The organism is Mesoflavibacter sp. CH_XMU1422-2 (genome assembly GCF_037029245.1).
GTDB classification, from domain to species: Bacteria; Bacteroidota; Bacteroidia; order Flavobacteriales; family Flavobacteriaceae; genus Mesoflavibacter; species Mesoflavibacter zeaxanthinifaciens.
This window is the reverse complement of the sequence record NZ_JAYMEE010000060.1, coordinates 1-57,371: the sequence shown is the minus strand read 5'-3', so window position 1 is coordinate 57,371 and position 57,371 is coordinate 1. Positions and strand designations below refer to the sequence as shown.

At 32.0% G+C, this 57,371-nt stretch carries 68 protein-coding genes; 20 read left to right on the top strand and 48 right to left on the bottom strand.

Annotation, left to right across the window (positions count from 1 at the left end; all coding sequences use genetic code 11):
* The 8 genes from WA340_RS09160 (at position 1) to rluF (ending at position 6,100) form a co-directional block, all read left to right on the top strand.
* A complete protein-coding gene (locus tag WA340_RS09160) occupies positions 1-741 on the top strand; it encodes a hypothetical protein (RefSeq protein WP_336128623.1) in 741 nt (246 codons plus the stop codon).
* 28 nt (positions 742-769) lie between these two features.
* Positions 770-1,462, top strand: a complete 693-nt coding sequence (locus tag WA340_RS09155) for a hypothetical protein (protein ID WP_336128622.1) — start codon at positions 770-772, stop codon at positions 1,460-1,462.
* A gap of 86 nt (positions 1,463-1,548) precedes the next feature.
* On the top strand, positions 1,549-3,066 hold the full coding sequence (locus WA340_RS09150; RefSeq protein ID WP_336128620.1) for a helicase HerA-like domain-containing protein: 1,518 nt from the start codon (positions 1,549-1,551) through the stop codon (positions 3,064-3,066).
* 15 nt (positions 3,067-3,081) lie between these two features.
* Positions 3,082-3,633 (top strand): hypothetical protein, encoded by a 552-nt coding sequence (locus tag WA340_RS09145; RefSeq protein ID WP_336128619.1) that lies wholly within the window; start codon positions 3,082-3,084, stop codon positions 3,631-3,633.
* Between the two features lie 91 nt (positions 3,634-3,724).
* On the top strand, positions 3,725-4,126 hold the full coding sequence (locus WA340_RS09140; RefSeq protein ID WP_336128617.1) for a hypothetical protein: 402 nt from the start codon (positions 3,725-3,727) through the stop codon (positions 4,124-4,126).
* On the top strand, positions 4,123-4,488 hold the full coding sequence (locus tag WA340_RS09135) for a cupin domain-containing protein (RefSeq protein WP_336128615.1): 366 nt from the start codon (positions 4,123-4,125) through the stop codon (positions 4,486-4,488). Before WA340_RS09140 ends, WA340_RS09135 begins: the two co-directional genes overlap by 4 nt.
* A gap of 2 nt (positions 4,489-4,490) precedes the next feature.
* Complete coding sequence (locus tag WA340_RS09130) at positions 4,491-5,330, top strand: alpha/beta hydrolase (RefSeq protein ID WP_336128614.1); 840 nt, start codon at positions 4,491-4,493, stop codon at positions 5,328-5,330.
* Between the two features lie 2 nt (positions 5,331-5,332).
* Complete coding sequence (gene rluF / locus WA340_RS09125) at positions 5,333-6,100, top strand: 23S rRNA pseudouridine(2604) synthase RluF (protein ID WP_336128613.1); 768 nt, start codon at positions 5,333-5,335, stop codon at positions 6,098-6,100.
* A 1-nt stretch (position 6,101) separates the two neighbouring features.
* On the opposite strand, the gene WA340_RS09120 is transcribed toward rluF, so the two are convergent.
* The 4 genes from WA340_RS09120 to WA340_RS09105 form a co-directional block, all read right to left on the bottom strand.
* Positions 6,102-6,797, bottom strand: coding sequence for a YwaF family protein (locus WA340_RS09120; RefSeq protein ID WP_336128612.1), 696 nt, complete (start codon positions 6,795-6,797; stop codon positions 6,102-6,104).
* Between the two features lie 40 nt (positions 6,798-6,837).
* Positions 6,838-7,728, bottom strand: a complete 891-nt coding sequence (locus WA340_RS09115; RefSeq protein WP_027880178.1) for a bifunctional 5,10-methylenetetrahydrofolate dehydrogenase/5,10-methenyltetrahydrofolate cyclohydrolase — start codon at positions 7,726-7,728, stop codon at positions 6,838-6,840.
* A 73-nt stretch (positions 7,729-7,801) separates the two neighbouring features.
* Complete coding sequence (gene ffh / locus WA340_RS09110; RefSeq protein ID WP_027880179.1) at positions 7,802-9,130, bottom strand: signal recognition particle protein; 1,329 nt, start codon at positions 9,128-9,130, stop codon at positions 7,802-7,804.
* A gap of 132 nt (positions 9,131-9,262) precedes the next feature.
* A complete protein-coding gene (locus WA340_RS09105) occupies positions 9,263-11,662 on the bottom strand; it encodes a hypothetical protein (protein ID WP_336128609.1) in 2,400 nt (799 codons plus the stop codon).
* Positions 11,663-11,806: 144 nt separating this feature from the next.
* On the opposite strand from WA340_RS09105, the gene WA340_RS09100 reads away from it, so the two are divergent.
* The 3 genes from WA340_RS09100 to WA340_RS09090 all read left to right on the top strand — a co-directional run bounded on the left by WA340_RS09100 (position 11,807) and on the right by WA340_RS09090 (position 15,569).
* A complete protein-coding gene (locus WA340_RS09100; protein ID WP_336128608.1) occupies positions 11,807-12,322 on the top strand; it encodes an RNA polymerase sigma factor in 516 nt (171 codons plus the stop codon).
* 75 nt (positions 12,323-12,397) lie between these two features.
* Positions 12,398-13,291 (top strand): FecR family protein, encoded by an 894-nt coding sequence (locus WA340_RS09095; RefSeq protein ID WP_336128607.1) that lies wholly within the window; start codon positions 12,398-12,400, stop codon positions 13,289-13,291.
* A complete protein-coding gene (locus WA340_RS09090; RefSeq protein WP_336128606.1) occupies positions 13,284-15,569 on the top strand; it encodes a TonB-dependent receptor plug domain-containing protein in 2,286 nt (761 codons plus the stop codon). Before WA340_RS09095 ends, WA340_RS09090 begins: the two co-directional genes overlap by 8 nt.
* 63 nt (positions 15,570-15,632) lie before the next feature.
* On the opposite strand, the gene WA340_RS09085 is transcribed toward WA340_RS09090, so the two are convergent.
* The 37 genes from WA340_RS09085 to rpsL form a co-directional block, all read right to left on the bottom strand.
* On the bottom strand, positions 15,633-16,934 hold the full coding sequence (locus tag WA340_RS09085) for a hypothetical protein (RefSeq protein ID WP_336128605.1): 1,302 nt from the start codon (positions 16,932-16,934) through the stop codon (positions 15,633-15,635).
* 61 nt (positions 16,935-16,995) lie between these two features.
* A complete protein-coding gene (locus tag WA340_RS09080; RefSeq protein WP_336128604.1) occupies positions 16,996-17,910 on the bottom strand; it encodes a dimethylarginine dimethylaminohydrolase family protein in 915 nt (304 codons plus the stop codon).
* Between the two features lie 64 nt (positions 17,911-17,974).
* On the bottom strand, positions 17,975-19,261 hold the full coding sequence (locus tag WA340_RS09075; RefSeq protein ID WP_106676765.1) for a citrate synthase: 1,287 nt from the start codon (positions 19,259-19,261) through the stop codon (positions 17,975-17,977).
* A 174-nt stretch (positions 19,262-19,435) separates the two neighbouring features.
* Positions 19,436-20,728 (bottom strand): phosphopyruvate hydratase, encoded by a 1,293-nt coding sequence (gene eno, locus WA340_RS09070; RefSeq protein WP_336128602.1) that lies wholly within the window; start codon positions 20,726-20,728, stop codon positions 19,436-19,438.
* A gap of 146 nt (positions 20,729-20,874) precedes the next feature.
* Positions 20,875-21,981 carry a glutamine-hydrolyzing carbamoyl-phosphate synthase small subunit gene (gene carA / locus WA340_RS09065; RefSeq protein WP_336128600.1) on the bottom strand — a complete coding sequence of 369 codons (1,107 nt, stop codon included), beginning with the start codon at positions 21,979-21,981 and terminating at the stop codon, positions 20,875-20,877.
* 87 nt (positions 21,982-22,068) lie between these two features.
* Complete coding sequence (gene rplQ / locus WA340_RS09060) at positions 22,069-22,539, bottom strand: 50S ribosomal protein L17 (RefSeq protein ID WP_304141998.1); 471 nt, start codon at positions 22,537-22,539, stop codon at positions 22,069-22,071.
* Between the two features lie 60 nt (positions 22,540-22,599).
* Positions 22,600-23,592 carry a DNA-directed RNA polymerase subunit alpha gene (locus tag WA340_RS09055; protein WP_027880189.1) on the bottom strand — a complete coding sequence of 331 codons (993 nt, stop codon included), beginning with the start codon at positions 23,590-23,592 and terminating at the stop codon, positions 22,600-22,602.
* Between the two features lie 93 nt (positions 23,593-23,685).
* Complete coding sequence (rpsD, locus tag WA340_RS09050; protein WP_027880190.1) at positions 23,686-24,291, bottom strand: 30S ribosomal protein S4; 606 nt, start codon at positions 24,289-24,291, stop codon at positions 23,686-23,688.
* Between the two features lie 189 nt (positions 24,292-24,480).
* Entirely contained in the window at positions 24,481-24,873 is a 393-nt protein-coding gene (gene rpsK, locus WA340_RS09045; RefSeq protein ID WP_336065076.1) for a 30S ribosomal protein S11, read from the bottom strand.
* A 107-nt stretch (positions 24,874-24,980) separates the two neighbouring features.
* The gene (gene rpsM / locus WA340_RS09040; RefSeq protein WP_027880192.1) at positions 24,981-25,352 is read right to left on the bottom strand and encodes a 30S ribosomal protein S13; all 372 of its coding nucleotides are present in this window, start codon (positions 25,350-25,352) and stop codon (positions 24,981-24,983) included.
* Between the two features lie 2 nt (positions 25,353-25,354).
* Entirely contained in the window at positions 25,355-25,471 is a 117-nt protein-coding gene (gene ykgO, locus WA340_RS09035) for a type B 50S ribosomal protein L36 (RefSeq protein ID WP_010519235.1), read from the bottom strand.
* A 4-nt stretch (positions 25,472-25,475) separates the two neighbouring features.
* Entirely contained in the window at positions 25,476-25,691 is a 216-nt protein-coding gene (gene infA, locus WA340_RS09030) for a translation initiation factor IF-1 (protein WP_007094967.1), read from the bottom strand.
* Positions 25,692-25,701: 10 nt separating this feature from the next.
* A complete protein-coding gene (secY, locus tag WA340_RS09025) occupies positions 25,702-27,051 on the bottom strand; it encodes a preprotein translocase subunit SecY (protein ID WP_336128598.1) in 1,350 nt (449 codons plus the stop codon).
* Positions 27,052-27,064: 13 nt separating this feature from the next.
* Entirely contained in the window at positions 27,065-27,517 is a 453-nt protein-coding gene (gene rplO / locus WA340_RS09020) for a 50S ribosomal protein L15 (protein ID WP_223076185.1), read from the bottom strand.
* 12 nt (positions 27,518-27,529) lie between these two features.
* Positions 27,530-27,712, bottom strand: coding sequence for a 50S ribosomal protein L30 (gene rpmD, locus WA340_RS09015; RefSeq protein WP_027880195.1), 183 nt, complete (start codon positions 27,710-27,712; stop codon positions 27,530-27,532).
* 11 nt (positions 27,713-27,723) lie between these two features.
* Complete coding sequence (gene rpsE / locus WA340_RS09010; protein ID WP_027880196.1) at positions 27,724-28,248, bottom strand: 30S ribosomal protein S5; 525 nt, start codon at positions 28,246-28,248, stop codon at positions 27,724-27,726.
* A 6-nt stretch (positions 28,249-28,254) separates the two neighbouring features.
* Entirely contained in the window at positions 28,255-28,611 is a 357-nt protein-coding gene (gene rplR / locus WA340_RS09005) for a 50S ribosomal protein L18 (protein WP_027880197.1), read from the bottom strand.
* Positions 28,612-28,621: 10 nt separating this feature from the next.
* Positions 28,622-29,164, bottom strand: coding sequence for a 50S ribosomal protein L6 (rplF, locus tag WA340_RS09000; RefSeq protein ID WP_027880198.1), 543 nt, complete (start codon positions 29,162-29,164; stop codon positions 28,622-28,624).
* Between the two features lie 19 nt (positions 29,165-29,183).
* A complete protein-coding gene (gene rpsH / locus WA340_RS08995; RefSeq protein ID WP_027880199.1) occupies positions 29,184-29,582 on the bottom strand; it encodes a 30S ribosomal protein S8 in 399 nt (132 codons plus the stop codon).
* A gap of 63 nt (positions 29,583-29,645) precedes the next feature.
* Positions 29,646-29,915, bottom strand: a complete 270-nt coding sequence (rpsN, locus tag WA340_RS08990; RefSeq protein WP_027880200.1) for a 30S ribosomal protein S14 — start codon at positions 29,913-29,915, stop codon at positions 29,646-29,648.
* A 3-nt stretch (positions 29,916-29,918) separates the two neighbouring features.
* Positions 29,919-30,470 (bottom strand): 50S ribosomal protein L5, encoded by a 552-nt coding sequence (rplE, locus tag WA340_RS08985; protein WP_027880201.1) that lies wholly within the window; start codon positions 30,468-30,470, stop codon positions 29,919-29,921.
* A gap of 2 nt (positions 30,471-30,472) precedes the next feature.
* On the bottom strand, positions 30,473-30,784 hold the full coding sequence (gene rplX, locus WA340_RS08980) for a 50S ribosomal protein L24 (protein ID WP_336128597.1): 312 nt from the start codon (positions 30,782-30,784) through the stop codon (positions 30,473-30,475).
* Between the two features lie 12 nt (positions 30,785-30,796).
* Positions 30,797-31,165, bottom strand: a complete 369-nt coding sequence (gene rplN, locus WA340_RS08975) for a 50S ribosomal protein L14 (RefSeq protein ID WP_027880203.1) — start codon at positions 31,163-31,165, stop codon at positions 30,797-30,799.
* A 2-nt stretch (positions 31,166-31,167) separates the two neighbouring features.
* Positions 31,168-31,425: a 30S ribosomal protein S17 gene (gene rpsQ / locus WA340_RS08970; protein ID WP_027880204.1), complete on the bottom strand. Its 258-nt coding sequence runs from the start codon at positions 31,423-31,425 to the stop codon at positions 31,168-31,170.
* Positions 31,426-31,437: 12 nt separating this feature from the next.
* On the bottom strand, positions 31,438-31,629 hold the full coding sequence (rpmC, locus tag WA340_RS08965) for a 50S ribosomal protein L29 (protein ID WP_027880205.1): 192 nt from the start codon (positions 31,627-31,629) through the stop codon (positions 31,438-31,440).
* Between the two features lie 12 nt (positions 31,630-31,641).
* The gene (gene rplP, locus WA340_RS08960) at positions 31,642-32,061 is read right to left on the bottom strand and encodes a 50S ribosomal protein L16 (protein ID WP_027880206.1); all 420 of its coding nucleotides are present in this window, start codon (positions 32,059-32,061) and stop codon (positions 31,642-31,644) included.
* A 20-nt stretch (positions 32,062-32,081) separates the two neighbouring features.
* The gene (rpsC, locus tag WA340_RS08955) at positions 32,082-32,801 is read right to left on the bottom strand and encodes a 30S ribosomal protein S3 (protein WP_027880207.1); all 720 of its coding nucleotides are present in this window, start codon (positions 32,799-32,801) and stop codon (positions 32,082-32,084) included.
* Between the two features lie 7 nt (positions 32,802-32,808).
* Entirely contained in the window at positions 32,809-33,216 is a 408-nt protein-coding gene (gene rplV, locus WA340_RS08950) for a 50S ribosomal protein L22 (RefSeq protein WP_027880208.1), read from the bottom strand.
* Positions 33,217-33,219: 3 nt separating this feature from the next.
* On the bottom strand, positions 33,220-33,498 hold the full coding sequence (rpsS, locus tag WA340_RS08945; protein ID WP_027880209.1) for a 30S ribosomal protein S19: 279 nt from the start codon (positions 33,496-33,498) through the stop codon (positions 33,220-33,222).
* A 6-nt stretch (positions 33,499-33,504) separates the two neighbouring features.
* Positions 33,505-34,329 carry a 50S ribosomal protein L2 gene (gene rplB, locus WA340_RS08940; protein WP_027880210.1) on the bottom strand — a complete coding sequence of 275 codons (825 nt, stop codon included), beginning with the start codon at positions 34,327-34,329 and terminating at the stop codon, positions 33,505-33,507.
* Between the two features lie 10 nt (positions 34,330-34,339).
* Entirely contained in the window at positions 34,340-34,630 is a 291-nt protein-coding gene (rplW, locus tag WA340_RS08935) for a 50S ribosomal protein L23 (protein ID WP_027880211.1), read from the bottom strand.
* Positions 34,631-34,638: 8 nt separating this feature from the next.
* Positions 34,639-35,268: a 50S ribosomal protein L4 gene (rplD, locus tag WA340_RS08930; RefSeq protein WP_106676759.1), complete on the bottom strand. Its 630-nt coding sequence runs from the start codon at positions 35,266-35,268 to the stop codon at positions 34,639-34,641.
* Positions 35,268-35,885, bottom strand: coding sequence for a 50S ribosomal protein L3 (rplC, locus tag WA340_RS08925; protein WP_027880213.1), 618 nt, complete (start codon positions 35,883-35,885; stop codon positions 35,268-35,270). The genes rplD and rplC overlap by 1 nt, the downstream gene beginning before the upstream one ends.
* Positions 35,886-36,032: 147 nt before the next feature.
* A complete protein-coding gene (rpsJ, locus tag WA340_RS08920) occupies positions 36,033-36,338 on the bottom strand; it encodes a 30S ribosomal protein S10 (protein WP_010181931.1) in 306 nt (101 codons plus the stop codon).
* An 11-nt stretch (positions 36,339-36,349) separates the two neighbouring features.
* Positions 36,350-38,476 (bottom strand): elongation factor G, encoded by a 2,127-nt coding sequence (gene fusA, locus WA340_RS08915; protein WP_336128590.1) that lies wholly within the window; start codon positions 38,474-38,476, stop codon positions 36,350-36,352.
* Positions 38,477-38,482: 6 nt separating this feature from the next.
* Positions 38,483-38,959: a 30S ribosomal protein S7 gene (gene rpsG / locus WA340_RS08910; protein WP_027880215.1), complete on the bottom strand. Its 477-nt coding sequence runs from the start codon at positions 38,957-38,959 to the stop codon at positions 38,483-38,485.
* Between the two features lie 22 nt (positions 38,960-38,981).
* The gene (rpsL, locus tag WA340_RS08905) at positions 38,982-39,356 is read right to left on the bottom strand and encodes a 30S ribosomal protein S12 (RefSeq protein ID WP_008269190.1); all 375 of its coding nucleotides are present in this window, start codon (positions 39,354-39,356) and stop codon (positions 38,982-38,984) included.
* Positions 39,357-39,576: 220 nt separating this feature from the next.
* On the opposite strand from rpsL, the gene WA340_RS08900 reads away from it, so the two are divergent.
* The 5 genes from WA340_RS08900 to rlmB all read left to right on the top strand — a co-directional run bounded on the left by WA340_RS08900 (position 39,577) and on the right by rlmB (position 47,807).
* Positions 39,577-41,226: a ShlB/FhaC/HecB family hemolysin secretion/activation protein gene (locus WA340_RS08900; RefSeq protein WP_336128588.1), complete on the top strand. Its 1,650-nt coding sequence runs from the start codon at positions 39,577-39,579 to the stop codon at positions 41,224-41,226.
* Between the two features lie 118 nt (positions 41,227-41,344).
* Positions 41,345-44,647 (top strand): SusC/RagA family TonB-linked outer membrane protein, encoded by a 3,303-nt coding sequence (locus WA340_RS08895; RefSeq protein ID WP_336128586.1) that lies wholly within the window; start codon positions 41,345-41,347, stop codon positions 44,645-44,647.
* A gap of 17 nt (positions 44,648-44,664) precedes the next feature.
* Positions 44,665-46,200, top strand: a complete 1,536-nt coding sequence (locus WA340_RS08890) for a RagB/SusD family nutrient uptake outer membrane protein (protein ID WP_336128584.1) — start codon at positions 44,665-44,667, stop codon at positions 46,198-46,200.
* Positions 46,201-46,257: 57 nt separating this feature from the next.
* A complete protein-coding gene (locus WA340_RS08885) occupies positions 46,258-47,001 on the top strand; it encodes a hypothetical protein (RefSeq protein ID WP_336128582.1) in 744 nt (247 codons plus the stop codon).
* Positions 47,002-47,072: 71 nt separating this feature from the next.
* Positions 47,073-47,807, top strand: coding sequence for a 23S rRNA (guanosine(2251)-2'-O)-methyltransferase RlmB (rlmB, locus tag WA340_RS08880; protein ID WP_336128580.1), 735 nt, complete (start codon positions 47,073-47,075; stop codon positions 47,805-47,807).
* Here the strand turns inward: rlmB and WA340_RS08875 are convergent.
* Positions 47,804-48,553 carry a rhomboid family intramembrane serine protease gene (locus WA340_RS08875; protein WP_336128578.1) on the bottom strand — a complete coding sequence of 250 codons (750 nt, stop codon included), beginning with the start codon at positions 48,551-48,553 and terminating at the stop codon, positions 47,804-47,806. The genes rlmB and WA340_RS08875 overlap by 4 nt on opposite strands.
* A 273-nt stretch (positions 48,554-48,826) precedes the next feature.
* Here WA340_RS08875 and WA340_RS08870 point away from each other — a divergent pair, with 273 nt between their 5' ends.
* Entirely contained in the window at positions 48,827-50,104 is a 1,278-nt protein-coding gene (locus tag WA340_RS08870; RefSeq protein WP_336128576.1) for a replication-associated recombination protein A, read from the top strand.
* A gap of 144 nt (positions 50,105-50,248) precedes the next feature.
* Here the strand turns inward: WA340_RS08870 and WA340_RS08865 are convergent, their stop codons facing one another.
* From WA340_RS08865 to radC, 4 genes are all read right to left on the bottom strand, one after another.
* A complete protein-coding gene (locus tag WA340_RS08865) occupies positions 50,249-51,043 on the bottom strand; it encodes a hypothetical protein (protein ID WP_336128575.1) in 795 nt (264 codons plus the stop codon).
* 2 nt (positions 51,044-51,045) lie between these two features.
* Positions 51,046-51,732, bottom strand: coding sequence for a YjjG family noncanonical pyrimidine nucleotidase (locus WA340_RS08860; protein WP_336128574.1), 687 nt, complete (start codon positions 51,730-51,732; stop codon positions 51,046-51,048).
* On the bottom strand, positions 51,722-53,023 hold the full coding sequence (locus WA340_RS08855) for a polysaccharide deacetylase family protein (RefSeq protein WP_336128572.1): 1,302 nt from the start codon (positions 53,021-53,023) through the stop codon (positions 51,722-51,724). The genes WA340_RS08860 and WA340_RS08855 overlap by 11 nt, the downstream gene beginning before the upstream one ends.
* A 91-nt stretch (positions 53,024-53,114) precedes the next feature.
* Positions 53,115-53,813, bottom strand: a complete 699-nt coding sequence (radC, locus tag WA340_RS08850) for a RadC family protein (protein ID WP_336128571.1) — start codon at positions 53,811-53,813, stop codon at positions 53,115-53,117.
* Positions 53,814-53,876: 63 nt separating this feature from the next.
* On the opposite strand from radC, the gene WA340_RS08845 reads away from it, so the two are divergent.
* The 3 genes from WA340_RS08845 (at position 53,877) to WA340_RS08835 (ending at position 55,415) form a co-directional block, all read left to right on the top strand.
* Positions 53,877-54,329, top strand: a complete 453-nt coding sequence (locus WA340_RS08845; RefSeq protein WP_336128569.1) for a DUF1569 domain-containing protein — start codon at positions 53,877-53,879, stop codon at positions 54,327-54,329.
* Between the two features lie 113 nt (positions 54,330-54,442).
* Complete coding sequence (locus WA340_RS08840; RefSeq protein ID WP_336128567.1) at positions 54,443-55,042, top strand: FMN-binding negative transcriptional regulator; 600 nt, start codon at positions 54,443-54,445, stop codon at positions 55,040-55,042.
* A 4-nt stretch (positions 55,043-55,046) separates the two neighbouring features.
* The gene (locus WA340_RS08835; protein WP_336128566.1) at positions 55,047-55,415 is read left to right on the top strand and encodes a DUF1304 domain-containing protein; all 369 of its coding nucleotides are present in this window, start codon (positions 55,047-55,049) and stop codon (positions 55,413-55,415) included.
* Between the two features lie 152 nt (positions 55,416-55,567).
* On the opposite strand, the gene WA340_RS08830 is transcribed toward WA340_RS08835, so the two are convergent.
* Both WA340_RS08830 and WA340_RS08825 read right to left on the bottom strand, forming a co-directional pair.
* Entirely contained in the window at positions 55,568-56,413 is an 846-nt protein-coding gene (locus WA340_RS08830) for a hypothetical protein (RefSeq protein ID WP_336128565.1), read from the bottom strand.
* 1 nt (position 56,414) lies between these two features.
* Positions 56,415-57,236, bottom strand: coding sequence for a HipA family kinase (locus tag WA340_RS08825; RefSeq protein WP_336128564.1), 822 nt, complete (start codon positions 57,234-57,236; stop codon positions 56,415-56,417).
* Between the last annotated feature and the right edge of the window lie 135 nt (positions 57,237-57,371).

The following is a 57,371-nucleotide window of genomic DNA, read 5'->3' as shown; positions in this document are numbered from 1 at the left end:
ATGAAAAAAATATTTTTTCAAATTGTCTTTATTTGTTTATCATCATTTGTATTTGCCCAAGTAGGAATAAATACTTCAAACCCTGATCAATCTGCAATTTTAGACATTAACAGTAATGAAAAAGGTATTCTTTTACCAAGGTTAACTAGTGCCGAAAGAGATGCTATTTTAAATCCTGCAAATGGTTTGATTATTTACAACACGGATAGTGATGAAATTCAAATCAATACTAATACATCCGCAACACCTAATTGGGAAGCATTAAGTATTACAGCAACGTCAACAGCATCTCCTGGCCAATCTACCAAATACAGCAATGTAGATGTAACAACTAATGTTAATAATAATACATCTATACATTTACCTGTTTTTGGGCTTGCAGAATGGAACGATAATACTTCTCTTTACGTTATAGACAATGTAAATCATACAGTAACTGTTAATGAAACCGGAAGATATGAAATACTAGTTAATGCAAGTATTATATCAACCAGTAATAGTGCAAGAAAAGCTCCAGAAATGTATATTTCTGTAAATGGCACTCAAGTAGGATCGTTTTCTTCTACTGGATACATGAGAAGAGCTAACGGTCATGAAGAAACGACTTTAAACCTGAATGAAGTTATACAAGTTAACGCTGGCGATGTTATTAGTATAGATATTTTAAGAACAGGAAACACTGGTACTGTTAACCTAAGATCATCAGGTAGCACTAATTTTTATATAGAAAAAATACTATAAATAAATCCCTCCAAATAGATTAATAGCAATGAAATCTTTTCTTATTATATTATTTTTTACAATTAATTTCACTTTATCCTTTTCTCAAGTAGGAATAAACACCTCTACTCCTGATGATGGATCTGTTCTGCAAATAGATAGCACAACTGGTGCTTTTGTACCACCAAGAATGACTAGTACAGAAATGAACGCTATACCTACGCCTCTAGAAGGAGCTATGGTATATAATACAACAACAAGTTCTTATTATGTATTTAAAAATAATGTCTGGTCTCCACAATCTAGTCGTACATTGATTATTAACAGAAACTTTCCTAATAACAATAATGCTTTAGCCACACCAAATAACACTTATGTAAACTTTCCAATAGGTACAGCAGATGTTATCTCAAATAATTCAGAAGTATTTAATGTTACTGGCAATGGTACAATAGAGATTTCTCAAGCTGGAAATTATTTATTTACAGCTTCATTATCTTCACCTAATATGCCTAACGGAAACACTAAATACATTTTAGCTCTAGAAGTAAACAACACTTTAGTTGGTTATTTAAACAGAGGTGTTGCAACTTTACAAAGCACTGATTATTGGGGAACAAGCGGCGCTATTATGTATCCAGTAAACGCAAATGATGTTGTAACTATTAGATATGTAATTAATAATAACGGCACTACTATTAACGCTAGATTTGCAAATATAGGCATCACCAAACTGGACTAATAAAGCCTTATAAACTGTTAATATTTGCTTATTAGCTTATTTTTTTCTTCTTGTTTTTTCCTTTACTTTTATCCAAATTTAGTACTATGGGTAATCAAGAAGAATTTTTTAATCACATTGTCAACGGAAACACCTGTAAAGGTGATTTTATCACATTAGGATCTGCTATCTTAAATGGACAGACTTTACAAAACGCTTATGTAAACGTACCTCTAAAAACCATGAATAGACATGGTTTAATTGCAGGAGCAACGGGGACAGGTAAAACAAAAACACTTCAAGTCTTAGCCGAAAATTTAAGCGAAAAAGGCGTACCTGTTTTACTAATGGACATAAAAGGTGACTTAAGCGGTATTGCGCAACCAAGTCCTGGTCATCCTAAAATTGACGAACGTATGGAAAAAATAGGATTAACTTTTGAACCAAAAAGTTTTCCTGTTGAAATCATGAGCCTTTCTGAGCAAGATGGTGTAAGACTTCGTGCAACTATTAGTGAGTTTGGTCCTGTTCTAATCTCAAGAATTTTAGATTTAACAGAAACCCAAGCTGGTATCGTTGCTGTAATTTTTAAATACTGCGATGATAACAAATTACCCTTACTTGACTTAAAAGATTTTAAAAAGATTTTACAATACGCTACCGATGAAGGTAAAGAAGAATTTAAAGAAGCTTATGGAAGAATAAGTACAGCGTCTACAGGTGCAATTCTTAGAAAAATAATAGAAATAGAGCAACAAGGCGGCGATCTATTTTTTGGAGAAAAAAGTTTTGATGTAGAAGATTTGGTGCGTACAACACGAGATGGTCGTGGTTATATAAATATTATTAGATTAACAGATATACAAGATAGACCTAAATTATTTTCGACGTTTATGTTAAGTCTTCTAGCAGAAATCTATGAAACTTTTCCAGAAAAGGGTGACGCAGATAGACCTGAATTAATCATGTTTATAGACGAGGCGCATTTAATTTTTGACCAAGCCTCTAAAGCCTTACTTAATCAAATAGAAAGCATTGTAAAACTAATACGAAGTAAAGGTATTGGAATCTATTTTGTCACACAAAACCCAACAGATGTGCCTGAAGGCGTTTTAGGTCAATTAGGATTAAAAATTCAGCATGCTTTACGTGCATTTACAGCAAAAGATAGAAAAGCAATTAAGCTAACAGCACAAAATTATCCAGATACCGATTATTATGACACTGCAGAAGTTTTAACTGCTTTAGGAACAGGAGAAGCTTTAGTATCTGCTTTAAACGAAAAAGGAAGGCCAACACCATTAGCTGCTACCATGATGCGTGCTCCAATGAGTAGAATGGATATTTTAACTGATACCGAATTAAAAAACCTGTTAGACGACTCTAAATTAGTTTTAAAATACAACGAAAATATTGATAGAGAAAGTGCTTACGAAATGCTTAACAAAAAAATTGAAAAAGCAGAAATAGCTAAAGCAAAAGAAGAAGAAAGAGAAGCAAAAGAAAAAGCATCTAGAAAAACCTCAACCAGAAAAAGTACAAGACAAAACCCAATTATAAAAGTATTAACTAGCGCTACATTTATTAGAGCCGCTTTTGGTATACTAAAAAAAGTTATCAAATAAACATTTAAAATGTATATGAAAAAAACAATATTAGCCTTAAGTACCATTGCTATATTAGCAACTTCTTGTAAAAATGAAGTAGATCCGTTTTTAGTTAAAGAACAAAACATAGGAATGCTTACCGACAGTACTCAAATAAAAGATTTAGATATCATTTTTGCTAAAGACTCAATTGTAAAACCAATAGCTGGTGATGAGTTTGCTGGTTCTGTAAACACAATAGAAGTTTATGAAACAGGCGGAAAACATTTACTTTCAATAACTCCAAAACAAGTTTTAGATAGCACCTCAACTATTTCAATAGTAAAATTTAAAGACCCAAGATATCAAACAGAAAAAGGAGTAAATAACTTAAGTACTTTTGAAGATATAGAAAAAAATTACACAATTTCTAAAATTCAAAACTCGTTTAAAAGTGCTTCGGTTTTTGTAAAAGGAAGTAAAATGATGTTTTTATTTGATAAAAACGATTTACCTGCAGAATTTAAATTTGACATCACAAAAACTATAGAACCTGCTAACATACCTAGCAAAGCAAAAATCAAACATTTTATGATTGGATGGTAAAAAGGTATTTAGTATTTAGTATTTAGTATTTAGTATTTAGTATTTAGTATTTAGTATTTAGTATTTAGTAAAAATATTAAACAAGTAATTAATGAGTGTTATCGAGTTTAAAAATTCAAAAAAGAAAAAAGCAAATCTTATTGCTGCTGTTTTATGGATTATTTACTCTATTGCCATGTTTTATTATGACAGTAAAAACTCTATATGGTATAAATATCTTGGTATTCCATTAGTTGTTTTTTATGTTTTGGCATATTTTTTTGACAAAGGAATAATCTATCAAATAGATAACAACATTATTAAAACTAAAGGTATTTTTAGCAAATCTTTTAATTTAAATGATTTGAAAAGAATTAACCGAAACCAACACGGAATGCGATTAATTTCTGATCAACAAAATGATTTTAGAATAGAAAAATCTTTTCTTACAATTGAAGATTATAACGCTCTAGAAAGCATATTGAAAACCTATGAAAAAGCTACTGAACAATGAAAAAATATACCATACAAAATAGTCCTTTTGTTGTACCAACAACTGACGGAAAGTTAATAGAAGAACATTTTGGGCAAGCTACAGATGGAAATAAAGATATTAGCATTGCGCATATGATTGCACCTGCTGGTTGGTCAGAACCTTTTCAAACACCAGAATTTGATGAATTTACGTATATTATAAAAGGTAAAAAGCAATTTATTATTGAAAATGAAACGGTAGTTTTAGAAGCTGGACAATCTATTAAAATTGAAAGAAACACAAGAATACAATACTCTAACCCTTTTACGGTAGCTTGTGAGTATATTTCTATCTGCACACCAGCATTTTCAATGGATTTAGTGCACAGAGAAGACCAATAAAAATGAAAAAAATAATCAAAAAAGCTTTGCCAAAAATAATTGGCACATCGCTAAATACCATAAGTCATGTAGCACCAAAATATGCTAGTACAAAAGCATTAAATTTATTTGCTACGCCACGCAAAGGTCGTTTAAACCAGACGCATAAAAACTTTTTAGACAAAGCAGAACAATCTACTTTAAAGTATCAAGATTATACCATCCAAACCTATCGATGGAATGGAGAAAAACAAACCGTTTTATTAGCGCATGGTTGGGAAAGTAATACTTACCGTTGGAAATCTTTAATCAATAAATTACACCAAAACGGACATAATATTATTGCGTTAGATGCTCCAGCACATGGGCAATCAAGTGGTACGCAATTTAACGCTATTTTGTATTCAGAGTTTATTAACGTTGTTGCCTCTCATTATCAACCAACTGTTATTGTTGGTCATTCGGTTGGTGGTATGGCTACGGTATTTTTTCAGTATAAATATCAATTAAAAAGTATTGAAAAACTAGTATTACTTGGCGCTCCTTCAGAGTTTACCAAAATTTTCAAAAATTACGTCAATATGCTAAGCTATAATCGTAAAATTGAAAATGGATTAAACCGATTAGTGGTTGATAAATACGATAATGAACCTGCATTTTTTTCTTCAGCTAATTTTTCAAAAGATATTGAAGCCGAAGGATTAATTATTCATGATAAATCTGACAAAATTATAGATTATGACGAAGCTGAATTAATTGCAAAACATTATAAAAATTCAACTTTAAAAACTACAGAAGGTCTAGGACACAGTTTAAAACATGATAGTATAGACGACGAAATTTTAAACTTTATAAACAGCTAATTTTGGAAGAACAACAATTAACAAGACTTAATAAATACCTTAGCGAAGCTGGTTACTGCTCACGTCGTGAAGCAGACAAACTTATTGATGCTGGTCGTGTAACTATTAATGGAGTTGTCCCAGAAATGGGTACAAAAGTAGCCCCAAAAGATACTGTTGCTGTAGATGGAGAAATTATCAAAAACAACAAAGACAGTTTTGTTTATTTAGCTTTTAATAAACCTGTTGGTATTGTTTGCACTACAGATACTAAAGTTGAAAAAGACAATATTATAGACTTTATTAATTACCCAAAACGCATCTTCCCTATTGGTCGTTTGGACAAACCAAGTGAAGGATTAATTTTTTTGACTGATGATGGTGATATTGTTAACAAAATACTTCGCGCCAGCAACAATCATGAAAAAGAATATGTAGTTACCGTAGACAAACCAATTTCTCAAACATTTATAAATAGAATGTCTAACGGAATACCTCTGGAAGAATTAGGTAAAACCACAAAAAAATGCAAGGTTAAAAAGTTAGATAGTCATACTTTCAATATAATTTTAACACAAGGTTTAAACCGTCAAATTAGACGTATGTGTACGTATTTAGGTTACGAAGTACAAACCTTAAAACGTGTTAGAATAATGAATATAAAACTAGACGTACCTGTTGGAAAGTATCGAGAATTTACTAAGGATGAAATCAAAACTTTAAACACACTTTTAGAAGATTCGACAAAAACGTTTCAAGCAAAGCAATCTAGAAACAGACGTAAAAATTAATTTAGTTTTTCTTTCTACTTACAATATAAAAAGGAAAATAAATTAACATAAATGCAGGCACTAAGATTAACTGTACTTTAATAATATAATAAGGCCAATCTCCTAAATAATCTAACACAGATCCCGAGATTGGTTTTTTATTTAAATAAGAATAATTAGCTTCTAAAAAGTAATTTATAACCATTAAAACAACCATATACAGTTGTAATACTAAAAAGGATTTAAAAACACTTTTTAACTTAGGTTTCATCTTTAAAACTACAATTGCATAACTGATAATGGTTAGTAACCCTAAGTGAACAATCCAATATCTAAAATAGTCAAAAGAAGGAAAACCAACTTCTATATCTGGTGTAATAACACCTTGAGATGTACCCAGAATTATCCAAAACAATAATATCTCAAACAACCAGAACCTTCTTGATGTAGTAAAAATAAAGATGAATAATGCCATAAAACTACACAGAAACAAAGGTAAGTCTGAAGTAACATCATAATATCCAAAGCAAATCTGATATAAATGAAACACTGCCATAAAGCCAGAAACAAAAACACCTAAATATTTAAATATTTTGTTTTGGTTTATTGTAGTTTGATTTAATGCAAATCGAATTAAAACAATTGTTGCTATTACAGCTATAGCAATAGGCAGTATATGTTCTAAACTTCCAAATAAAACACGTTGAGATAAAGGCATAAAAAAACCTGAATTAAATTCAGGTTTTAAAAATAGACATTTATTTTTTATTTATTTTTCTGTGTCGTTCTCTTGCTAATAAAGTGTTTTTAAGTAGCATTGCAATTGTCATTGGTCCTACTCCACCAGGAACAGGCGTAATAAAACTTGCTTTTTTACTTACATTTTCATAGTCTACATCTCCTGTAATAACATAACCCTTAGCAGCTTCTTCGTCCGGAACACGTGTAATACCAACATCAATAATTACAGCATCGTCTTTTACCATTTCGGCTTTTAAAAAATTTGGTACACCTAATGCGGAAATAATAATATCTGCTTGACTTGTAATTTGTGTAATGTTTTTAGTATGACTGTGCGTTAATGTTACGGTTGAATTACCAGGAAAGCCTTTACGTCCCATTAAAATACTCATCGGTCTTCCTACAATATGCGACCTCCCAATTACTACAGTATGCTTACCTTTTGTGTCTACTTGATAACGATCTAACAGTTCTAATATTCCAAATGGAGTTGCAGGAATAAAGGTTGACATATCTAAAGCCATTTTACCAAAATTCATAGGATGAAATCCATCTACATCTTTATCTGGGTGAACAGCCATTAATACCTTTTGTGTATCTATTTGAGGTGGTAAAGGTAATTGAATGATAAATCCATCTATATCATCATTTTCATTTAACTCTTCTATTTTATCAAGTAATTCAATTTCGCTAGTTGTATTAGACATACGTACCATTGTAGATTCAAATCCTACACGTTCGCAAGCTCTTACTTTACTTCCTACGTAGGTTAAACTTGCTCCGTCATTACCTACAATTACTGCAGCAAGATGTGGCACTTTTTCGCCATTTGCTTTCATCTTATCGACTTCAGCTTTAATTTCGTTTTTTATGTCGTTACTTACCTTTTTTCCGTCAAGAATTGTCATGTTGTGTTGTTGTTATTTAATATTGGTAATTTAACTTATTTTACTGTTTGTTTTTAAAACAAAAAAACATGAGTTACCTCATGTTTTTCATTGCTTGCATCATACGTTTTCCGCCGCCACCTTGCATCATTTTCATCATTTTGCTCATTTGGTCAAACTGTTTTAGTAACTGATTGACTTCTTGAACAGATGTACCAGAGCCTTTTCCGATACGTTTTTTTCTACTTGCATTTATGATTGAAGGATTAGCGCGTTCTTTTGGAGTCATAGAATGAATTATTGCTTCTATACCTTTAAAAGCATCGTCATCTATATCTATATTTTTCATCATTTTTCCAGCTCCTGGTATCATTCCGATAAGGTCTTTCATGTTACCCATCTTTTTGATTTGCTGGATTTGTTTTAAGAAATCGTCAAAACCAAATTGGTTTTTAGCTATTTTCTTCTGTAATTTTCTTGCTTCTTGCTCATCAAACTGTTCTTGAGCTCTTTCTACTAAAGACACAACATCACCCATACCAAGGATACGATCTGCCATACGTGAAGGATAGAAGACATCGATTGCTTCCATCTTCTCTCCTGTACCAATAAACTTAATTGGTTTGTTTACTACAGACTTAATAGAAATTGCGGCTCCACCACGTGTATCACCATCTAATTTGGTTAAGATTACACCATCAAAATTTAATACATCGTTGAAGGCTTTTGCTGTATTAACAGCATCTTGACCTGTCATAGAGTCTACAACAAATAGTGTTTCTTGTGGTTGTATAGCTTTATGGATGTTAGAGATTTCGGTCATCATAGCTTCATCTACAGCCAAACGACCAGCGGTATCTATAATGACCACATTGTGCCCGTTAGCTTTAGCATGTGCAATACCTGCTTGCGCTATTGCTACAGGATCTGTGTTACCTTTATCACTATATACATCTACCTTTATTTGGTCACCAACTACGTGTAACTGATCTACCGCTGCTGGACGATACACGTCACAAGCGACTAGTAAAGGTTTTTTTGTTTTTTTGTTTTTTAAGTAATTAGCTAGTTTACCCGAAAAGGTAGTTTTACCAGAACCTTGTAAACCTGACATTAAAATTACAGTTGGCGCACCAGACATGTTAATACCTTCTGCATCACCACCCATAAGTTCGGTTAACTCGTCTTTAACGATTTTAACCATTAACTGTCCTGGTTGTAACGTTGTTAATACGTCTTGACCAAGCGCTTTTTCTTTTACTGTTTTAGTAAAATCTTTAGCAATTTTATAGTTAACATCGGCATCTAAAAGCGCACGTCTTACTTCTTTTAAAGTCTCTGCAACGTTTACTTCTGTAATGCTACCATGACCTTTTAGTACGTGTAATGCTTTATCTAACTTTTCACTTAAATTATTAAACATAATTTTCCTATTTTTTTAAGAAGCACAAAAATAGCAATTTGTAGCGTATTTGTAAAGTCTTAATGAGATTAAATTGAATAAAAAAAGACTGTCTTTTTTAAGACAGTCTTTAATATAATTGCATGTTTGCTTTTATATTTTTTCGAAAACAAAAACAAATTCGTTGTTATTATCATCGTTAACATGATGTAACTCTAATCTATTGCTATTAACTTCTGTAATGTACCAATCGTCATCCATTTGCCAGTAAGGGAAGATACCTAAGTAGTTAATAACGTATCTTAAATTACCATTTTCGTCTCTTACCACTTCACCTTGTAGGTTAGTTATAGTACCGGCATTATTTGCTTGAATGTTTGCTCCTGAAGAAAAATTAAAAGTTATTCCTGAGTAATCTGATGTGTTATCTACGCCTTCCATAGTAGAGTATGTAATTTGCCAAATACCATCATATAACCAGTTTTGTATCTGATCAACATCTCCATCTGTGGTGTTATTACATTCTTTTTCTAGCTTTAAAGTTGTTCCATTTGCTGAAAAAATAATATAATCGTCTGTTATACTTGTTACTGTGTAATAACCGCCTAATCCTGAAGATGTTCCTTGCATTGCAAATAACACTACTAATTGATCGCTAGCTGTGTTTTCTGCAGACAAACTTCCGTAGTTAATAGTTTCTCCTTCTACTGCATAAACAAATTCATTTTCATTAAAAGTGAATGTTTGTCCAGCATATGTACTAGTTTGGTCTACACCTGCATTAATGTAGCTATATACAGTCCAATCGCACTCGGTTATTGTATTAAATAAATCTGTTTCTGAATAACATGGTAATTGTTCTAAAATTAGATATTCTCCGCTTGCATTTTCAAATTTCAATCTGTCTGAATCACACTCAATCAAGCTCCAATAATCTGATATTGCTTGGATATTTGGACCTGAAATATTGGCTAATTCTAAAATAATTTCGCCAGAAGTTTCTTCTGTAACATTCCAATATCCATTGTAAGAATTACCATTATCTGTATCTGTAATTGCTATATCTGCATTATCTTCAAAAGTTAAATTGAAGTTTAATAGATTATCACTACCATTAAGGTTAACAACATTCCACACACAGGTTTGTAAATATGAGTTTACATCTGATTCTGTGCAATTTAAACTACAATCTTCTAAGATTAAGCCTAGTTCTAAAATTTCAAATTGACTTGGATTATTTAGCACTTCTATTCTTACATAAATAGTTTGAGGACTTGAAATATTACTATATGCGGTTACATTTGGTATAGCATTAACATTAGTTTCTGCATCTACTATAGTTTCATGAAAGCTTACTTGTACGGGACTTGATATTGTACAACCATCAATATCACTTAAACCTTCATAAAGATTGAACGTTTCTAGTCCATCATTGTTTTCGTCGCACTTTACAATATCATTAGCTTCTAAACAACCTAATGGATTATTGCTAACAGTACAGTCTTGTTCTATTTGCATTGTGATTTGACCGTTATCTAAATTGTACTCGTCTTCATCATCACAATTAACAATTGTCCAATCGCCTGCTAAGTCTTCCCAATCTGTTGTAAAATTTAAAGTTATGATTGCTCCGTCCTGAGTTACTGACCAACTACCATCATGAATTATATTACCAGCTTCGTTTAAAACAGAAAATTGATAATTAGTATTAAAATCTATGTAATAATCGCTAAATACATTAGAATTGTTATAGTTTGAAATATCCCATAAACATTCTTTTAGGTTTAGTTCTACATTTTCGTCTGTACAGTTATTGTCATCGTCATTCCAATCGTAATCATCATCTTCGTCGCATGTACCATCTGCATCGCTTATAGCTACTTCTAATTCTTGGTTATTATTTACAATTACAGTGTTTCCTGAAGCGGTTATTAATGTTACAGGAAAATCTAAACTTGCTAAAATTGGTCCGTCTAAATCTTCTAAAAAGTTATATAAAGCTTCATCGGTATTTATTGTCACTGTATTGATAACCTGAAAATCTGTATTATAAATTGAAAAGGATACTGGATATACAAAGTCAATACATTCTATATCATCATCATCTTCATTTTCTCCTAAACAATCGTCAATTAACTCTTCTAATTCTTGCTGACTAGTAATTTGAATTTCTGTATAATTGTTTAAAGTCACAGTAATTGGAAATGTAATATTTACCTGATCATCATCATTAGTAAAAGCATCTAAAATATTTTCTAATTGACTATAATCTGCTACACTTTGTATTGTAATTGTAACACCATTTGCCGTAACAGTTACGGGCAACACAACTTCTAAACAGTTGGCATAATCTACTATATTATCTTCAGACCCATCATTAGAAGCCATTCTTAACATTAAGTTAGCAGCTGTTGAGTCGCCTTCAATTATATCTTCATTTGAAGGATTGATAATTTCGGTTTCTTCGTTTTGACAAGACATTGTTAGCATTAATGCTAAAAACGACAAGTAAACAAAGTGTTTTAGTTTAAAAAAATTAATGGTCGATTTCATAATTGTAGTTTTTTAATTGATATTTTCTTTTCAAAGCTTGTTTTTCCCATGCTTCAATTATAAAACAGACATGTTTAAAAAATTCCTACCTTGGGTTTCTAAAAAATTTTTTCTTTTTTTGAGAAATTACTAATAACCAATCTAATGTCTGAAGATTTACATAAAAATATTTGCAATCAAAATTTATTTAAAGTCTTCTTTAAAAAGCATTCTAAAAATTTACATGACTTTTTATATTATAAGTTTGGAGAACGATTAAACCCTCAAGATAAAGTTCAAGACGCTTTTATTAAACTATGGGAAAACTGTAAAAAAGTGCCACCAAATAAAGCAAAAAGTTACGTCTACACTATTGCTAATAACTTAATGCTTAACGAGGTTGCACACCAAAAAGTAGTTTTAAAACATCAAAAAAATAAACCGAAAGAGCATAGCAACGAAAGTCCTGAATTTTTAATGGAAGAAAATCAATATCGAAAAAAATTAGAAAACGCTATTGCAAATCTTACCGAAGCCGAACGTGTCGCTTTCTTGATGAATCGTACAGAAGGTAAGCGCTTTAAAGAGATTGCTGAAATTTTAGATATAAGTACAAAAGCAGTAGAAAAACGTATTTATGGAGCTTTAAAAAAATTAAGAAAAGAAATAGAAGGTTTATAAGATTATTAATTAAAAAGATTAAAGTGAAGGTAGGAATTTTAAAATCCAACTTGTTATATTATTGAAGTGAAATTTATGGAAAAAGAATATTTAATAAAAAAATGGCTAGACAATAGTTTAACTCCTAAAGAGTTAGAAGCTTTTAAAGCGCTTGAAGATTACGAAGCACTTACTAAGCTATCTAACTATTCTAAAGGTTTTAAAGCTACTGAATTTAATGAAGATGAAGCCCTAAAAATGGTACTACATAAAATAGAAACAAAAAAACAGAGCAACACCAATTGGTTACAACCTGTATTAAAAATTGCTGCTATCCTAGTTTTATGTTTTGGTGCATATTATTATACTACAACATTGGATACTACTTTTACTACAGATTTTTCAGAAAAAATTACTGTTGACTTACCAGATAATTCCAAAGTAAATTTAAATGCTTTATCAAGCATAACATTTAACAAAAGCGACTGGAAAAACAACAGAAATATAACCCTTAAAGGGGAAGCCTTTTTTGATGTTGAAAAAGGAAGCTCATTTAACGTAAACACTACAACTGGTACAGTAACAGTTTTAGGCACTGAGTTTAATGTAAAACAACGTGATAACTTTTTTGAAGTAACCTGCTACGAAGGTTTAGTGCTAGTCACTTATAAAAATAACAAAACCAAAATCAAACCAGGCGAGTCGTTTTTAGTATTAAACGATTTGGTTATTAATAATAAAACTGATTATAGCAAACCACAATGGTTATCTAATACAAGTGCATTTAAAAGTTTACCCTTAAAAGAAGTTATTGCCGAGTTTGAAAGACAGTACAACGTAAAAGTTGAAGCTAAAAACATTAATACCGACTTATTATTTACAGGTAGATTTACGCATGATAATCTTGACTTGGCTCTTAAATCAATAACTCAACCTTTACAACTTACTTACAAAAAATCTAATCAAACCATAATATTAAAGCGTGAGTAACAAGCTTAAAACTTATTCATATATAATCATATATTTTTTGTGTTTGTTTAATGGTTTTTCTCAAAACCAAAAACGACCTTTAACAGAAGTTTTATCCTTAATTGAAGCTAAACATAAAGTAAGTTTTTCTTACGCAGATAAAGATGTAAAAAAACTATTAATAGACATTTCTACAGAAAATTCTTTAGATCATATTTTAAATGAAATCTCTTTAAAAACCAATCTTCAGTTTAACAAAATTGATCAGCAATTTTATACCATAGTTAAGTATGATAAAACAGAAGACACGTCTGTACAACAGTTAGAAGAAGTTACAATTACAAATTATTTAACGTCTGGTATATCTAAAAGTAACACCGGAAGCATAAATATAAAACCAAAACAATTTGGCATTTTACCAGGTTTAATAGAAGCCGATGTGTTACAAACTATACAAGCTTTACCAGGTGTTTTAAGCGTAGACGAAACTGTATCAAACATTAATGTTAGAGGTGGTACACATGACCAAAACTTATTTCTTTATGATGGTATTAAAATGTACCAATCTGGACATTTTTTTGGATTGATTTCGGCTTTTAATCCGCAATTAACACATAAAATTTCTGTGATTAAAAACGGGAGTAGTGCCAAATATGGCGATGGTATATCAAGTATTGTAGATATGCAACTATCAGACAAAATAAGTTCTGACAGCAATATTGGTATGGGGCTTAATTTGATTAGTGCAGACGGATATGCTAAAATTCCTTTAGGCAAAAAGACTGAAATTCAAATTGCAGCAAGACGATCTGTAACAGATGTTTTATACACACCAACTTATAACAACTATTTTGATCGTGTGTTTCAGGATACCGATTTGACTAATACAGAAGATGCTGCAGTTTCTAAAGATGAACATTTTTACTTTTATGATACTGCTGTAAAATTTCTTTATGATTTAACTGAAAAAGATAAAATAAGATTCAACTTTTTAAATATTTATAACGCTTTAGATTATAATGAAGAAGCAACAATTAATACAACCAACGAAACTTTTAACAGTCAATTAAAACAGCATAACATAGCTACTGGAATAACTTACGAGCGACAATGGAATAAGAAGCTTAATACCTTTGTACAAATCTATTATTCTAATTACGACTTGGATGCAACTAACTTTGATGTTTTAAATAATCAACGCCTGATTCAAGAAAATGAAGTAGTTGATGGAGGTTTAAAGTTACATGTTAATTATAACTTAAGTCCTACTATTAATATTAATGAAGGTTTCCAATTTACAGAAGTAGGAATAAGTAACCTAGAAGATGTTAATAACCCTGTATTTAAAAGTTATATTAAACGTGTTATTAGGACGTATTCTGGTTTTGTAGAAGCTCAATTTCAATCTAAAAATAAAAATACTTCGGCTAGATTAGGAATTAGAGATAACTATTTTAAAAAATTTAATTTACATCTAGTTGAACCTAGATTACACATAAACCATAGGTTTTTAAATTATTTTAGAGCAGAAATTTCTGCTGAATATAAAAGTCAAAGCACCACTCAAATTATAGATTTACAAAAAGACTTTTTAGGTATAGAAAAACGTCGTTGGGTACTAGCAAACAACACAACAATTCCGGTTGTAAAAAGTAGACAAGCAAGCTTTGGTTTATCTTATAACAAAAATAAATTACTAGTTACTGCAGAAGCATTTATTAAACACGTAGACGGTATTACTACACGTAGTCAAGGTTTTCAAAATCAGTATCAATTTGTAAATGCAATTGGTAATTATGAAATTAAAGGTGTTGACCTTTTAGTAAATAAGCAATTTCAGAAATTTGGAGCTTGGTTAAGCTATAGCTACTCTAAAAACAATTACACTTTTGAGGATTTAAATGAAGGAGCTTCTTTCCCTAACAACTTTGACATAAATCATGTTATTGATTTTGCAGGTACTTTTACTCTAAATGATTTAAAATTAGCTTTAGGTTTAAATTGGCATTCAGGTAGACCTTTTACAACACCAAATTATGAAGACTCAAACAATAACACTATCATTTATAACTCTCCAAACAATAGTCGGTTAGATGATTATTTAAGAGCAGATTTTTCGGCAACATATCAGTTTAACTTAGGAACCAACAGAGCCATTTTAGGTGCTTCTATCTGGAATATTTTAAACAAAAAAAATACTATAAATACTTACTATACTATTAATGACGGAGAAATTTTAAAAATTGAAAATGAATCTTTACGAATAACGCCTAATGTAAGCTTTAAGATTAGATTTTAGTTTAAAAAACCACCTAAAAAAGGTGGTTTTTTATCTTTTTATATAACTATAATTTATTACAAATTATAATATGTTGTAAGTCGCTATTAATGAAACACCTCCTTTAATATCTGATTGGAACTCATCATTTACCTTATGTTTTTTAGAAAGATAGTAATTAATTGCCAATGACATTTTTTTATTATACTCACATCCTATACCAATAAAAAAGCTTGAATTTTTTTTGGTTTCATTTTCTTTTGAAAGAATCGAGTAATTGTAATCTTGAAGAAACGTTGATTCTAGTATTAATTCTTGATTATATTCTGAACTCAAAACAAAATTTCTGACATAAGCAACTTGAAGGAAAAGGTTTAGTTTATCGTTAAGTAAAATATAATTTCTTAAACCAATTGGTAGCTCTATGAAAGAGTAAGATAGATTTGATCTATAGGAAAAATCTATTAATCCATCTTCTTGAGTAAAATACTCCTCAAATTTTGTATTAGAAATATTTTGATAGTTAGGTGCTATAAAAACACTCCATTTATTTCTTTGAATAGGTAAGACAATTTCTGCTTCAACACCAAAAGCAATACTTGATCCTCCTTCAAAATTGACATTTCTTTCAGAGGTTTTTGTTACACTATAATCATCAAGACCTGTACTTGGTGCTAATCCATATTCATATTTATAAGTATAATTATTTGATATTTTTGAATATGTACTTAATCCTCCTAATGCTTTTAATCTATAAATAGTTTTTGTTCTTTTTTTGTATATCTGATTAAATTCTTGATCTATACATTTATTATATTTTTCGAAAAGATTTACTAATGCATCATTTCTATAATTCAACTTTGTAAATGTCTTCATTGTAAAATTATCGCATAATAAAACTTCATAAAGTTTCTTTTTATAGTCATGAGTTTCTACAACCTTATTTTTTTCTTTTAAATATTTTGTATGACTTAAATATTCCGGAGCTTGTCCTTCTATACTATAAAAAAAATAATCTTCTTCGTTTTGATACTTATAAAGAGATGCTTTACCGATCAATAGTACTTTTAAAAAAATATAATTATCTATTCTTTTAATAATTTTATTCTCAAGGTCTTTTAAATCTTGAGTTAAAAGATGTTTAATATAATATTGGTCTGTATCATAAACCCTAAATTCTTTTACAGAACTAATAGATTTTTGTTGAGAATTTGACGATTCGTTTAATTTATAAATAAACTTATCTGGACTGTTAGACCAATCTAAATTTCTTATTAAACATTCTGTTTTATTATCATTTTCATCTATAAAATATCCTCTTTCATAAGTAATTTGAGCTTTTACGGATACAGTTAATAAAAATAATAATAATGTAAGTTTTTTCATGGTTTGAATTTATTGATTAAAAATTCAAAATTAAAGAAATATCTTACAGTTACAAATAAAATTAGTCTCTTATTAATGGCATTGTACTACAACGTAGTAAACCTTCTTGTTTGGCTATTTCTGCGTAAGGGACTTCTTCTACAGTAAAACCTTGTTCTCTAAGCCAAGTATTTAAACGTGTAAAGTTTTTTTCTGAAATGATAACATCTTCTGAAATTGAAAAAATGTTGCTATTCATATTGTACATTTCTTCTTTAGAAATAATAAAGCAGTTTTCTTTTCCGAAGAAATTTAGTAACCATTCAAATTCAGTTTCATCTCTAAATCCTTCTTTATGTAAGATCGCTTTATCTGTTCCTATGGGTTGGAAACAACAGTCTAAATGCAGCGCATTATCGTAAGGGTTAGTTTGAGATTTATTTAAGTCAAAACTCTTTACTTTTTTATAAGGAAATTTTTCTTTGATATAATTTACACCTGCTTCATTAGTTCTTGCAACTATATAATCTGAATAATCTTCTCCTCTGTAAGTCCCGATAAAAATATAGTCGTTCCAAAGCATGACATCTCCACCTTCTATATGAGCTTCTTCTGGTGGACGTATTACTTTATTTGGATCTATTTGATCTATTACATATTGTACTGCTTCTAATTCGTTTTCACGGTCAGGAAGAATATTTGCTTTAACAAACACATCGTCTATTACAAAAGCTATATCTCTAGCAAATATTTGGTTACAATTCTCTATTATTTCTGGTCTAAATACTTTTACATCATATTTTTCAAAAACTTTTGCGACAGCTTCCATTTCTTTTACCATATCTTCTTCAACTGGATATGTTCCTGCTTTAATATGCTCTAAAGATTTAGGGTCGTAAGCTTCTTCTATTTTTGGTGTTGGACCATTATTTTTTGCGGTGCCTAAAACTACAGCTCGAAGCCGAGATGTTTCGTTTTTTACGTTTAATTGTAGCATAAATTAAATATATAAAAAAGCTTCATAAATAATTATGAAGCTTGTTTTAAAAGTTATATTAGTTTTATCTTTCGTTAATAGATTTAAATTCTCTGTGGTTTTCACCAATGTAAATTTGTCTTGGACGTCCAATTGGTTCTTTACGTAAACGCATTTCTCTCCATTGTGCAATCCAACCTGGTAAACGTCCTAAAGCAAACATTACTGTAAACATTTCTACAGGTATGCCCATTGCTCTATAGATAATTCCTGAATAGAAATCTACGTTTGGATATAACTTACGTTTTACAAAGTAGTCATCGCTTAATGCTTCTTCAGCTAATCCTTTTGCAATATCTAATACAGGATCTTCTACACCTAAGTCTCCTAAAACTTCGTCTGCAGCTTTTTTGATGATTTTTGCTCTTGGATCAAAGTTTTTATAAACACGGTGACCAAAGCCCATTAAACGGAAAGGGTCTTCTTTGTCTTTTGCCTTAGCCATGTATTTTTTTGTATCACCACCATCTTCTTTAATTCCTTCTAGCATTTCTAAAACAGCTTGATTTGCTCCACCGTGAAGTGGTCCCCAAAGTGCAGATATACCAGCTGATAAAGATGCAAATAAACCTGCGTGAGAAGAACCTACAATTCTAACTGTAGATGTTGAACAATTCTGCTCATGGTCTGCATGTAAGATTAATAACTTATCTAATGCATTGATTAAAATATCATTTTGCTCATATGGTTTGTTAGGTTTTTCAAACATCATTTTTAAAATGTTTTCTACGTAACCTAAATCTTCACTACCATAATTTAATGGCAATCCTTGTTTTTTACGCATTGTCCATGCTACAAGCACAGGAAATTTACCTAAGATTTTAACAATAGCATTGTACATATCATCTTCTGAATCTACATTTACAGAAGAAGGATTAAACGCTGTTAAAGCACTTGTTAAAGATGCTAAAACACCCATAGGATGAGCTGTCTTAGGAAAAGCATCTAATATTTTCTTTATATCATCATCTACTACAGATTCTTTCTTAATATCTGAATGAAATTTATCTAACTGCTCTTGTGTTGGTAAATTACCAAAAATTAGTAAGTAAGCAACTTCTAAAAAGTCTGCTTTTTCTGCAAGATCTTCTATAGCATAACCTCTATATCTTAATACACCTTCTTCACCATTTAGAAATGTAATAGCACTTTCGCAAGAACCAGTATTTTTGTATCCTGGGTCTATTGTTGTAACGCCACCGGTTACACCTCTAAGTGTTTTAATATCTATTCCTATTTCATTTTCTGTACCTACAATTAATGGAAATTCGTGTTTTTCACCATTAATCTCTAGAATTGCTGTATTTGACATATATAATATTTGTATAATTTAGTTAAAATAAGTGCTGTAAAAGTACGAAAACTAAGCCGTTTTTTAAAGCGTATTAACATGGATTTTGCTATATTGATATAGTTATTTATTATCAAAAAAAAACTCTCATCATTTTAGATGAGAGTTTTCTATAGTTTTTATGAGGAAAAGTAATTATTTATTTACTTTAAAAGCCTTTTCTTTTGGATAATAAGCTACATCTCCTAGCTCTTCTTCTATGCGAAGTAATTGATTGTATTTAGCCATACGATCACTTCGAGATGCTGATCCTGTTTTAATTTGACCACAGTTTAATGCAACTGCTAAATCAGCAATTGTGTTATCTTCTGTTTCTCCTGATCTGTGAGACATTACTGAAGTATAACCAGCATTATGAGCCATATTTACAGCTGCAATAGTTTCGGTTAAAGTACCAATTTGGTTTACTTTAATTAAAATTGAATTGGCTATATCTTGGTCAATTCCTCTAGATAAACGTTCTACATTTGTTACATATAAATCGTCACCAACTAATTGTACTTTATCTCCAATTTTTTCAGTTAAATACTTCCAACCTTCCCAATCATTTTCGTCCATACCATCTTCTATAGAAATAATTGGATATTTGCCTGCTAATTCTGCTAAGTAATCTGCTTGCTCTTGGCTTGTTCTTACTTTTCCTGTTTCACCTTCAAATTTTGAGTAATCGTATTTTCCATCTACATAAAATTCCGCAGCAGCACAATCTAATGCAATCATTACATCATCTCCTAAATTATAACCTGCATTTTTAACAGCTTTTGCAATAGTGTCTAATGCATCTTCTGTACCGTCTAGTGTTGGAGCAAAACCTCCTTCATCTCCTACTGCAGTGCTTAAGTTTCTGTCGTGTAAAACTTTTTTAAGATTATGGAATATTTCTGTTCCCATTTGTAATGCATGTGAAAAGTTTTTTGCTTTTACAGGCATAACCATAAACTCTTGAAATGCGATAGGAGCATCACTATGTGATCCACCGTTAATGATATTCATCATTGGAACAGGTAAAGTATTTGCACTAACACCACCAACGTATCTGTAAAGAGGCATACCTAATTCTGCTGCTGCTGCTTTTGCTACTGCTAAAGACACACCTAAAATAGCGTTTGCACCTAATTTAGATTTATTTGGTGTACCATCTATTTTACACATTAATGTGTCAATATAATTTTGTTCAAAAACGTTAACACCAAGCAGTTCTTCTACTAAAATATTATTAACATTATCTACTGCTTTAGTTACACCTTTACCCATATATTTATCGCCACCATCTCTAAGCTCTACCGCTTCATGTTCTCCAGTTGAAGCACCAGAAGGAACTGCTGCTCTACCTAAAAATCCATTTTCTGTTTCAACATCTACTTCTACTGTTGGATTTCCTCTTGAATCAAAAATTTGTCTTGCGTGAACATTAATTATAATACTCATATATTTAATTTTTAGTTAATTATCTTCAAATTTAAGGTTAAAATCTCACTATAAACAGCTTTAAAGTAAGAAATACATAAAATTTAATCTATATCGTTTTAGTAAAAGAAATAAGGCAACGAAATTTAATATTCGTTGCCTTTTTTTTATTTGTTTGATTTTATATTTTCTATGAATTGATCAAAAAGATATGTAGAGTCATTTGGTCCTGGACTAGCTTCTGGATGATACTGTACAGAGAAAACATTTTTAGATTTCATTTTTAAACCTGCTACTGTATTGTCATTAAGATGTACATGTGTAATTTCTAAGTCTGGATGCGCTTCTGCTTCTTCTCTGTTTACTGCAAAACCATGGTTTTGAGATGTTATTTCTCCTTTACCAGTTTCTAGGTTCATAATAGGGTGATTTATACCTCTATGACCGTGATGCATTTTGTAAGTAGAAATTCCGTTAGCTAAAGCGATAACTTGGTGACCTAAACAAATTCCAAATAAAGGGAGATTTTTATCTATAATTTGTTTTGCTACTTCAATAGCTCCTTTTAAAGGTTCTGGATCACCAGGACCATTTGATAAAAAATAGCCATCAGGATTCCAATCACTCATATCTTTAAAAGTACTATCAAAAGGGAAGACTTTTATATATGCGCCACGTGTTGCTAAATTACGAAGTATGTTCTTTTTTATTCCTATATCTAATGCAGCTATCTTTATAGGAGCATTTTCATCTCCTACATAATATGCTTCTTTAGTTGATACTTTAGAAGCAAGTTCTAAACCATTCATTGAAGGCACTTTTGCTAATTGCTCTTTTAAGCCTTCAACATTATCAACTTCAGTAGAAATAACTGCATTCATCGCTCCGTTTTCACGTATGTATGTAACTAATGCGCGTGTGTCTACATCAGAAATTGCTAAAAGATTATGTTTGTTTAAAAAATCTTCTAATGATCCATCTGCTTTTACTCGGGAAAAATCATAACTAAAGTTACGACAAATTAATCCTGATATTTTAATTGAGTCAGATTCAACTTCTTCATCATTAACTCCGTAATTACCAATATGCGCATTGGTTGTTACCATTAATTGTCCATAGTAAGACGGATCTGTAAATATTTCTTGATAACCAGTCATGCCGGTATTAAAACATACTTCTCCAAAAGCAGTGCCTTCTTTGCCTACTGCTTTTCCATGAAAAATTGTTCCGTCTTCTAATAAGATAAGTGCTTTTTTAAGTTTTTGATATTTCATTGTAATAATAAAGGTTTCACAAAATTGCATAAAAAAAAGGATAATCTAAAATAGATTATCCTTTATATGTTAAATGCTTATTAACATTTATTCTTCTTCGTTAGTTACTGTGTTATCAACTTTAGCTGCAGCTGGTTTAGAACCACCACGTCTACTTCTTCTTGTTGATTTTTTAGGCTTATTACCAGCGTTATAGATTTCGTTATAATCTACTAACTCGATCATAGCCATATCAGCGTTATCTCCTAGACGATTACCTAATTTGATAATACGCGTATACCCACCTGGTCTGTCTCCTACTTTAGTTGCTACTTCTCTAAATAATTCTGTAACAGCCTCTTTTTGTCTTAATCGACTAAAAACGATACGTCTATTATGAGTAGTATCTTCTTTAGCTTTAGTAATCATTGGCTCTACAAAAACTTTTAAAGCTTTTGCTTTAGCAACAGTAGTGTTGATACGCTTGTGCTCTATTAAAGAACAAGCCATGTTAGCTAACATAGATTTTCTATGTGCTGTTTTTCTACCTAAGTGGTTTATTTTTTTTCCGTGTCTCATGACATTTTTGTTTTAACCATCATCTTGCTCTACCCTTTTTGAGGAGCAAAATATGAAGTGTTAGTCTTTATCTAATTTGTATTTTGAAAGATCCATACCGAAGTTAAGACCTTTAACATTAACAAGCTCTTCAAGCTCTGTTAAAGATTTTTTACCAAAGTTACGGAACTTCATTAAATCATTTTTATTGAAAGATACCAAGTCACCTAAAGTATCTACTTCTGCAGCTTTTAAACAGTTAAGAGCACGAACAGATAAATCCATATCTACTAACTTAGTTTTAAGCAACTGTCTCATATGAAGCGATTCTTCATCATAAGTTTCAGTTTGAGCTATCTCATCAGCTTCTAAAGTAATTCTCTCGTCTGAGAATAACATAAAGTGGTGAATTAACGTTTTAGCTGCTTCTGTTAAAGCATCTTGTGGATTTATAGAACCATCTGTTTGAATCTCGAAAACTAACTTTTCATAATCAGTTTTTTGCTCTACACGATAATTTTCTATGCTGTATTTAACATTTTTAATTGGTGTATAAATCGAATCTGTAAAAATTGTTCCTATAGGAGCTGTAGCTTTTTTGTTTTCTTCAGCAGGAACATAACCTCTACCTTTTTCGATAGTGATTTCCATGTTAATATTTACTTTTGGATCTAAGTTACAGATTACTTGATCTGCGTTTAATACTTGAAATCCTGAAATAAATTTTTGAAAATCTCCAGCAACGATTTGTTCTTGTCCAGAAATTGAAATTGAAACAGACTCATTATCTACATCTTCTATTTGACGCTTAAAACGAACTTGTTTTAAGTTTAAGATAATTTCTGTTACGTCTTCAACAACACCTGGTATTGTAGAAAATTCGTGATCTACACCTTCTATTCTAACTGATGTTATTGCAAAACCTTCTAAAGATGAAAGTAAAACTCTACGTAAAGCATTACCAACTGTTAAACCATAACCTGGTTCTAATGGTCTGAATTCGAATTTACCTTCGAAATCAGTAGAATCAATCATGATTACTTTATCAGGTTTTTGAAAATTAAATACTGCCATATTGTTCTTCGTTTTAATTGTTATTTAGTTGCGCGGTTTATAAGTTTGAAGAGATACGAATAAACCCTTTGGCTAAATACCAATGTTAATTTATTATTTAGAGTATAATTCGACGATGAATTGCTCGTTAATATTTTCTGGTATTTGAATTCTTGCTGGTACAGATACAAAAGTTCCTTCTTTTTTCTCTGTATTCCAAGTAATCCATTCAAATACATTGCTTGAATTTGAAAGTGATCTTTCTATAGCTTCAAGTGATTTAGATTTTTCTCTTACTGCAACAACATCTCCTGCTTTTAATTGGTATGAAGGAATATTTACTACTTCACCATTAACAGTAATATGTCTGTGAGAAACTAATTGTCTCGCTCCTCTTCTTGAAGGAGAGATACCCATTCTAAATACAACGTTATCTAATCTAGACTCACACAATTGTAATAAAACTTCACCTGTAATTCCAGGTGCTGCTGTTGCTCTTTTAAACATGTTTCTGAATTGCTTTTCTAAAATACCATAAGTATATTTAGCTTTTTGCTTTTCCATTAATTGGATTGCATATTCAGATTTTTTACCACGTCTTTTGTTTGCTCCATGTTGTCCTGGAGGGTAATTTCTTTTTTCGAAAGCTTTATCGTCTCCGAAGATAGCTTCGCCAAATTTACGAGCTATTTTAGTTTTAGGACCAGTATATCTTGCCATTTTTAAATTAATTAAAGAGTGATTATGAATTAAGGTCTTAATCTTATCCTTCGATAATCGTTAATCTCTTGTTATACTTGTTTATTAAATTTTTCAGTTTGCAAATTTATGCAAAAAATTAATACCATCTGTAAAACAGATGATATTAATTTTATAATGTATTTTAATGACGTAAAAGGTTTTACGTTATTAAACTCTTCTTCTTTTAGGAGGACGACATCCGTTGTGTGGTAATGGAGTAACATCTACGATTTCGGTTACTTCGATACCTGCATTGTGAATAGAACGGATAGCAGATTCTCTACCATTACCAGGACCTTTCACATAAACTTTCACCTTTTTTAAACCAGCCTCTTTAGCTACACCTGAAGCATCTTCTGCTGCTAATTGCGCTGCATAAGGAGTATTTTTTTTAGATCCTCTAAAGCCCATCTTACCTGCAGATGACCATGAAATTACGTCACCTTTTTTGTTTGTAAGTGAGATAATGATGTTGTTAAAAGAAGCTGTGATGTGTGCTTCTCCTACAGCATCAATAATAACTTTACGTTTTTTTGTACTTTTAGCGTTTGTCTTTGCCATATTATTATTGTTCTTTGTTTTTAGTTAATAGTCGCTAGAATCCTAAACCTTTTATAATTTCAAACAGATTCCTTCCAACGTCTAAATACTAAAGACCAAATTGTTTATTAGCTTGCTTTTTTCTTGTTAGCAACTGTTTTTCTTCTACCTTTTCTAGTTCTAGAGTTGTTTTTAGTACGTTGTCCTCTTAAAGGAAGACCTGCTCTATGACGTATACCTCTGTAACATCCTATATCCATTAATCGCTTAATGTTTAATTGAGTTTCAGAACGTAATTCACCTTCAATAGTATAGTTACCAACAGCATCACGGATTGCTCCGATTTGATCATCTGTCCAGTCTTGTACTTTGATGCTTTCGTCTACTTTAGCAGCTGCTAAAATTTCTTTTGCTCTACTTTTACCTACTCCGTAGATATAAGTTAAAGAGATTACTCCTCTTTTCTGTTTTGGTATGTCTACTCCTGCAATTCTTGCCATAATTACCCTTGTCTTTGTTTGAATCTAGGATTCTTTTTATTAATGACGTAAAGTCTACCTTTTCTGCGCACTATTTTACAATCTGCGCTTCTTTTTTTAATTGATGCTCTTACTTTCATCGTATTAGTATCTATAAGTTATACGAGCCTTAGTTAAATCGTAAGGACTCATTTCTAATTTTACTTTATCTCCTGGTAAAAGTTTAATGTAATGCATACGCATTTTACCAGAAATATGCGCAGTCACAATGTGACCATTTTCTAATTCTACTCGGAACATAGCATTAGATAATGCTTCTATAATTGTTCCGTCTTGTTCTATTGCTGCTTGTTTTGCCATGTTAAAAATATTAAGCTACTGCTTTTCTGTTTTTACCTGTTTTCATCAAGCCATCGTAATGTCTATTTAACAAGTAAGAGTTTACTTGTTGCATAGTATCGATTGCAACTCCAACCATAATTAATAATGATGTACCTCCAAAAAATAATGCCCATCCTTGTTGTACACCCATTAACTTAACTATAAATGCTGGGAACACAGCTATTAAAGCTAAGAATATTGAACCTGGTAACGTTATTTGAGACATTATCTTGTCTAGGTACTCTGATGTTTCTGATCCTGGACGAATACCTGGTATAAAACCACCGCTTCGTTTTAAATCATCAGCCATTTTGTTTGTAGGTACTGTAATTGCAGTATAAAAATATGTGAATATAATTATTAATAATGCAAATACTAAATTGTACCAAAAACCAAATATATCAGAGAAATTTGTTTGTAGCCACAAACCTGCTGATGTATCTTCTAAGAAAGAAGATTTACCAATAAGACCTGGAACAAACATAATTGCTTGAGCAAAAATGATAGGCATTACACCTGAAGCGTTAAGCTTTAATGGAATGTATTGTCTTGATCCAAATACATTCTTTTCATAACCACCAGATGCTGTTCTTCTTGCATATTGTACAGCAATTTTACGTACAGCCATTACTAATAAGATTGACAATAAAATGATAGCAAACCAAATAACAACTTCAAATAAAATCATCATTACGTTGTTACCATCTGCCATTCTTGAATCAGCATTTTGTAAAAATGCTTTCGGTAAGGTAGCAATAATACCAACCATAATTAATAATGAAATACCATTACCAATTCCTTTGTCAGTTATTTTTTCTCCTAACCACATTGCAAAAATTGTACCTGTAACTAAGATTACTATAGAAGAAACATAAAACATTCCTCCTTGTCCTAATAAAAATGCTGAATTTGGAATACCAAACACTGGACCTAAACTAGCTAAATAACCTGGTGCTTGTACTAGACAGATTGCTATAGTTAACCATCTTGTTATTTGCGTTATTTTCTTTTGTCCGCTTGCACCTTCTTTTTGTAGCTTTTGTAAGTATGGAATAGCTATTCCCATTAATTGAACTACAATAGAGGCTGAAATGTAAGGCATGATTCCTAGAGCAAAAACTGAAGCATTAGCAAAAGCTCCACCAGTAAAGGCATTTAATAATCCAAATAAACCTTCACTAGTTTCAGTTTGTAAGTTAGATAACTGAGCAGCATCTATACCTGGTAATACCACTTGTGCTCCAAATCTGTAAACTAATAACAGACCAACAGTAACGATGATTCTGTTTCTTAGTTCTTCGATTTTCCAAACATTTTTTAATGTCTCTATAAATTTCATGCGTCTATAATTCTTATAAAGTTACAGCTTCTCCTCCTGCAGCTTCGATAGCAGCTTTAGCTGTAGCAGTAAATTTATGAGCTGTTACGTTTAACTTTGATTTTAATTCACCTCTTCCTAAGATTTTAACTAATTCGTTTTTACCAACTAGTCCTAAACTTACAAGTGTTTCAAAATCTAAAGTATCCTTAATTTTCTTATCGTCAACTAATTGTTGGATAGTGTCAAGGTTAACTCCTTGATACTCTTTACGATTTATATTAGTGAAGCCAAACTTAGGCACTCTACGTTGGATTGGCATTTGCCCTCCTTCGAAACCTACTTTTTTAGAGTATCCTGATCTAGATTTAGCTCCTTTGTGTCCACGTGTTGCAGTACCACCCTTACCAGAACCTTGACCTCTACCTACTCTTTTTCCTTGACCTTTAACTGAACCTTCTGCAGGTTTTAAATTACTTAAATCCATTTTTCAGTATTATTATTTAATTTCTTCTACAGAAACTAAGTGATTTACTTTTGCTACCATTCCTAAGATATTAGGAGTAGCCTCGTGCTCTACAACTTGCCCAATCTTTTTAAGACCAAGAGCTTCTAAAGTTCTCTTTTGTCTTTGAGTTCTATTGATTGCGCTTTTAACTTTTTTTACTTTTATCTTAGACATTTCTGTTTTGATTAACCGTTAAAAACTTTTTCTAAAGAGATTCCTCTTTCACGAGCAATCGATTGTGGGTCTCTTAATTGTAATAAAGCATCAAAAGTAGCTTTTACTACATTGTGTGGGTTTGATGATCCTTGAGACTTAGATAATACATCGTGTACACCTACTGCTTCTAAAACTGTTCTAACAGCTCCTCCAGCAATTACTCCTGTACCAGGAGCTGCAGGTATAATGTTTACTCTTGCACCACCATATTTACCTTTTTGTTCGTGAGGTAATGTTCCTTTTGATATAGGTATACGTACTAAATTTTTCTTAGCATCTTCTATTGCTTTTGCTATTGCACTAGCAACATCTTTTGATTTACCTAGACCATGTCCTACTACACCTGCTTCATCACCAACCACAACGATTGCTGAAAATCCAAATGCTCTACCTCCTTTAGTTACTTTAGTAACTCTTTGTACTCCAACTAAACGATCTTTAAGATCTAATCCACTTGGTTTTACTAACTCTGCGCTTTTGTATTTTTGATACATAATTTCTTAGAATTTAAGTCCTCCTTCTCTAGCTCCTTCAGCTAATGATTTTACTCTTCCGTGATATAAATAACCACCTCTATCAAAAGAAATAGTTTCAACACCAGCCTTTAAGGCTTTTTCAGCGATAGACTTACCTACTAATGCAGCTATTTCTACTTTATTACCTTTTGAAGAACTAATATCTTTATCTCTTGAAGATGCAGCTACTAGTGTTTTACCTGTAACGTCATCTACTATTTGAGCATAAATTTCTTTATTACTTCTGAAAACAGATAATCTCGGTCTTGCTTCTGTGCCAGAAACAATCTTACGAATTCTGCTTTTTATTCTTGATCTTCTTTGTGATTTTGTTAACGCCATAACTAAATTATTATGCTGATTTACCAGCTTTTCTTCTTAATTCTTCTCCAACAAACTTAATACCTTTTCCTTTGTATGGTTCAGGCTTTCTAAATCCTCTGATCTTAGCAGCTACTTGACCTACTAATTGTTTATCAAAAGATGAAAGTTTTATGATTGGATTTTTACCTTTTTCAGAAACTGTTTCAACTTTAATTTCTGGTGCTAAACTCATCACTATATTGTGAGAAAAACCTAAGGCTAATTCTAAAACATTACCTTGGTTACTTGCTCTGTATCCTACTCCGACTAACTCTAGTTCTTTAGTCCAACCTTTAGATACACCTTCAATCATATTATTGATTAAAGAACGGTATAAACCGTGCTTAGCTTTATGTTGCTTAGTTTCTGCAGAACGTGTTACTAATACGTTTCCTTCTTCTACTTTTACTTCTACAGTATCAAAATCTTGAGTTAATTCCCCTAATTTTCCTTTTACCGTAATTGTATTATCTTTTACTGTTACAGTTACTCCTTCTGGAATGGCAACTGGATTATTTCCTATTCTTGACATTTTCTTTCTGGATTTTTAATTAGTAAACGTAACATAAAACTTCGCCACCTACATTCTCTCTTTGGGCTTGCTTACCTGTCATTACTCCGTGAGAAGTAGAAACAATTGCAATACCTAAACCGTTAAGAATTCTTGGCATTTCTTTAGAACCTGAGTACTTACGTAAACCAGGTTTACTAATTCTTTGAATTTTTCTAATTACTGGCTCTTTTGTCTCTTTATTATACTTAAGAGCTATCTTAATAGTTCCTTGTACTGAAGAGTCATCAAATTTATAACTTAAAATATATCCTTGATCGAATAAAATTTTAGTTATATCCTTTTTTAAATTTGAAGCAGGGATTTCAACTACTCTATGATTAGCACGCACAGCGTTTCTAATTCTAGTTAAATAATCTGCTATTGGATCTGTATACATATGTATTAATTTGCGGACTTGGTTTTTGCACTATTGCAAACCTTAATCCAATTTATAATAATTTTACCAACTTGCTTTTTTAACACCTGGTATTAAACCTTTGTTTGCCATTTCTCTAAACATTACACGAGAGATACCAAAAGTACGCATGTATCCTTTTGGTCTTCCTGTAAGTTTACATCTATTGTGCATACGAACCGGAGAGGCATTTTTAGGTAACTTCTGTAATGCTTCGTAATCTCCAGCTTCTTTTAAAGCTTTACGTTTCTCAGCATATTTAGCTACTGTTTTTGCTCTTTTAACCTCACGGGCTTTCATTGATTCTTTAGCCATAATTTAGTTTTTTTGAAAAGGCAATCCTAATTCTGTTAATAATGATTTTGCTTCTTTATCAGTTTCAGCAGAAGTTACAAATGTAATATCCATTCCGTCAATTTTATTAACTTTATCGATATTTATTTCTGGAAATATAATTTGTTCAGTAACTCCTAGGTTGTAGTTACCTCTTCCGTCAAAACCTGTAGCTTTAATTCCGTTAAAATCTCTTACACGTGGTAACGCTGTAGTGATTAAACGATCTAAAAACTCATACATTCTTTCTCCACGTAAAGTAACTTTTGCTCCGATTGGCATTCCTTTACGTAATTTGAAAGACGCAACATCCTTTTTAGACATAGTAGCAACAGCTTTTTGACCAGTAATAGTTGTTAATTCTTCTACTGCGTGGTCTACTAATTTTTTATCTGCTACTGCAGCACCAACACCTCTAGAAAGCACTATTTTTTCTAGCTTTGGTACTTGCATAACGTTACTATATCCAAATTCTTCTGTAAGAGCTGCAATTACTTTGCTTTTATACTCTTCTTTTAGTCTCGGTGAATATCCCATAACTATAATACTTCATTAGATTTTTTAGAAAATCTTACTTTTTTATCACCTTCCATTCTATAACCTACTCTAGTTGTTTCTCCTTTAGAAGTTAACAATGATAAGTTTGAAATGTTAATTGGTGCTTCTTTTTCTACAATACCACCTTGAGGGTTTTGTGCACTTGGTTTAGTATGTTTCTTAACCATGTTCACGCCTTCTACTATAGCTTTGTTTTTTTCGATAAGCACTTTTTGTACTGTACCTTCAGATCCTTTATGATCACCTGCTATAACTTTTACGATATCTCCTGTTTTTATTTTAAGCTTTGCCATCTTATTTATCAATTAAAGCACCTCTGGTGCTAATGATACAATTTTCATGAATTGTTTATCACGAAGTTCTCTAGCTACAGGTCCAAATACACGTGTTCCTCTCATTTCTCCTGTTGGATTTAATAAAACACATGCGTTATCGTCAAATCTAATATAAGATCCATCTGGACGTCTAACTTCTTTTTTGGTACGAACAACTACTGCAGTAGAAACAGCTCCTTTTTTAACGTTTCCGTTAGGAGTTGCATCTTTTACTGAAACGACAATTTTGTCTCCTACAGAAGCATATCTTCTTTTAGTACCACCTAGAACACGAATAGTTAATACTTCTTTTGCTCCAGTGTTGTCTGCTACTTTTAATCTTGATTCTTGTTGTACCATAATTACTTCGCTCTTTCAATTATTTCAACTAATCTCCAACATTTAGATTTACTTAAAGGTCTTGTTTCCATGATCTTTACAGTATCACCAATGTTACAATCATTTGTCTCGTCGTGTGCTACGTATTTTTTAGTCTTTAATACGAACTTTCCGTACATTGGGTGTTTTACTTTTTTAACCTCAGAAACCACTATTGATTTCTGCATTTTGTTACTAGTAACTACACCTATACGCTCTTTTCTTAAATTTCTATTTTCCATCTTTAAGCAGAATTATTTTAAATCTCTTTTAGTTAATTCCGTAGCTATTCTAGCAACATCACGTCTTACTGAACGTAATTGAATAGGATTCTCTAAAGGAGAGACTGCATGAGCCATTTTTAAATCTACATAGCTCTTTTTTGTTTCACTAAGTTTCTCTTGTAACTCAGCTACAGATAATTCTTTAATTTCTGACTGTTTCATAATATTAATTAATTATGCTTCGTAATCTCTAGCGATTACAAACTTAGTTTTTACTGGTAATTTTTGAGCTGCAAGTCTTAATGCTTCTTTAGCAACGTCTAAAGGCACACCTCCAACTTCAAATAAGATTCTCCCTGGTTTAACAACAGCCGCCCAATATTCTACAGCACCTTTACCTTTACCCATACGTACTTCAAGAGGTTTCTTTGTAATAGGCTTGTCTGGAAATATTTTAATCCATAACTGCCCTTCTCTTTTCATGTAACGAGTAGCTGCAATACGAGCTGCTTCAATTTGACGTGAAGTTAGAAAGTTAGAATCTAATGATTTTATTCCAAAAGTTCCGTAAGATAATTGGTGACCTCTTCCAGAGTTACCTTTCATACGTCCCTTTTGTTGTTTTCTAAATTTTGTTCTTTTAGGCTGTAACATTTTTTCTTTGCTTTAAAAAATTACTTTCTACGACGTGATTTATTATCTCTCTTTCCACCACGACCACCTTTTCCTTGCTTCTTAGATAATCCAACAAGAGGAGAAAGCTCTCTTTTTCCATATACTTCACCTTTCATGATCCATACCTTAACACCTAGTCTACCATAAGTAGTGTGTGCTTCAACTAAAGCATAGTCAATATCGGCTCTAAAAGTTGATAAAGGAATACGTCCTTCTTTGTAATGTTCTGAACGCGCCATTTCAGCACCGTTTAAACGACCACTAATTTGAACTTTAATTCCTTCTGCATTCATACGCATTGTTGCAGCAATAGCCATTTTAATTGCTCTTCTGTAAGAAATACGATTTTCTATTTGGCGAGCAATACTTGATGCAACTAAAAACGCATCTAGTTCAGGTCTTTTTATTTCAAAAATATTAATCTGAACTTCTTTACCAGTAATTTTCTTAAGCTCTTCTTTTAACTTGTCTACCTCTTGACCACCTTTACCGATAATAATACCAGGTCTAGCAGTAGTGATAGTAACGGTTACAAGTTTAAGAGTTCTTTCGATAATTACTCTTGATACACTAGCTTTAGATAAACGAGCATAAACATACTTTCTTATCTTATCGTCTTCGGCAAGTTTATCACCATAATCGTTTCCTCCGTACCAGTTAGATTCCCATCCTCTGATAATTCCTAAGCGATTTCCGATTGGATTTGTTTTTTGTCCCATATCTATCTTAGCTTTGTGTATTATTGTTAGCTCCTACTACGATTGTTACGTGGTTTGAGCGTTTTCTTATTCTGTGTGCACGTCCTTGTGGAGCTGGTCTTAATCTTTTTAACATAGATCCACCATCAACTCTTATCTCTTGAACAAAAAGTTCAGCATCTTCTATACTAGCATCTTCATTTTTTGCTTGCCAGTTAGCTATCGCAGATAACAATAATTTTTCTAAACGATTTGAAGCTTCTTTTTGGCTAAACTTTAAAATATTAAGTGCTTTTTCTACGCGTTCACCTCTAACTAAATCAGCAACTAAACGCATTTTTCTTGGTGACGTAGGACAGTTATTAAGCTTTGCGAAAGCTACTTGCTTTTTTGCATCCTTAATAGCGTCTGCCATTTGTTTTTTACGACTTCCCATAGCTTACTTTTTTCCTTTATTTTTAGCACCAGCATGTCCTCTAAAAGATCTTGTTGGTGAAAATTCTCCTAATTTATGTCCAACCATGTTTTCTGTAACATAAACTGGAACAAACTGACGACCGTTGTGTACTGCGATTGTTTGACCAACAAAATCAGGTGTAATCATACTAGCTCTTGACCATGTTTTGATTACCGTTTTTTTGTTAGCTTCTACATTAGCAGCTACTTTCTTTTCTAATTTATAATGAACGTAAGGTCCTTTTTTTAATGATCTTGCCATGTCTTATTATTTCTTTCTACGTTCTACAATGTACTTGTTACTTGCTTTTGTTTTAGAACGGGTTCTGTAACCTTTAGCAGGTACACCGTTTCTAGAACGTGGATGTCCACCTGCAGACTTACCTTCACCACCTCCCATTGGGTGATCAACTGGGTTCATAACTACAGGTCTTGTTCTTGGACGTCTTCCTAACCATCTACTACGTCCTGCTTTACCAGAAACTAATAATTGATGATCTGAGTTAGATACAGCTCCAATTGTAGCCATACATGTAGACAAGATTAATCTAGTTTCTCCTGAAGGTAATTTGATCGTAACAAATTTACCATCCTTTGCCATTAATTGTGCAAAAGCACCAGCACTACGTGCCATAACAGCACCTTGACCAGGTCTTAACTCTACACAAGAAATAATTGTACCTAATGGTATATTAGCTAATGGCATAGCATTTCCAATTTCAGGAGATGCAGTTTCACCAGAAACAACAGTTTGCCCAACTTTTAATCCATTTTGAGCAATAATATATGCTTTTTCACCATCTTGATAGTTTAATAAAGCAATAAACGCTGTTCTGTTTGGATCGTATTGAATCGAAGCAACTTCAGCAGGAACACCTACTTTAGTTCTTTTAAAATCGATAATACGATACCTTCTTTTATGACCACCACCTTTGTAGCGCATAGTCATACGTCCTTGACTGTTTCTACCACCTGATCTTTTTTTCGGAGCTAATAAACTTTTCTCCGGCTTATCAGTAGTAACGGCGTCAAACCCGTTTACTACTCTAAATCGCTGACCTGGTGTGATTGGTTTTAATTTTCTTACTGACATTTGTCTTTAATTACATGTTAGTGTATAAATCAATCATTTCACCTTCCGCCAGTTGTACAATTGCTTTTTTCATTGCATTTGTTTTACCATGTTGAATACCAGTTTTTGTATACTTAGTATTTCTATCTGGACGGACATTTATAGTACGAACTTTTTCTACAGAAACGCCATAAGCAGCTTCTACTGCTTTTTTAATTTCTACCTTGTTCGCCTTTGTGTTCACGAAGAAACTGTAACAGTTATTTAATTCACTGTTTGCAGTTGCTTTTTCTGTGATTATAGGTTTAATTAAGATACTCATTTTGTTTCTTATTTACTTAAGTTCGACTCAATTCCTTCTAAAGAACCCTCTAAAAGGATAACTTGATTTGCATTTAGTATTTTATAAGTGTTTAACTCTGAAGTAGTTACAACTTCAGACCCTTTTAAATTACGTGACGACAAATATACATTATTATTTGACGCACCCAAGACAAACAATGATTTTTTGTCTTGTAGGTTTAATGCGTTTAAGATTGCTGTAAAGTTTTTAGTCTTTGGAGTGTCAAAATTAAAGTCTTCTAAAACTATAATTGATTTCTCGTTTGCCTTGATACTTAATGCAGACTTACGCGCTAAACGCTTTAAGTTTTTATTTAATTTAAAAGAGTAGTTTCTTGGTCTTGGTCCGAACATACGTCCTCCTCCTTTAAACACTCCTGATTTGATACTACCAGCTCTGGCAGTACCAGTACCCTTTTGCTTTTTAATTTTACGAGTACTTCCTGCAATTTCTGCTCTTTCTTTAGACTTATGCGTACCTTGTCTTTGATTTGCTAGGTATTGCTTTACATCTAAATATACAGCATGATTGTTAGGCTCTATAGCAAAAACACCATCAGAAAGGTCTGCCTTTCTTCCTGTTTCTTTTCCGTTTATATCTAAAACTGCTACTTTCATTACTTTCTGATAATTACATAAGCGTTTTTGTGTCCAGGTACACAACCTTTAACAACAAGTAAGTTCTTTTCTGGAACTACTTTTAAAACTCTTAAATTTTCAACTTTAATTGAGTCTCCACCCATACGACCTGCCATACGCATTCCTTTGAATACTCTTGCAGGATAAGATGCAGCACCAATAGATCCTGGTGCTCTTAAACGGTTATGTTGACCATGAGTAGCTTGTCCTACTCCGCCAAAACCATGACGTTTAACAACTCCTTGAAATCCTTTTCCTTTTGATGTTCCTGAAACATCAACAAACTCACCTTCTGCGAAGTGATCTACAGTGATTGCATCACCTAATTTGTACTCCTCCTCAAAACCTTTAAATTCGACAAGTTTGCGTTTTACAGAAGTACCTGCTTTTTTAGCGTGACCTAAGTCTGCTTTTGTAGCACTTTTTTCTGTCGCGTCATCGAAACCTAATTGTACAGCATTGTAGCCATCAACTTCTTCAGTTCTGACTTGGGTAACGATACATGGTCCAGCTTCGATTACTGTACATGGAATGTTTTTTCCATTTTCATCAAAGATGCTGGTCATACCGATCTTTTTTCCAATTAACCCAGACATATTTATTTATTTAGTTATTAATTTATTTATTAAAATTCAAGGCTGAAAAATACGTTTCAGCCTTGAATTGTATTTTTTACCGTTTTTCCTTCGCTCGCAGCTCCGGACATGTTTCGTTTAAATTCCTTAAACGAATTTTAATCTTACTTACACTTTGATTTCAACTTCAACTCCACTTGGTAATTCAAGCTTCATTAAAGCATCAATTGTCTTAGAAGATGAAGAGTATATATCTAATAATCTCTTGTAAGAGCTTAATTGAAATTGTTCTCTAGACTTCTTATTTACGTGTGGTGAACGTAATACAGTGAAAATCTTTTTGTGTGTTGGTAATGGAATTGGTCCAGTTACTACAGCACCAGTACTTTTTACTGTTTTTACAATCTTTTCAGCAGACTTGTCTACTAAATTGTGATCGTAAGACTTTAATTTTATTCTGATTTTTTGACTCATTTTCTTAAGATTTACGATTCAGCGCCTTTAGCAGCTTTTATTACTTCTTCTGAAATGTTAGATGGAGTTTCTGCATAATGAGAAAATTCCATTGTAGAAGTTGCACGTCCTGAAGATAATGTTCTTAATGTAGTTACATATCCAAACATTTCTGATAATGGTACAGTTGCTTTTACTGTTTTAGCTCCTGCTCTGTCACCCATATCACTAACTTGTCCTCTACGACGGTTTAAGTCTCCTACGATATCACCCATGTTTTCTTCTGGAGTGATAACTTCTAACTTCATTATTGGTTCCATTATTACAGCTTTTGCAGCTTTTGCAGCAGCTTTGAAACCTAATTTAGCAGCTAATTCAAACGATAACTGATCAGAATCCACATCGTGGTAAGATCCATCTGTTAAAGTAACTTTCATAGCGTCTACTTCGTATCCTGCTAATGGACCATTTTTCATAGCCTCTTTAAATCCTTTTTCTACAGAAGGAACAAATTCTTTTGGTACGTTACCTCCTTTAATTTCAGAGACAAATTCTAAACCATCTTTTCCTTCTTCTGCTGGCTCTAAAGTAAATACAATGTCTGCGAATTTACCACGTCCACCAGATTGCTTTTTATAAACTTCTCTGTGTTCTGCACGTTGTGTAACTGCTTCTTTATACTCTACTTGAGGTTGACCTTGACTTACTTCAACTTTGAATTCACGCTTTAAACGATCTACAATAATATCTAAGTGAAGCTCACCCATTCCTGATATAATTGTTTGACCAGAAGCTTCATCAGTTCTAGCTGTAAACGTTGGGTCTTCTTCGGCTAATTTAGCTAAAGCCATACCTAATTTATCAACATCTGCTTTAGTCTTTGGCTCTACTGCGATACCGATTACTGGATCTGGGAATTCCATAGATTCTAAAACGATTGGCGCATTTTCTGCAGATAAGGTATCTCCTGTTTTGATATCTTTAAAACCTACTGCTGCTCCAATATCTCCTGCTTCGATAAAATCAATTGCATTTTGCTTATTAGAGTGCATTTGGTAAATACGAGAGATACGTTCTTTTTTACCTGAACGATTGTTTAACACATAAGAGCCTGCATCTAAACGACCAGAATAAGCACGGAAGAATGCTAAACGACCTACGAACGGATCTGTTGCAATCTTAAACGCTAAAGCTGAAAATGGATCTTTAGCATCTGGTTTACGCACAACAGAATCTCCTGTATTAGGATCTGTTCCTACAATATTATCTCTATCTAACGGAGAAGGTAAATAACGACATACAGCATCTAATAAAAACTGCACACCTTTATTTTTAAATGAAGAACCACATACCATCGGTATGATAGCCATATCCATTACAGCAGCTCTAAGCGCAGCATGCACTTCTTCTTCTGTAATAGAATCTTCATCTTCCATGAATTTCTCTAATAAATTCTCGTCGTAAGTTGCAACTTCTTCAATTAAAAGTGCACGGTACTTACGCGCTTCTTCTTTCATATCTTCTGGAATATCGATAACATCAAAAGTTGCCCCTTGAGTTTCGTCATGCCATACGATAGCTCTATTTTTTACTAAGTCTATGATACCTTTAAAGTCCGCCTCATCACCAATATTTAAAACGATTGGCACAGCGTTAGACTTTAACATATCTTTTACTTGTTGACATACCGCTAAGAAATTAGATCCTTGACGGTCCATTTTGTTAACAAATCCGATACGTGGTACTTTATAATTATCAGCAAGTCTCCAGTTAGTTTCAGATTGTGGCTCCACACCATCTACTGCACTAAATAAGAATACTAAACCGTCTAATACACGTAAAGAACGGTTTACCTCTACTGTAAAATCAACGTGACCAGGAGTATCAATGATGTTAAAGTGATAATCTTTAGTTTCTGGTAATGGTTGTGCGTTTTCCATTGGAAACTTCCACGTACAAGTTGTAGCAGCTGAAGTAATTGTAATACCTCTTTCTTGCTCTTGCTCCATCCAGTCCATAGTAGCAGCACCATCATGTACCTCTCCTATCTTATGAGAAACTCCTGTATAATAAAGAATACGCTCTGTTGTTGTAGTTTTACCTGCATCAATATGAGCTGCAATTCCTATGTTTCTTGTATATTTTAAATCTCTTGCCATTTCTTATTAAAATCTAAAGTGAGAGAATGCTTTGTTTGCTTCTGCCATTTTGTGAGTATCTATACGCTTCTTAACCGCTGCTCCTTCTTCTTTAGCAGCTGCTAAAATTTCTGAAGCTAGTTTTAAAGCCATAGATTTTTCATTTCTTTTACGCGCGTAGCTGATTAACCACTTCATTGCAGTTGAAACTTTACGATCTGCACGTATTGGATTAGGAATTTGAAACGTTGCACCTCCTACACGACGACTACGTACTTCTACGTGAGGCATAACGTTAGATAAAGCATCTTTCCAAATTTCTAAAGCTGTTTTTTCTTCATCTGTCTTTTTTGAGTCTACGATATCTATTGCATCATAAAACACCTTAAAAGCAACAGACTTTTTCCCGTCCCACATCATCATATTAACAAATCTAGTTACTAGCTGATCATTAAAACGAGGATCCGGTAAAAGAGGTCTTTTTTTCGCTTGTCTTTTTCTCATGTCTTCTTCTTAAAGTTTTAAATTACTTCTTAGGGCGTTTTGCACCATACTTAGATCTACGTTGTGTTCTACCTGCAACACCTGCTGTGTCTAAAGCACCACGAACGATGTGATATCTAACTCCTGGTAAATCTTTTACCCTTCCACCTCTAACCAATACTATCGAGTGCTCTTGTAAATTGTGACCTTCACCACCGATATATGCATTAACCTCGTTTCCGTTTGTTAAACGAACCCTTGCTACCTTACGCATTGCTGAGTTAGGTTTTTTTGGTGTCGTTGTATAAACACGAGTACATACACCACGTCTTTGAGGACACGAATCTAAAGCAGCCGATTTACTCTTCTTGGTTATTTTGGCTCTTCCTTTTCGTACTAATTGTGAAATTGTTGGCATATAATTTATATATAATTTTTTCGTTACCTCTTCTTAGAGGGCTGCAAAGGTAGAAATTAAAATCAATAATTCAAATCTTAAACCATTAATTTTCAATAGAATTTACTTTTTTATAAAATTCAGTTATAAATGATTAACTTTTTAGGTTAGTTTTACTCACCAAATAAAACATCATAATAATTTGCGTTTAAAACTTATTTTTCTCTACATATTTTCTCTTGTGATTTCAAAAAGCTATTCACAAGACAAGAAACTTAATATTATTGGTGTTGATAGTACAGAGACCTCAATTATCAATAAAATTGGATACAACATTCAACATACTGATATTACATCGATAGAAAAAGAAATAAAAAAAGTTAGAACCAATATTATCAATGATGGCTATATCAACACAGAACTAATTAGCTTGGATTCAATTTCTAAAAACTTATTTATTGCAAAATTTCATCTTAAAAATAAAATTGAAACCATCCATGTATACACTAATGATATTTTTAATGAAAAGTTTAAAAAGAGTTTAAAAGAAAAAATCTCAAATGACACTCTTATTATAAAGTACAAAAATTTAGAAAAAACCTTAGAAAATCTAACTGAAAAATTATCTTCTGATGGTTACCCTTTTTTATCAATCAAACTTTCAAATATTTCAAACATAAATCAAAACAGTTTAAGAGCAGATTTAAAAATAAACATTGAAGGTTCGAAAAGAAAACTTAATAAAATAATAGTTAAAGGGTATGAGAGTTTTCCTAAGTCATATTTAAAACATTACTTAAAATTAAAACAGAATACCAACTTTAGTATAACCGAAATAAAGAAAAAAACAAAAGCCTTAAACAATCTAAGCTTTTCTAATCAAATTAAAGAACCAGAAATTTTATTTAGCAAAGACTCAACACAACTCTATCTTTATATAGAAAAAATTAAAAGCAACGCTTTTGATGGTTTTATTGGTTTTACAACTAATGAAGAGACAAATAAAATTAAATTTAATGGATACTTAGACATCAAACTAACCAATAACCTTAATTACGGAGAAAGCTTATTAATCAATTATAAAAGCGATGAATCTGATCAAACAAATTTTAACATTGAAGCCAACCTACCCTATTTATTCAATTCTCCAATTGGCTTAAATACAGCATTAAAAATAGTTAGAGTAGATTCGACCTTTTCAAACACAACCCAAAAAGCGAATATCACTTTCCAGCTTAATAGCGAGAATTTATTTTTTGGAGGCATAGAATCTAGCAACTCCACAAACTTATCCTCTAACAATACGATTAATAATTCATTGATTGATAACTACAACGCTGCATTTACCAATTTTGGTTATCAATTTCTTAAAAGACAAAGTAATGTCCTATTCCCAATCAAAACTGATATTACATTAATTTACGGAACTGGTTTTAGGGACAACAACAATAAAACAAAACAGAACAAAATAAGCATTGACGCCAATCATATTTTTAATCTAAATGATAGAAATAGTTTATATTTAAGAGGAAAAGCTGAAATACTATCCTCTAGCAATTACTTAGAAAATGAATTATATCGGTTTGGAGGTATAAACTCAATAAGAGGGTTTTCTGAAAATAGTATAATTGCCTCTAATTACTACCTTTTAAATACTGAATACAGATATAATCTAAGCTCAAACATTTATATTAACAGCGTTGTTGATATAGCTACATTTAAAAACGAAACTATAAACCAAAATCAAAACCTGTACGGATTTGGTTTTGGTTTTGGAATATTAACTAAATCAGGAATATTAAGTTTTGTATATGCAAATGGTAAAAATGAAGAATTACCATTCAAATTAAATAATTCGAAGATACACCTTAAATTATCCGCAATATTCTAATCGAATATTAAGATTTTAGGAAATATTTATAAAAAAATCAAAATTTTAACCCATAATTATTGTTTAATTAAGTTTTTATTATGATTTTTGGCGTAGACTAATTCAAATAAATTATAAAATGAAAACAAAGTTTAGTGGAATTTTAACGCTATTCCTAGCGTTTGTTGTGCAACTATCTTTTGCACAAGAAAAAACAGTTTCAGGAGTTGTTTCTGACGAAAATGGCTTACCGTTACCATCGGCAACAGTAGCTGTGAAAGGAACATCTAACGGAACTACAACAGATTTTGATGGTAATTACTCTATCAGCACAAGTACAGGTGATGTGTTAACATACAGTTATGTTGGATATAGCACCAAAGAAGTAACTGTTGGAGCTAGTAACAAAATTGATGTTACTCTTGAGCCAGACAATACTCTTGATGAAGTTATCGTAGTTGGTTACGGTACTACAACAGAAAGAGCAAACACTGGTACAGCTAAAGTTGTAAAAAGTGAAGTTTTAGAAGCAAAAAACTTTGCCAATGTAACTCAAGCTTTAACTGGTGAGGTAGCTGGTGTTAACGTAATTAACACATCTGGTCAGCCAGGTACTGTAGGTACAATAAGAATTAGAGGTTTTGGTTCTCCTAACGGAAACAGAGCGCCTTTATATGTTGTAGACGGAGTTCCTTTACAAGGTACTTTTGCTCTTAACACTATAAACCCTTCTGATATCAAAAGTACTACGGTTTTAAAAGATGCTACAGCAACTGCAATCTACGGTTCTAGAGGTGCTAATGGTGTTGTAATTATTACTACCAAAAGCGGAACTTCTACTGATAAATCTTATATCGAAGTTGATTTAAAAACAGGTATCAACAACCAAATTATACCTAGATACGATGTAATCGATTCTCCAGAACAATACGTTGGTCTTGTATGGGAAGGACTGTACAACAGAGGTGTTGTAGATGGCAACCCAGATCCAGTTGGATTTGCAAACAACCGCTTATTAGGAGATAACGGTATCGGTGCTGGTTACAACATGTGGGATGTTGCAACAGGAGCAGAATTAATTGATCCTGTTACACGTTCAGTTAGACCTGGTGTAAACAGATTATTTACTCCAGAATCATATGCAGACGAATCGTTTGGTACTGGTATTAGAACTGAAGCTAACCTGAGAATGGGTGGTGGAAGCGACAAATCAAGATACTATGTGTCTTTAGGATACCTTAATGACGAAGGTTATATCATAAATTCTGATTACAAAAGATATACTGGTTTAATTAACTTAAGTACAGATATCAAAGATTGGTTAAAAGTAGGAGCTAATGTAAACTATGCATACTCTGAAAGCACTAATAATGGTCAAACTGATGGATCAGAAAACATATTTGAATTTGCAGATAAAATGGCACCTATATATCCTGTTTATGCAAGATTCCCTGGTACTGGTCAATTAATCCCAGATCCAATATATGGTGGTGCTCAATTTGACTTTGGATCTCCTACAGCTTTAGCTAATGGTTTTGATAGGTCTCGACCTAATGCAAACTTATTAAACCCAGTAGGATCAGCTATTTTAGATTTTAACGGAGGTGATAACCACGCCTTAAATGGAAACTTCACTACTGATATAAACATAACTAAAGATTTAAAAGCTGAAATTAGATATGGTGCTCAGTACAGGTTCCAAAGATTCTACAACGTAGGTAACAACAATTATACGATAGCAGCTAACTCTAACGGTACGTTAACGGTTACTGACTCTCAACTTTGGAACACAAGTTTCTTACAGTTATTAAGATATAACAAGACTTTTGGAAATCACTCTATAGAAGCTTTAGTAGCACACGAATCTAACGAGCAAAGATCTGATGTTTCTCAACAGTTTAAGCAAAATGTATACCAACCAGGCATCTACAATCTGTCTAACTATGCAGAAAGTACTTCTCCTGCAATTGGTACCACAACTGGTTCGGCAATCGAATCTTACTTTGGTCAAGTTAACTATAACTACAATGGTAAGTACTATGTAACAGGTTCTTTAAGAACAGATGGATCTTCTCGATTTGTAAATGACAAATGGGGTGTATTCGGTTCTATTGGTGGAGCATGGGTAATGAGTGCTGAAGACTTTATGGCAGATAGTTACATATCTTATTTAAAGCTTAAAGGTTCTTACGGTATTACTGGTGACCAAGATGGTGTTTCTAACGTATCTGGTTATACAATCTACAGTAGAGAATTTGTTGGTGGTGCAATTTCATTACCAGAAACTAGACCTGGAAATCCTGACTTAACTTGGGAAACTTCAAAAATGACTCAGTTTGGAATAGAATCTACAATTGGTAGATCTAGATTCTTAGATGTTAATATTGATTATTATAATAAGTATACAGATAACTTATTTTTCCCTCAAAGAAGAGGTCCTTCTATCGGGTTTGCTTCTATCTTAGTTAATGATGGAGAAATTTCTAACAGTGGTCTTGAATTTGACGTAACTGCTCATATAATCAAAAACAAAGATTTCCAATTAGATATTTCTGCTAATGGAGAAATTATCAGTAATGAATTTAAGAAAATGCCAATAGATGTATCTACTGGTCAAGAAAAAATTCTTGATGTTCAAGGTTTATATGCTTGGTCTAAAGGAAGCTCTATCTATGATTTCTACATGAGAGAATGGGCTGGTGTTGATCCAGGAGATGGTTCTCCATTATGGTACCAATACTATGATGATTTAAATAACAATGGTGTCTTAGATGCAGGTGAACCTACATCAACTGATAACTTCTACATTGGAAATGGTACTGAAGAATCTTTAAATGGAACAGGATCTCTTTTTGAATATCAACAAAAAGTAGGTAATGCTAACATCAAAAGAACTGTTACTAAAACATACGCTAATGCAACAGAAGTATATTTAGACAAATCTTTTATACCTGATTTAAGAGGTGCGTTTAGATTATCTGGAGCGTTCAAAAACTTTGATTTCTCTGCACAATTCACTTATAGTTTAGGTGGTTATGCTTATGACTCTCAATATGCTGAATTAATGAGTGATCGTTTTGGTGCTGCTGGTAACAACTACAGCACAGATATCCTTAACAGATGGCAACAGCCTGGTGATGTTACAGATGTGCCTTTACTATCTGACAATGCTGTTGTTAATGGTACTTCTACATCATCTAGATTTATCATTAGTACAGATTACATAGCGCTTAACAATGCTAGAATTGGATATACTGTACCTAACAAATTAATATCAAAATCAGGTATTGATGCTTTAAACCTTTGGGTTTCTGGAGATAACTTAATGATTAACACTAAGAGAGAAGGATTTAATCCATCTATTAGAGAAAATGGTAACTCTGGAAGACAAATTTATGCACCTGCAACAACTATTACTTTTGGTGCAAGAATTAAATTTTAAACAAAAAAAAAGAAATTATGAAAAATATATTTAAACAAACTTTAGCTATAGCGGTGATTGCCTTGTCTTTCAGCTGTAGTGAAGAGTTCTTAGACAACACAGGTGTTGCTGGTGAAAGCCAACCAACAGCATCTTTTACTTCTGCTGATGCAGAACAGGCTGCAGAAACAAACACAAATATACCTGCAGCATTCGTAAATGGTATTTACGCTCAAATGATTCAAACTGGATCAGGAGGAACAAATCTTAACCATGATGACTTTGGTCAAAAAGGTTATGATATTTACGGTGATATGCTTTGTGGTGATATGGCACTTAGTGTTAGTACATATGGATGGTACAGAGCAGATATTACTGAATTCCAAGCTCCTCAGGATTTCACAAGAGGTCGTAACAGAATGGTATGGAGATACTATTACAGAATTGTAAGATCTGCAAACAACGTAATTGCTTCTTTAGGAGGTAATGACGCAGTACCTGAGTTAGATGAGAATAAATATGCAATGGGACAAGCTAAGGCGTTAAGAGCTCATTCTTATTTTTACTTAACACAATATTTTCAAAAAGAGTATGTACCAAACGAAGCTATTTTACCTCTTTATATAGAGCCTGAAATTGAAAACTTACCAAAGTCTACAGCTGAGCAAGTTTACAACCAAATGGAAGCGGACTTAATGGATGCAGTGACTCTTTTAGATGGTTTTAACAGAACAGCTAAAAACCAAGTTGACCAAAACGTAGCTAGAATGATTTATGCTTACGTTTTAGGTGCAAAAGGTGGAAGATGGCAAGACGTAGCTGACTTGACAAATGATGTTATCACAACTACAAGTCACACAATGTTACAGCCTGCTCAAGTAACTGTTGTACCTGCAGATGGTACTAGTAATGCTTTTAATGATGTTAATTTTACAGACAACTGGATGTGGGGAATTGACATTACAGAAAACAATGGTTTAGGTTTAGTATCTTGGTGGGGACAAGTTGATTCTTTCTCATATAGTTATGCATGGGCTGGAGATTACAAAGCTATAGACGCAAGTTTATTCGCTGCAATCCCTGCAAATGATGCACGTAAAGGTCAATTCTTAAACAATCCTGCTAACGGAAGACACTTACAACCTTTATTTAAGTTTGCTGCTTCTGGTACAATTGGAGGTGCTTCTCAAACTGTAACTGCAGATTACGTTTACATGAGAATTGAAGAAGCTTACCTATTAAATGCTGAGGCTAACGCTAGAGTATCTAACGAAGCTGCTGCTAGAACAAGCTTAAAATCTTTATTAGATTTAAGAGTACCTAGTTCTGCTTATGTAGATACTTTAACAGGTCAAGCACTTTTAGATGAAATTTACTTACAAACTCGTATCGAGTTATGGGGTGAAGGTAAGAGTTATTTAGCTATGAAGCGTAACCAAGCTACCGTAACTAGAGGTTCTAACCATTTATCTTTTGTAGGACAACCAATTCCTTATAATGACGAAAGAATGCAGTTCGAAATTCCACAAGATGAAATTCAGAACAATCCATTTTTAAGTAACCAAAATCAATAATATAATTTCACACTTCTATGATCTATATTTCATAGAAGTGTGTTAAAAATACAAATCATGAAAAAATTAAAATTATTTACATGTTTAGCTATTGGGGCAGCATTCTTTTTTTCAAGTTGTGAAAAAGAAGAAGTTGAAGCACCAGGAACAAACTATGTAGCTTTCCAAGGACAAGCTATAGATTTAGAAGTTGAAATTAGCGGTTCTAGTACTCAAAATGTATCACTTTATTCAGCAAACGTGGCTGGTAATGACAGGACTTATAATGTTGAAGTTTTGTCTGCATCTACAATAGACCAAACTTATATTACAGTACCTTCAACTGTTACTATACCTGCAGGATCTAATAAAGGAGACTTAGCTGTTTCTATTAATGATTATGCTGGATTAGATGGTGAGCCAGCAACTTTATTATTAAACGTTACAGAACCTAATTCAGATGGATCATCAATTGGTGAGCCTGCTACAATTAACGTATTTAGAGAGTGTTTAGAAAACAGATTATTTTATTACACAGTTTTTGATGATTACCCAGAAGAGGTTTACTGGAGAATTATTGATCTTAACGCTGGTGTTATTGTTGCTTCTAACAATGCAACTCCTGGTTATGGTGGATATGCTGGCAGAACAGGATTTGCTAACTTACCTATTTGTTTAAGCGATGGAGACTATAGACTTGAAGTTTATGATGCATATGGTGATGGTGCTGGAGAAATTTATTTATTAGATGGAAACAAATCAACACTATACTACTCTGATGGAGATTATGGAGGTGGTTTTGATTTTGATTTTTCTTTATAAGACAATCATTTAAGAATAAAAAACAAAAAACAGCCTGAGAAATCAGGCTGTTTTTTTTATACCTTTACGCCATGCAAAAAACAACACAAATTTTTGGCTTAAGAGCTATTATAGAAGCTATAAATGCCGATAAGAACATTGATAAAGTCTTTTTACAAAAAGGTTTAAAAGGTGATTTATTTAAAGAATTAGAGTCTTTAATAAATAGTAATAGAATAAATGCTTCTTATGTCCCTATTGAAAAACTAAATAGATTAACACAAAATAATCACCAAGGTGCAGTTGCACAAATATCTCCTATTAAGTTTTATGATATTGAAGAGTTGCATGAGCAAGTTTTAGAAAAAACTTCTACTCCACTCTATTTACTACTTGATCAATTAAGTGATGTACGCAATTTTGGTGCTATTATAAGAACAGCAGAATGTACTGGTGTAAACGGAATCATTATTCAATCTAAAGGAGCTGCTCCTGTTAACGGAGATACTATTAAAACAAGTGCTGGTGCTGTATTTAAAGTACCTATTTGTAGAGTATCACACATTAAAGATGCTGTGTTTTTTTTACAAGCATCTGGTGTTAAAGTCATTGCTGCTACCGAAAAAACAGAAGACACGCTTTACGATGTCGACTTTAAAAAGGCTTGTGCCATTATTATGGGATCTGAAGGAAGAGGCATTAATCCATCTGTTATTAAAGCTGCAGATTATAAAGCTAAATTACCTTTGTTAGGAGAGATAGAGTCATTAAATGTTTCGGTTGCTTGTGGTGCATTTTTATATGAAGCTGTAAGACAAAGACGTTAATCGTCTTTATTTTCTCTAAAAGTATATTTTATTTGTATTGAATTTTGAGCTGAAGACTTCTCTTCTACCTCTATATCTTCTTCTTTACTTTCAATAAAATTACCGTTTTCATCAAAGTGTTTTAAAAACTCATCTTCTTCTTCGTTATAATTTGGTTGTTCCCAAACATATCGTTTTGGTTTTGCTATTTGCTTTCTAAAAACTAAAGCAAAAAACAAACCTGTTATTAATCCTGATAGATGTCCTTCCCAAGAAACACCTTCTTTTAATGGCAAAACATCCCAAACCATACTTCCGTAGAGAAAAACAACCAACATAGATAAAGCTACTAGTCTATAATGTTTTGCAAAAACACCTTTAAAAAAAATGAAACTAGCTAAAACATATATTAATCCGCTAGCTCCAATGTGATAAGATGGTCGTCCAATACACCATGTTAAAAAACCCGAAAGTAATATACCGTATCCTAAAACTTTAAATGCTATCGGTCTGTAGAAATAGAATAAAGCTGCTGAAAGAATAAATAACGGTATTGAGTTATGATACAAATGACTAATCCCGCCATGTATAAAAGGACTAAAAAAAATACCTTTTAAACCTGAAAGTTTTTGAGGATAAATACCTAATTTATTTAAACTGAAACCAAAACGAATTTCGATAGCAAAAATAAGCCACAATAGCATTACAAATCCTAACGGATAAAGTAATACTTCTGGACTGTATTTAAATTGCTCTTTTTGTTTCATTGTAGTGAATATAGCAAATAGTTAACCAACTTTGAAGTGTTGTAAAATTGTCAGCTAGTAAGTGCGTGAGGGATTATTCATTAATACTTATTTTTAATTTATGTATTCATGATTACTTCGTAGTTAAGCAATTGTTGGAGCACATCTTTGATTGCGACTTGCGAAAGCCCGACTTTTTTTGATTTTTTTTCAAAAAAAGGCACGCCATAACAAAGTTAATAAGTTGTTTGGTTGTAATTATTGTTTTAAAAAAGTTTGATTTAATTTTACAAGATGAACACGCCTTTAGCCGAAAGATTAAGACCACAAACGTTGGATGATTACATTAGTCAGCAACATTTAGTGGGCAAAAACGGAACGTTAACCAAACACATCCAACAAGGGTTAATCCCATCGATGATACTTTGGGGACCACCAGGAATTGGAAAAACTACATTGGCAAACATCATTGCTAACACGTCTAATCGTCCGTTTTATCAATTAAGCGCCATTGCTTCTGGAGTGAAAGATGTTAGAGATGTAATTAATAAAGCAAAGGAAAGCGGCGGATTGTTTACGGCTAAAAACCCAATTTTGTTTATTGATGAGATTCATCGTTTTAGCAAATCGCAACAAGATAGTTTACTACAAGCGGTAGAAAAAGGTTGGGTAACTTTAATTGGCGCTACTACAGAAAATCCTAGTTTTGAAGTTATTTCGGCATTATTGTCACGTTGTCAGGTTTATATTTTAAAAGAGTTTGAAAAAACCGATTTAGAGGCACTTTTAAACCGTGCAATTGAAAAAGATGAGATTTTATCCAAAAAAAATATAAAGCTTAAAGAAACCAACGCTTTATTACGTCTTTCTGGTGGTGATGCTAGAAAACTACTTAATATTTTTGAACTCATTATTAACGCAGAAGATAGTGACAAGATTATTGTTACCGATAAAATGGTAATGGATAAAGTAGAAAGTAATACGGTACGTTACGATAAAACTGGCGAGCAGCATTATGATATTATTTCTGCATTCATAAAATCTATACGTGGTAGTGATCCCAACGCAGCAGTTTATTATTTAGCACGTATGGTTGAAGGCGGCGAAGATGTAAAATTTATAGCTAGACGTATGTTAATTTTGGCTAGCGAAGATATTGGTAACGCTAATCCAACTGCTTTGGTTATTGCCAATAGTACATTTCAAGCAGTATCTACTATTGGTTATCCAGAATCTAGGATTATTCTTAGCCAATGTGCTACTTATTTAGCGTGTTCGCCAAAAAGTAATGCGGCGTATATGGCAATAAATAATGCACAACAATTGGTCAAACAAACTGGCGATTTAAGCGTACCGCTTAACATACGTAACGCACCAACAAAGCTAATGAAAGACATTGGTTATGGCGAAGACTACAAATACAGTCATAATTACGCTAACAATTTTGCTGTACAAGAGTTTTTGCCTAAAGAAATAGCAAACACACCATTATACCAACCTGGTAATAATGCTAGAGAAAATGCGCAACGTGAGTTTTTAAAACAGCGATGGAAAGATAAATACGGGTATTAAAATATTTTGGGCGTTACCCACTTTTGCTTTTAATGGCAAAAGTGCGTCAGGCTTTCGGTAGTCGCAATCAAAGATGTGCTCCAACAATACCTCAATCCTTAACGCAGATGAAACAAAGAATCTATAAATAAGAGATTAACTCTTTTAAAACTTAATATCAATAGATTTAATCTGTAAAGTACCATTGTCGTTGGTTGCAATCACCCAATTATTATTTATTTTGTACATAACAGCATCTTTACCTTTTACAATGTATAAATCTTCTTTACCAGAATATAAAATGGTGTAAACCGTTTGACCTTGACTATTTTTTAATTTATAATTAATGACTCCAAATGCTTCGGCGGTAAGTGCATTATTTGAAGAGTTTTTATATCCTTCTTTTACTGGTATTTCAATTTCTTCATCTATTTCTTCTTCATCAACTTCTTCAACCAATGGTGCTTCTGTTACTTTAGGTAATGGAGTAACAATAACTTCTTCTACTTCACTTTCAGTTTCTTTTACTTCATATTTATGACTGAAATTAGATAAACTACTAAAAGCATTTCTTACAGCTTCGTTGTATGCTACTATATATTTTTTTTCTCTAGATTCGCCTTCTTCTGTGGTATAAACAACTTTACCTTGACAATCTTTAAACAGAAATTTTATTTTAGTCTTAAACATAGAAGAATCGTCTATTGCTGTAGTTTTTAAAACTAAACAGTTATTTTGTATCGCATCTTCTGGTAAGGTATCTTCTTCTAATAAAACAGTAAAATTTTGTTTTTCTAACAAAAACTTAGTTAAACCATTTACACGGTATTGACCTGGTTCTTTTTGAAATTTAAACTGGTTTGGAACAACAATATATTTAAAGTTATTTAATTGGTCTTGAGCTGATAATGCGGTGCTAAATAGCACTGTGAAAATGAATAGTATTTTTGAAAATTTCATCTTTATAAATATTTCTTTAAGTCTAATAAATGATTGATAATTTTTATATCTGGAGCTATAGTTTCTTTATGATAATTAAAGCAAATAGCATCTAAACCTATATTTAATGCTCCTAAAATATCGGCTTCATAATTATCGCCAATCATAATACTATTTTTAGTTGTTGCATTGGCTAAATCTAAAGCGTGATTAAATATTTTAGGGTTTGGCTTTTTTACACCAACCATTTCTGAATTTGTTATAGTTTCAAAAAAATGAAATATGTTTGATTTTTTCATCTTATGATGTTGTACTTCTTCAAATCCATTGGTTATAATATGTAATTGATATTTTGGTTTTAGATAATCTAAAATTTCAAAAGTACCATCAAATAAATGGTTTTGATTACTTAAGTTATCTATATAATCCTCTGACAGTTGATTAATTACTTCTGCCTCTACTTCTATATTCAAAGCATCAAATGTGTCTTTTAATCTATAAAATCTTAAGTGTTCTTTGCTTACTTTTTCTTCTCTATAAAGCTTCCAATATTGCATATTTAAAGGCTCATAAACTTCTAAAAATTGAGGCAAATTAACCTGCAAATCATTCTTCTTAAAAATGAAATCAAAAGTTAATGCCGAGTTCTTATCAAAATCCCAAAGTGTGTGATCTAAATCAAAAAAAATATGCTCTATATTATTGTTCATCTACTGAGTCTAAAATTGTATTAAATAGTGTTTTAAAATGTTGCCAACGTGGTATATTACTAAATGTATAATTATGAAAAACAGGTACAAAATTACCGTTTACAGCTTTAACTTGTTTAATTAATTTATCTAAAGCTTCTTGTTTGTCTAATAACGAATTATACTTTAAAAATGCAAAATCTAAAGCATGATATGGTACTATTTTTAGTGGTGTTTGGACCTCGTAATCTAAATCATAAAACAAAAATGGTGTACAAGTTCCTGCTCTAAAGCCTAAATGATTAACGTAGCCCATTGTATAATCTTCAGGTATTTCTAATTCGACTAAATTACGATAAGATTCTGGTAAATTTACTTTAGAAAAAGAATGTCTAGAACCTGCTATATTTGTATTAATGATAGCTTCCATTCTACTCTTTTCAATCTTTAACAATTCAATATCATTAAGAGCGAAAAAGGAAGATTTTATACCAACCTGACAATAATCTGCTACATGCTTAATTAAAGACACAAACTTTTGCTTTTGACTATTTATGTTTTTATCGTAGGTAGAAAAATCGCCAACCAAAAAGAAAAACATAAATTTAAAATTTCGTTTTTTCTGGCGGTTAATGATGTATTTATACGTGTCATAAGGATCTTTTCTTGCGCCTAGTAAAACGCCTAAACGCTCATAAACATCTTTAAATCTAAATGCAAAAAAATCTTTAAAGGTTCCGCCAAATGTACGCATTACTCCTACCAATTTATACCTATAAGCTATAGGTACATCTATAACTGGTGTTACTGTATATTTTTTATCAGGAAATATATAATTAGGAAATTGTTCTTTTAATATAGTTTTAAACTTATATGCCCAAATATCTACTACTGGTTGCGTTAAAAATTGATTATTATAAGCTAAACTTTCTTCAGCAGGAAAACGACCATAATTGTCCTTTACGTGTGGTAAATACTCTTCATATCTACTAATTAAATAAAATGTTGCCGCAAAAATATCGTAGGGCAAAGCGCTTTTATCTCCTGCAGGAAAAAAGCATTTAGTCTCTTCCCAATCATAAATATTAATATCTATATCTGATAAACCTTGCTCAAATAACAAATCGTTGGATCTAATAAAAACCTCGTTACTTAAAGGTTGTTTTGCATAAGATATTTTAAGGCTATCGTGAGCAATAAAATCTTCTATAGTTGTTGTAAATTCTACAGGAATCCCAAGTATTCTAGTACACACTTGTTTAAAAGTGTATTTAACACGTGGCGTAATTTTGTGTGTGTAAACTAGTAACATTAACGATTGAAATTATAAGGTTTAAAAGTACCAAATTCCTGATTTAAAAAAGCATTATTTTAACATCAGTTTTAAAGAAATTGTCATCAATTTACAGCAAAGCTTCGTCTGCAAAACTAAAATATGCCCGTTCTGTAATTATCAAATGATCCAAAACTCTTATATCCAAACTTTGGGCTGCAACCTTTAATTTTTGAGTAATATCTTTATCGGCTTGACTTGGTTTTAATGTTCCGGAAGGATGATTATGCGCCATAATGATAGCTACTGCACCAACTTGTAGCGCTTGTTTTAAGACCAAACGCGTATCTACTAAAGTACCTGTAATTCCGCCTTTACTAAGCTGTAATTTATCAATAACTTTATTAGAATTATTAAGATAAATAATCCAAAATTCTTCATGTGGCAACTCACCAATCATGGGTTGCATTAACTCAAAAACCGATTTGCTTGACGTAATTTTAAATTGCTGCAAAGCTTCTTCTGCACGCCTGCGTCGTCCTAACTCTAATGCAGCAGCAATACTTATGGCTTTAGCTTCGCCAATGCCTTTAAATTGCATTAATTGCTTAATGTTTAATTTTCCTAACTGGTTTAAATTATTGTCTACGCTAGATAAGATGCGTTTACACAAATCTACAGCGCTTTCCTCTCGGTTTCCAGACCCAATTAAAATGGCGACTAATTCGGCGTCACTTAAGGCTGCTTTTCCTTTTTTTAGAAGCTTTTCGCGTGGTTGATCATCTTCCGACCAGTTTTTTATTGAAAAAGATAGCTTTTTTTCAGACATTTGATAAAACTACACAATATTTTGTAATTTTTAAACTCCAAAAAACCAACTAATTATCTAAATATGAAATCTATTTTTGAAACCGAAGCTAAAGCTGAACTATTAAACCGTTTAGAAAATCTTGATGCTGAATCGTCTGCTAAATGGGGAAAAATGAACGTGAATCAAATGCTGGTACATTGTACAAAACCTATTGAATTAGCTCTAGGCGAAAGCACTATTAAAAAACCTAATTTTTTAATGGGTATGATGATGAAACTTGTTGCGCCAAGCCTTTACAACGATAAACCTTGGAAAGAAGGTTTACCAACCGCTAAAGAATTTATTATAGTTAACACTGAAGCTTTTAGCACCGAAAAAGATAAATTAAAGTCTAAAATTGAAACAATGAGTACATCTAAAGACTATTTTGAACCTAAAAAGAAACATCCAGTTTTTGGTACGTTTACAGCAGACCAATGGGGAAAAAGTGCTTACAAACATTTAGACCATCATTTTAGACAATTTGGTGTGTAGTTTTGACTATGCTCTGCTATCAATTTGACTACACTATGCTTGTCAAAGCTTAAAAACACTTCGACAAGCTCAGTGTGACAAAATAAAACTTTAAATACTTTCAAACTTAAAAAGTGTATCCTCCAAAAAAACATCAAGATAATGACCAGCTTCATCATATTGAAGTCATAAAAGCATATCCGTTAGCCACATTAATTTCGGTAAAAGATAATCAACCTTTGATAACACATTTGCCATTAATATATCGCGAAACCGATGGTAAACTTATTGGTCATATTGATATTTATAATCCGCAAACGGACTTGCTTCAGCATGAAAATGAAGTAACCATAATATTTTCTGGTCCGCAATGTTACATTTCGCCAAGTATTTATACCACAACACAATTACCAACGTGGAATTATATTAAAGTACACCTTACCGGAACTGTTACCAGAATTGAAGACAAAGCTGCTTTAAAACAGTCTTTAATTACGATGACCGAGTTTTTAGAAGCGCCAGAACACAAATACGTTTTAGAGCCTGACAACCCAAGATTAGATAAAAATTTAGATTATATTAAACTGTTTGAAATAGATATTAAAACTTGGGAAGGCAAGTTTAAACTCTCTCAAGATAAACTACCAAAAGACAAAGAAATCGCCAGACAACAATTAATTAAAAGCAGTCAAGATAGTATTAAGGCGTTTTTGGATAAAGTATTTAAAAATTAAAATCATGAATATACTAACCAACATCATCATAGCCATAGTAGCCTTGCTTCACCTCTATTTTTTATATTTTGAAATGTTTGCTTGGGAAACCAAAGGACCAAAAATTTTTAAGCAGTTTCCTAAAGATTTATTTACACCAACCAAAGCATTGGCAGCAAACCAAGGATTGTATAATGGTTTTTTATCTGCTGGATTAATTTGGACGTTTTTTATCACTAACCCAACGTGGCAATCTAACATTGCATTATTCTTTTTAGGTTGCGTTGCTGTTGCTGGTATTTATGGTGCAATAACCGCTTCTAAAAAGATATTTTTTGTACAAGCTTTACCTGCTTTGATTGGGATTTTGTTGGTTGTTTTACAAATGATGTAAATTGACTTTGTCGAATTTTTATTCTAACTTCGTTTAACAATAGTTGTGCAAAATTTGAAATTACGGTAAGTTTGAAAAATTCAGGAAATAAAATCAATCAGAAATTCTAAAAAGAAGTAAAATAAAGAATTCTGATATAATAGTATCTAATTTTAATCAAAAAAAGGTCTGACATTATTTTTTTGAATGTAATCTTCAATAATGCCAACTTCGCTAATATCGACAAACTCAAGAAATTCGGTATCTCTAATATGTTCCCATAGCAAATGATTTTTGTTTACTCTCTTTTGAGGTTCTCTTCCTAAAACAAAATATTTTCCTCTAGAGTCACCTTCTAATTCTATAGCTTTTGTTAAAGACACAAATCTAGTAACATCATTTTCAAGATAATAATGACTTTTTTCAAAATCTATTGTTTGACCAGCTACAGGTATTCCATTAACACCTATAAAATCTATATCTATTGGTGCAAATAAATTTTCAAAATCATCAGAGGTCAATGTCTTTTCAATGTTAACCCTCTTTTGAATTTTAGGAAATAATTGCTTTTTGACTATAGAATGAACATTAAATTCAGGTTGAACATTTGCGTCTTCAGAAAACTTAAAAATATATTTCTCAAAAATTCTTTTAAATGTGTTATCATTTAAATCTACATCAATGGTTTTTGGTTCAGAAAACTGAATAATATTATTTGAATATCTTGAAAGATAAACTAAATAACTCTCATTAATCCAATCGCTCTTAAAATCTCTTTTGATAAATAATTTATCAGAATCAACTATATTATCAGAAACAATCTCTTTATCAATTGATTTTAAATAACTTTTAACTAAACCGTATCTTTCATTATTTAAAATCCCTTTAAAAGCTGAAAGCTTATCTGAAGAGAATTTAAAATAATTTTTCGAACCATCAGACACAAGAACGCCTATACTAACTCTTTCATTAAGAGTAGTATTCAAATTAACGTAAAGTATTGAATAAATAGTTTTCATTTTAATTAGCTACAAAAGATTGTATAAACTCTCTAAAGTTAGATTCACATTGATTTTTCCAATCATCAGAAAATAAATTATTAATAATTCTTTTTTTAATTAAGACTTTATCAATATTCCAAGAGTCTGGTACTAAACCTAAAATATTGTCTAATTTATTTTCACATTCTTTGGTGCAAATGTATAACATTTCAACCAAGTTATCCACAATGTCTGTTAATTTCCTGTCTTTTCCAAATAAAATTTTTGCTATATCTGTTTTAATTATTGAATCATCCTCTGTCAATTCTGCTATTCCATAATCAAGAAAAGTTGAATTAAAAATGTTTACGTGGTCAATTGCATAAAAAAAATTTATTTTCTCAGGAGAAACATATAATAGTAAATTAAAGTTATTATAATTCCTATCTTCATTTGCTGTCCAAATATCAAACAGTGCTATTTTTAAAAAATCAGCCTTATCAGATATTTTATCTCTAAAAGATTTTTCCTGAAACATTGACACCATAGTGTGGTCTAATTCTTTAGAAGTTTCTAGATATAAAGACCCAAAACATTCCTTTTCAAACCAACCTAACTGTAATTGCGGAAATTTATCATTTGGAATATGTTCTCTTTTAACATTAATAAAACAAGTTTCGGGTGTTTTAATTCCCCATATTTTAGCAAATTCAGATGCTATCAACTCGTTAAACAAATATTTAGGAAACCTATCATACTTACATACCCAATCTCTGAAATCATCGCAAGTTACAAGTAGCGGACTACTTCCTTGAGTGTCAAAAACTTTATGAACATCTTCAATTGTATGAAGTAATTGCATTAAAAAATTATTATATACTTATTATACAAGCAAATATATCAAATAAAAACTTTGCACAACAAAGAACTGAGGCAATAAACAAGTAAAATATTAATTATTTATTGCTAGAGTACTTCTATGTTCACCATTGTAAGG

Excerpts from the sequence above, each read along its gene's own strand:
- rplV (WP_027880208.1), bottom strand. The coding sequence starts at position 33,216 with ATGGGAAGTCGTAAAAAACAAATGGCAGACGCTATTAAGGATGCAAAA.
- rpsH (WP_027880199.1), bottom strand. The coding sequence starts at position 29,582 with ATGTATACAGATCCAATAGCAGATTATTTAACTAGAATTAGAAACGCT.
- WA340_RS09075 (WP_106676765.1), bottom strand. The coding sequence starts at position 19,261 with ATGTCAAATACAGCAATTCTAGAGATTAATGGTGAAAAACACGAATTT.
- rpsJ (WP_010181931.1), bottom strand. The coding sequence starts at position 36,338 with ATGAGTCAAAAAATCAGAATAAAATTAAAGTCTTACGATCACAATTTA.
- WA340_RS08895 (WP_336128586.1), top strand. The coding sequence starts at position 41,345 with ATGAAAACAAAGTTTAGTGGAATTTTAACGCTATTCCTAGCGTTTGTT.
- WA340_RS08875 (WP_336128578.1), bottom strand. The coding sequence starts at position 48,553 with ATGAAACAAAAAGAGCAATTTAAATACAGTCCAGAAGTATTACTTTAT.
- WA340_RS09100 (WP_336128608.1), top strand. The coding sequence starts at position 11,807 with ATGTCTGAAGATTTACATAAAAATATTTGCAATCAAAATTTATTTAAA.
- WA340_RS09055 (WP_027880189.1), bottom strand. The coding sequence starts at position 23,592 with ATGGCAGTATTTAATTTTCAAAAACCTGATAAAGTAATCATGATTGAT.
- WA340_RS09135 (WP_336128615.1), top strand. The coding sequence starts at position 4,123 with ATGAAAAAATATACCATACAAAATAGTCCTTTTGTTGTACCAACAACT.
- radC (WP_336128571.1), bottom strand. The coding sequence starts at position 53,813 with ATGTCTGAAAAAAAGCTATCTTTTTCAATAAAAAACTGGTCGGAAGAT.
- rpsQ (WP_027880204.1), bottom strand. The coding sequence starts at position 31,425 with ATGGAAAATAGAAATTTAAGAAAAGAGCGTATAGGTGTAGTTACTAGT.
- rplQ (WP_304141998.1), bottom strand. The coding sequence starts at position 22,539 with ATGAGACACGGAAAAAAAATAAACCACTTAGGTAGAAAAACAGCACAT.
- rpmD (WP_027880195.1), bottom strand. The coding sequence starts at position 27,712 with ATGTCTAAGATAAAAGTAAAAAAAGTTAAAAGCGCAATCAATAGAACT.
- WA340_RS09085 (WP_336128605.1), bottom strand. The coding sequence starts at position 16,934 with ATGAAAAAACTTACATTATTATTATTTTTATTAACTGTATCCGTAAAA.
- WA340_RS09150 (WP_336128620.1), top strand. The coding sequence starts at position 1,549 with ATGGGTAATCAAGAAGAATTTTTTAATCACATTGTCAACGGAAACACC.
- rplO (WP_223076185.1), bottom strand. The coding sequence starts at position 27,517 with ATGGATTTAAGTAATTTAAAACCTGCAGAAGGTTCAGTTAAAGGTCAA.
- WA340_RS09120 (WP_336128612.1), bottom strand. The coding sequence starts at position 6,797 with ATGCCTTTATCTCAACGTGTTTTATTTGGAAGTTTAGAACATATACTG.
- rpsC (WP_027880207.1), bottom strand. The coding sequence starts at position 32,801 with ATGGGACAAAAAACAAATCCAATCGGAAATCGCTTAGGAATTATCAGA.
- rpsS (WP_027880209.1), bottom strand. The coding sequence starts at position 33,498 with ATGGCAAGATCATTAAAAAAAGGACCTTACGTTCATTATAAATTAGAA.
- rpsN (WP_027880200.1), bottom strand. The coding sequence starts at position 29,915 with ATGGCTAAAGAATCAATGAAAGCCCGTGAGGTTAAAAGAGCAAAAACA.
- rplX (WP_336128597.1), bottom strand. The coding sequence starts at position 30,784 with ATGGCAAAGCTTAAAATAAAAACAGGAGATATCGTAAAAGTTATAGCA.
- WA340_RS09160 (WP_336128623.1), top strand. The coding sequence starts at position 1 with ATGAAAAAAATATTTTTTCAAATTGTCTTTATTTGTTTATCATCATTT.
- rpsM (WP_027880192.1), bottom strand. The coding sequence starts at position 25,352 with ATGGCAAGAATTGCAGGAGTAGACATACCAAAACAGAAAAGAGGAGTA.
- rplN (WP_027880203.1), bottom strand. The coding sequence starts at position 31,165 with ATGGTACAACAAGAATCAAGATTAAAAGTAGCAGACAACACTGGAGCA.
- rpsE (WP_027880196.1), bottom strand. The coding sequence starts at position 28,248 with ATGTATCAAAAATACAAAAGCGCAGAGTTAGTAAAACCAAGTGGATTA.
- WA340_RS09080 (WP_336128604.1), bottom strand. The coding sequence starts at position 17,910 with ATGCTACAATTAAACGTAAAAAACGAAACATCTCGGCTTCGAGCTGTA.
- WA340_RS09095 (WP_336128607.1), top strand. The coding sequence starts at position 12,398 with ATGGAAAAAGAATATTTAATAAAAAAATGGCTAGACAATAGTTTAACT.
- WA340_RS08865 (WP_336128575.1), bottom strand. The coding sequence starts at position 51,043 with ATGAAATTTTCAAAAATACTATTCATTTTCACAGTGCTATTTAGCACC.
- rplE (WP_027880201.1), bottom strand. The coding sequence starts at position 30,470 with ATGGGATATTCACCGAGACTAAAAGAAGAGTATAAAAGCAAAGTAATT.
- WA340_RS08870 (WP_336128576.1), top strand. The coding sequence starts at position 48,827 with ATGAACACGCCTTTAGCCGAAAGATTAAGACCACAAACGTTGGATGAT.
- WA340_RS08860 (WP_336128574.1), bottom strand. The coding sequence starts at position 51,732 with ATGAACAATAATATAGAGCATATTTTTTTTGATTTAGATCACACACTT.
- rplD (WP_106676759.1), bottom strand. The coding sequence starts at position 35,268 with ATGAAAGTAGCAGTTTTAGATATAAACGGAAAAGAAACAGGAAGAAAG.
- WA340_RS08855 (WP_336128572.1), bottom strand. The coding sequence starts at position 53,023 with ATGTTACTAGTTTACACACACAAAATTACGCCACGTGTTAAATACACT.
- WA340_RS08845 (WP_336128569.1), top strand. The coding sequence starts at position 53,877 with ATGAAATCTATTTTTGAAACCGAAGCTAAAGCTGAACTATTAAACCGT.
- WA340_RS08830 (WP_336128565.1), bottom strand. The coding sequence starts at position 56,413 with ATGAAAACTATTTATTCAATACTTTACGTTAATTTGAATACTACTCTT.
- rplC (WP_027880213.1), bottom strand. The coding sequence starts at position 35,885 with ATGTCTGGGTTAATTGGAAAAAAGATCGGTATGACCAGCATCTTTGAT.
- carA (WP_336128600.1), bottom strand. The coding sequence starts at position 21,981 with ATGAAATATCAAAAACTTAAAAAAGCACTTATCTTATTAGAAGACGGA.
- WA340_RS08835 (WP_336128566.1), top strand. The coding sequence starts at position 55,047 with ATGAATATACTAACCAACATCATCATAGCCATAGTAGCCTTGCTTCAC.
- rplB (WP_027880210.1), bottom strand. The coding sequence starts at position 34,329 with ATGTCAGTAAGAAAATTAAAACCAATCACACCAGGTCAGCGATTTAGA.
- ykgO (WP_010519235.1), bottom strand. The coding sequence starts at position 25,471 with ATGAAAGTAAGAGCATCAATTAAAAAAAGAAGCGCAGATTGTAAAATA.
- rpsK (WP_336065076.1), bottom strand. The coding sequence starts at position 24,873 with ATGGCAAAGACAAACGCTAAAAGTACAAAAAAACGTAAAGTTATTATT.
- rplP (WP_027880206.1), bottom strand. The coding sequence starts at position 32,061 with ATGTTACAGCCTAAAAGAACAAAATTTAGAAAACAACAAAAGGGACGT.
- WA340_RS08890 (WP_336128584.1), top strand. The coding sequence starts at position 44,665 with ATGAAAAATATATTTAAACAAACTTTAGCTATAGCGGTGATTGCCTTG.
- rpmC (WP_027880205.1), bottom strand. The coding sequence starts at position 31,629 with ATGAAACAGTCAGAAATTAAAGAATTATCTGTAGCTGAGTTACAAGAG.
- fusA (WP_336128590.1), bottom strand. The coding sequence starts at position 38,476 with ATGGCAAGAGATTTAAAATATACAAGAAACATAGGAATTGCAGCTCAT.
- WA340_RS09145 (WP_336128619.1), top strand. The coding sequence starts at position 3,082 with ATGAAAAAAACAATATTAGCCTTAAGTACCATTGCTATATTAGCAACT.
- rplF (WP_027880198.1), bottom strand. The coding sequence starts at position 29,164 with ATGTCAAGAATAGGAAATAATCCAGTTGCCATTCCAGAAGGAGTAACT.
- WA340_RS08885 (WP_336128582.1), top strand. The coding sequence starts at position 46,258 with ATGAAAAAATTAAAATTATTTACATGTTTAGCTATTGGGGCAGCATTC.
- WA340_RS09130 (WP_336128614.1), top strand. The coding sequence starts at position 4,491 with ATGAAAAAAATAATCAAAAAAGCTTTGCCAAAAATAATTGGCACATCG.
- infA (WP_007094967.1), bottom strand. The coding sequence starts at position 25,691 with ATGGCAAAACAAGCAGCAATAGAACAAGACGGAACAATTATAGAAGCA.
- rplR (WP_027880197.1), bottom strand. The coding sequence starts at position 28,611 with ATGGCGTTAACAAAATCACAAAGAAGATCAAGAATAAAAAGCAGAATT.
- WA340_RS09140 (WP_336128617.1), top strand. The coding sequence starts at position 3,725 with ATGAGTGTTATCGAGTTTAAAAATTCAAAAAAGAAAAAAGCAAATCTT.
- WA340_RS08825 (WP_336128564.1), bottom strand. The coding sequence starts at position 57,236 with ATGCAATTACTTCATACAATTGAAGATGTTCATAAAGTTTTTGACACT.
- eno (WP_336128602.1), bottom strand. The coding sequence starts at position 20,728 with ATGAGTATTATAATTAATGTTCACGCAAGACAAATTTTTGATTCAAGA.
- WA340_RS09105 (WP_336128609.1), bottom strand. The coding sequence starts at position 11,662 with ATGAAATCGACCATTAATTTTTTTAAACTAAAACACTTTGTTTACTTG.
- rpsL (WP_008269190.1), bottom strand. The coding sequence starts at position 39,356 with ATGCCAACAATTTCACAATTAGTACGAAAAGGAAGAGCCAAAATAACC.
- rlmB (WP_336128580.1), top strand. The coding sequence starts at position 47,073 with ATGCAAAAAACAACACAAATTTTTGGCTTAAGAGCTATTATAGAAGCT.
- rplW (WP_027880211.1), bottom strand. The coding sequence starts at position 34,630 with ATGAGTATCTTAATTAAACCTATAATCACAGAAAAAGCAACTGCAAAC.
- WA340_RS09155 (WP_336128622.1), top strand. The coding sequence starts at position 770 with ATGAAATCTTTTCTTATTATATTATTTTTTACAATTAATTTCACTTTA.
- WA340_RS09115 (WP_027880178.1), bottom strand. The coding sequence starts at position 7,728 with ATGACAATTCTTGACGGAAAAAAGGTAAGTAACGACATAAAAAACGAA.
- secY (WP_336128598.1), bottom strand. The coding sequence starts at position 27,051 with ATGAAATTTATAGAGACATTAAAAAATGTTTGGAAAATCGAAGAACTA.
- rpsD (WP_027880190.1), bottom strand. The coding sequence starts at position 24,291 with ATGGCAAGATATACTGGTCCTAAAACTAAAATAGCTCGTAAATTTGGC.
- ffh (WP_027880179.1), bottom strand. The coding sequence starts at position 9,130 with ATGTTTAATAATTTAAGTGAAAAGTTAGATAAAGCATTACACGTACTA.
- rpsG (WP_027880215.1), bottom strand. The coding sequence starts at position 38,959 with ATGAGAAAAAGACAAGCGAAAAAAAGACCTCTTTTACCGGATCCTCGT.